Genomic DNA, 57,671 nt, shown 5'->3' on the forward strand with positions numbered 1-57,671 from the left:
CCCCACCACCCCCACCAGCAGGGGCAGGCTGCGGCGAAATCCCTGGGCGGCCCCACTGCTGGTCAGCAACATATTGTTAGGGCCAGGGGTGCCACAGGTCACTAGGGCAAACCCTGTCAGGGGCAGTAGCCAGTTCAGATCCATCTCAACCTCATTACTACGGAGCAAGGGCACTCAATATGCAGCACCCTCTTTATCAGGCGCAAGCGGCCCCTACATCCAAAGCATCACCACACACAGGGCGGTCAACCCGCCCAGGGTGCCGTTGAGGCGGCGCCAACCACGCTCGGAGCGAACCCAATGGCCCAACTGCTGGCCAAACAGCACCCAGACTCCGCAGCTTGGCAGCGCCACCAGCACGAAGGCCCCCATCACCACCAACTGGCTCGGCCAGTAGCCGGCCCCCTCGCGGGTGAACAGGCTGATGGCCGAGATCCCCATCATCCAGGCCTTGGGGTTGAGAAACTGAAACGCCACCCCCTCGAGCAGGGTCAGCGGACGGCTGCGCTGCACCGGATCGCCGGGCGCCCCGGCCACGGCAATGCGCCATGCCAGCCACAGCAGATAGAGGCTGCCAAAACACTGCAAGGCGAGCCGCAGCAGGGGCCAACGCTCAAACAGGGGATAGAGGCCGAGCGCCAACACCAGCTGTAACACCGGCTGGCCGACACTGACACCCAGCAGGTGTGGCAGGGTGCGCCGCATCCCGAAGTTAGCCCCCGAGGCGGTCAGCATCAGGTTGTTCGGCCCCGGCGTCCCGCAGGTGAGCAGCGCAAATCCAAACAGGGTGACCACCCATTCCATCGTCATCATCTCTCGCTCCCGAACTGTGATTGCATCGATACAATCCACGCATCGCGCTGTTTATTGTCTCGAATTCACGCTATATTGCCGAAACAATCCGATCAATGGTTTTATTGTCACCATGACAATCTGGACTCCCGACCTCTCGGCCCACGAGGGCCCCCTCTACCTGCGGCTGGCCCAGGCCATCGCTCAGGCCATCGCCGCCGGCCAGTTGCCCCCCGGCAGCCGGCTGCCGACCCAGCGCGCCCTGGCCGACCGGCTGGGTGTCACGGTCGGCACCATCACCCGTGCCTATGCCGAGGCGGAGCGGCGCGGCCTGCTGGTCGCCCAGGTCGGCAACGGTACCTGGGTTCGGGAGCACGGCGAGGCAAAGCCCGCCGACTGGCCGGTGCGTGAAGAGCTAGAGGGGCGCATCGAGTTGTGGCAAAACTTGCCTGTGCCCATCGACAGGGCTGCCATGCTGGCCCCCCTGCTGCATCAGGTGGCCGATGAGGGGGATCTCAACCGGCTGCTTGGTTACGATCAGGAGGCCGGCCGCCCCCACCAACGCCAGGCCTTCATCGACTGGCTGGCGGGGCTCGGCATCCCGGCCAGCCACGACCGCTTCCTGTTCTGTAATGGTGCCCAGCACGGCATCATGCTGACCCTGCTCGGCCTCGGCTGTGTCGGGGAGCCGATCGCCTGCGAAGGGCTGACCTATCCCGGCCTGCTGGGGGCGGCGCGCCAGCTCAACTGCCAGGTGATAGCGGTGGCGATGGACGAAGAGGGCATGCTGCCCGAGGCCCTTGATGCGGCCTGCCGCCAACGCCGGCCACGGCTGGTCTACCTCACCCCCACCCTGCAAAACCCCACTACCGGCATGATGGGCGAGGCGCGGCGCCGCGACATTCTGGCGGTGTGCGAGCGGCACGGGGTGTGGGTGGTGGAAGATGACGTCAACGGCTTGCTGCCGGCGGGGCGACCAGCCCCCATGGTGACGCTGGCGCCGGAGCGGGTGATCCACCTCGGCAGCCTGGCCAAGATCGCCTGCGGTGGCTTACGGGTCGGTTTTCTGCTCTGCCCCCCTTCGCTGCGCATGGCGTTGGCCCAGGCGATGCGCCTGTCGAGCTGGATGGTGAGCCCCCTGCTGCTCGAAGTGGCCGCGCGTCTGCTGGGGCAAGGGCTGACCCCGCTGCTCGAAGAGCAGCGCCGCATCCTGCATCGCCGCGCTGAGCTGCTGCTCCACCTGCTACCGGATGCCCGCTGGCAACACGGCGCCATGCACGCCTGGCTGCCACTGCCGCCCCCCTGGCGCAGCCAGGAGTTTGCCGCCGCCGCCGATGCGGCCGGGGTCGGAGTCACCAGCGGTGAGCTGTTCGCCGCCGGCCAGTTTGCCGCCCCTCAGGGGGTGCGCCTGAGCCTGAGCCAGCCATCGAGCGATGCGCTGCTCGCCGAAGGGCTCACCCGGTTGCGGGATCTGCTGGCCGGCGCGCCTCCCATCCACCCCCTGCTCTAGGCCCCCCATGAAGCGACTGCCACTGCTGCTCACCTTGCTGCTGGCCGGTTGTGCCACCCCCCAGCAGCGCCAGCTCGGCCACGTCATCGGCGCCCTTGACGATGAACTGCACCGGCTCGAGGAGCAGCTCGCCGCCCTGGGCGGCCTGCGTTACCAGAAGGCCATCGATGCCCCACTCTCGTTGCGCCAACGCCTGGCCGCGCGGGAGCAAGAGGGCATTGGCGCCCGGCTCGCCGATGGTCCCGAGCTGACCTATTACTACCGGCTGTCCCGTCCACCCGAAGGGGGGCGGGTGAGCGCCGAGCCGTGCCATGACTATGAGTTCGAACTGCGCCGCCTCGGCCGCTTCGGCGTGCTACACCTGAGCTGGCAGAGCCCGGCAGGAGAGGGCCACCAGATCCAGTACCAGCGCAGCTGCCTCTGGCCCGCGGTCGATGCCACGGCCTCCACCCCATCGTAGGGCCCCTTGCCGTCGAAGGGGTCGCATCATTTGCCGCGCCGCTGACCCCGGCCAGGATTGTCCACTTCCCCTCTTTGCGCCGGCCACGTTCAGCCCTAAAATGCCGCCATCCCGATGACCAGGAAGTCTCACCATGCCCTCACGTCTGTTGATCCTGACCCTCCCGCTGCTGCTTGGCGCCTGCTCGACCCTCTCCGAGGAGGAGTGCCGCAACGCCAGTTGGTACAACCTTGGCTACCAGGATGGGGAGCGCGGCCGCACCCAGCAGGAGATCCCCAAATACCGGGAGAGCTGTAGCGAATATGGGGTGAAGGTGGATGAAACGGAGTGGAAGCGCGGCTACCAGAAGGGACTTGAGCTGTTTTGCATCCCCGAGCTGGCCTACAGCAAGGGGCGCGACGGGGTCGAGTATCTCGGGGTTTGCCCGAATGACGCCAGCTTCCTCAAGCAGTATCAGCGCGGTCGCGACGAGTACCTGCTGAACCAGCGTATTGCTGAGCTGCAAGATGAGCTGCGCCGCCTGGATGACGAGATAGGCGCCGTTGAACGGCAGATGCGTAGCAGCGATGGGGACGAACTCGACTACTACCGCAGCCAGCGTTACCGCATGATACGCCACGCCGAGGCGGTGCAAGAGGAGATCTGGCGCCTGCGCAACCCACCCAAGGTGATCGAGTTCAAGCTGTAACCCCAAGAGGGCGCCGTGCGCGCCCTCTTCGCCATCAGGCCAACACCCAGCGTTGCAGCGCCAGGGCGATGCCATCCTCGTTGTGATCCGCCGTCACCTTGTGGGCCTGCGCCCGGATCTGAGGAGCCGCGTTGCCCATGGCCACGGCCAACCCGACTTGGGCAAACATGCTGATGTCGTTGTTGTTGTCGCCAAACGCCACTATCTGCGCCATGTCGATCCCCTCACTGGCCGCCCACTGGGTCAGCCGGTTTCCCTTGCTGCATCGGCGCTCCACCAGCTCGATGGCATAGGGAGCGGCCCAATCCTGGTTAAGTGGCAGCGGCTGCACCCGGCTGGCCACCACGTCGTGCAGCTGGGCGGGATCGTCACCAAACAGCTCGAACTTCCACACCGACTCGGCCAGCAGGTCGGGGCGCTCCTCAAGCGGCAACAGGGCGATGTTCAGGTGCTCGGGCTGACGCGCCGACCAGCCGCGCATCTTGGTCACCTGCTCCTGACAACCGAGATAGGCAATCCCCTCAGAAAGATGGATAAGCGCCCCCATGCTCTCCCCTTCCAGCACCTCGAGCAGGGTCGCCAGCGCCGGTTTGGGCAAGGGATCGCCCCGCACGATGCAGTCATGCGCCGGGTCGTAGAGGTAGGCGCCGTTGCTACAGATGATGGGGGTATCGAGCCCAAGCTCGTGGTGGAAGGGGCGCGCCATCATATAGTGGCGGCCGGTAACCAGGATCACCTTGAGACCACGGCGACGCGCCTCTTCCAGCGCCTCCCTGGTGGCTGTCGAGATGCGGTGGTCCCGTGTGAGCAAGGTGCCATCCATGTCCAGTGCGATGGCCTGATAGGGGGTCATGCTTCTCTCCCTGCTGAAAAATGGGAGTAATAAGCTAGACCAGAACCCCGCCTGCTACCAGCCTCGATGCTCGCTCCTGTGAGATGCGATAAAAAAGGGGCGCTACGGCGCCCCTTTCCAGCCCTGAGCAGGGTCAAACGCGAAAACGCTGCACCATATCCTGCAACTGGGTCGCCAGATGGTTCAGATCGTTGCATGCCAGGGCCATCTGATTGGCACCGGCACCCACCTCCTCCGAGGCGTGGCTGATGTTGACCACGTTGCGGTTGAGCTCCTCACTGACCGCTCCCTGCTCCTCGGTGGCCGTGGCGATCTGTATGTTCATCTGGGAGATGCTGCCCACGGCGCCGCTGATTTCGGCAATCGCGCCGCCCGCCTCACGGGCGGTCAGCACCGTCTCGTTCATCATCTCCTGACTTTGCGCCATGGTGCTACCGGCCTGCTCCGCCCGTTGCTGCAACTCGGCGATGATGGAGTTGATCTGGGTCGTGGAGTCCTGGGTTCGCTTGGCCAGGGTGCGCACTTCGTCGGCCACCACGGCAAAACCGCGCCCCTGTTCACCGGCCCGGGCCGCCTCGATGGCGGCGTTGAGGGCCAGCAGGTTGGTCTGCTCGGCGATACCGCGGATCACCTCCAGCACCACGCCGATGTTGCGGCTGTCTTCGCCCAGCTGCTCGATGACGCGGGCGGTGCTCTCAATGGCCGTCGCAACCTGCTCGATACGGCGAATCGACTCCTGCACCGTCTGCGCCCCCTGCTCGGCGCGCTGGCTAGCCTGACTGGCCGCATCGGCCGCATCGCTGGTATTACGCGATACCTCCTGCACCGTGGCCTGCATCTCGTTCATGGCGGTGGCAAGCTGATTCAGCTCGTGCTGCTGGCTGTTCATGTTGCCAGCCGACTGGCTCGCCACGGCGCTGATCTCCTCGGCGGCCGAGCCCAACTGCACCACAGAGCCGGAGACCTCGCTCACCAGCCGGCGCAGGCTGTCTTGCATCTCGCCAAAGCCATGGGCCAGCTGACCCAGCTCGTCGTTGTTAAAGTGCTGGCGCTCGAGGCGGCTACCCAGATCGCCGGCAGCGACCTTGCGGGTCTGCTCCAGCAGGGCCATCACGGGGCGGCGCGCCTGCTGGGTCAGCCACCAGGCCAGCCCTACCAGCAACAGGATGGTCAGCAAGCTGGCCCCCAACACCATGTTGCGCGACTGGGCATAGGTGTGATGACTGTCCTGAGCCTGCTCGAGTGCGAGGCGCTCATTGATCGCACGCAACTGTCCTGCATAGCCCATCGCCTCTTCCAGCGCCTGGCGGGTCTCATTCTTTCGCAGCGCCGTTACCTTGGTCAGCTCCTGCTGACGAATGGCTGCCACCAGTTGCTCATGGAGCTGGAAGTAACGATTGATCGCGCTGCGCAGCTTATCGTAATTGCTGCGCTCTTCCGGTGTGCTGAAGGGGAGAGAGCCGTAGTGTGCCAGCTCGGCTTCAAAGGTCTCTTTGAGATTGTTGAACTTACTGATCCCATCTTCGACTTCGGCCGGGTCATTGCTAATCGCCCCGATCACCGACACCAGCTCGAGGCGGCGGGTATCCAGCAGGTAGGCGTTGATCTTGCCTGAGCTGGCCACGGAGGGAAGCATGTTATCGGCCAGGCGGGAAGCATCGGCATTGAGGCGGGAGAGCTGGGCGATGGAGAACCACACCAACCCCACCACCATGAGCGCCAGCAGGATAAAACCGTAACCTAACTTCTGACCAATCGACAGATTCTTGAACATGGCTGGCATCCTTTTGCTCATCATGCCGGCATAGGCTACCGGCAACACAACAGAGCATAGTGTGAGAGAGTAATACACAGAATGAGTATGGGTTAACTCTCTCTTATCGGCCTGCCAGCCGGGATCCTGAGGCCGTTTATCTCAATGCCGCGTTCAGCTGCGCCATGAAGTGATCCGTCTCGCCAAACGAGGGCGACAGTGGTACCAGCGTGCCATCTCGCTCCAACCCCAGCGTCGGATAGCCGTGCCCCCCGAGGCGACGCAGCCAGTGCAGGCTCTGGGTCAGGTGCTCGTCCAGTGGCGCCGCCGCATAAGCGGCGTGAAAGTCAGCCTCCTCCCCCCCTGCTCGGCAGCCAGTGCGGCCAGGAATGCCACATCGCCCACCCATAGACCGTCTCGATAGTGAGAGGTCTGGATACGCTGCAACAGCGCCAAACCATCACCCCCCAGAGCGGTCACCGCCATGATGGCGCGGATAGGCGGTTCAGAATCGAGGGTCAGCCGAGTATCGAGCAGCAGCGCATTGAAATAGCGCTCACCAAAATGCTGACCCGTCAGCGCCTCAATGCGTTCATCATGGGGGCGCACATGCTGACGCAGCGCCGCCCCCATGGGCTGGCGGCGAGCGCCGAGCCACAATCCGCCGGCGTGCAGTTCGATGGTAAGGCCCGGCACGTCCGCCGCCGCCTTCAAGAGGGGAGCGGCGCCATAGCACCAACCACAGAGCGGGTCGTAAACATAGTGAAGGCGGGTCGGATTCATCATGGTGCTCTCATGGGGCCGGGCGATGCCCGGCCTGCCGCCGCTTACCACTTCATCTCACCGGTCGCGACCTTGGCGCCGATAGCCAGGCCATCGTCCACCGGCAGCGCCGGGTAAGCCTGCTTCATCGCATCGATAAGAGCCGCCGCGTCCTTGCTCTTGGCCAGCTCGGCCTCGAAACGCAGTACATAGTCACGGGTGAAGCTGACGGCCTCGGCCCCCTGCATCTCCTGACCCAGGAAGTGGCCGGGGATGACGCGCTCAGGTTGCAGTGCCAGCAGCTGATCCAGGGTCTCGACCCACTGACCGCGCACCGCCTGAGTCTGGCTATCGGCCATCCATACATGCACGCCGCTGGAGACCGCCACCCCACCAAAGGCGGTCTTGACCGAAGGGGCCCACAGGAAGGCGCTCGGGGTATTCATCGCCTTCACCTCTATGGTCTCGCCCTCCAGAGTCAGTTGGGAGGCGGTCAACACCTGCGGCACCGTCAGGCTCTTGGGCGCATCTTTGCCGAGGATCGGGCCCCAGTAGGCCAGCTTGGCATCCTTGGTCTCCTTGATGTGGTCGACCACGTGCTGGCTGGCCAGCACCTTGACGTCGGGGAAGGCGGCTAGGATCGGCTCAAGACCGAAGTAATAATCGGGGTCCCCGGCGCTGATATAGATGGTGGTCAGCTGCTTGCCGCTCTGCTTGATGAGCTCGACCAGCGCCTGGCCATTTTTCACATCAAACTGAGCATCCACCAAGATGGCCTCTTTCTCGCCGGTCACCAGCTCGGAGGAAACCGGGAATATCCCCTTGTCACCGGGGTTATAGACCTGGATGTTCAACGGCGCCGCAACGGCAGCGGCGCTGCCCAGGGTGGAAGCCAGGGTCAGGGTAAGCAGAGCGTGTTTCATGGTGTTGCCTCATCGTGGGTCGGTGTCGATGGGAACAGTCTATTGGATCATTTTTATGCCAAATACCGCATAATAGTGACTTCACTGTTGCATATATCGAGCAGATAACATGGATAGACTGACTGCGCTGCAGGTTTTTGTCACCGTCGTCGAACAGGGCAACCTCAGCGCCGCCGCCGAGCGGCTCGACATGTCCCGCGCCATGGTGTCGCGCTATTTGGGGGAGCTGGAGGGATGGATGGGGGCCCGTCTGCTGCACCGCACCACCCGGCGTCTGAGCCTGACCGGCCCCGGTGAAGAGACGCTGGTTCGGGCGCGCAGCATGTTGGCGTTGGGTGAGGAGATGGAGCGGCTGGCCGCTCATGCCGGCGACGCCCCCAAGGGGCACGGGTCACTTGCAGCTATTCACTGGCTGATGCCTTTCTGATGCAGGCCGCTCAGGAGTATCTCTCCCGCTGGCCCGGGACGGCTATCGACATCCTGCAACTGGATCGCACCGTCAATCTGGTGGAAGAGCGCATCGATCTGGCATTGCGCATCACCAACGACCTCGATCCCAATCTGGTTGCTCGCCGCCTCGGTTGCTGCCGCTCCGTGGTCTGCGCCAGTCCGGCCTATCTCAAGGCTCACGGAACACCGCAGCGGGTACAGGATCTCGCCCTGCACAACTGCCTGACCTACTCCTATTTTGGCAAGAGCCTCTGGCAGTTTGAGGGGGCAAACGGCCCCGAATCAGTGCCGGTCAGCGGCAACCTGAGCGCCAACACCTCTAACCTGCTGCTCAAAAGTACCCTGTTGGGCAGCGGAGTCAGCATGCAGCCTCTCTATTCGGTGGCCGGCCACCTTGAGCGCGGTGAGCTGCTTCCCTTGCTGACCAAGCTGGAGCCCCGCCGGCTCGGGGTCTATGGCATCTATACCACGCGCAAGCAGATGTCCCCCCTGCTGCGCAGTTTCATCGATTTTCTGGTGGAGCGGATGGCGCAAGATCCCCTGTGGCAGGAGCCCTCACAACGAAGCGCTTCCTGGGCCCCTTCCTCCCCCAGCGCGCAATAAAAAAGCCTATCCGGTCATGGATAGGCTTATGGCGTCGCGAAGAGAGCAAAGAGGCGCCGCGCTAGATTCCCGCGACCTCCTCATAGGCACGCAACCCTTCCGATTGTCCGCGCATCGCCTGCCACACTTTCAGGCTGCGCTCCATCTCGATACGGCACAACTCACGCGCTTCGGCATGCTCTGCCCGTATGATCTGACGCACCGGCTCAAGGGCCTGCCACAGTTCAGGGTCCTTGGCCAGACGGCGAGCGGTCGCAGCCAAGGTCACATCCAGCGCCTGCACCGCACTCCATCCCCCGTTGCGGGCCTGGATCAGCAAGCGCTGGCTCAACGCGCGCAGTTGCTGCCCGACTTTTGCCTGGTGCTCATTTAGTTTCATCAAGACTCTCCTCGCCAAGGGACAACACGGCCATCCGTCCACTCATTAGCGATTCTGATGGCGCGCCATGCCTTCCCAACCGATGCGTAGCTCACCGATGATGTTGCGCACTTCCTGCAACCCCTCAACGCGGTTGCTCACGCTCGCCTCAAACAAACGCTGACCACAGTAGTCATACAATTTGTGTAAATTGAGCGCCAGCTCCCCCCCTTGTTCCATATCAAGGGCGCTGTCGAGACCTCCGAGGATATCCAAACAGCGGGAGATCGATTGCCCTTTACGATCAAGCTGACGGGCAAGCATGTGCCCCTCAACCCGGGAGATCTCATCGAGCAGCCCATCGATCAACATCAGCACCAACTGGTGCGGATTAGCACTGGCCGCCTTGGCATGGGTAGCGGCCTGTTGATAGGCCGCAAACGGATCGTCTTGTCCAAACATAATTTGCTCGCTTAAAGGTACTGCATGCTTTCCATCATCTGGTTCAACGCGGAGAACTGCTTCAGGTAACGCTGATAAGCCGCTTCCATTCGCTGATCGAAGGCTTCCATCTTGTCTTCCAGACGCTTCTGGCTACGTTCGATACTCTCTTCCCGCTGCTTGATGATGCCATCACGAGCGGTATAGCTGTCCAGGCTCTTTTCCATGCGCTTGAGCAGGCCATCATCCCCCAGCATGGCCTTACCGAGGACTTCCGGGTCTTTCTCCAGCGCCTTGTTAAAGTCAGTGGAGCTGAAACTCAGTTTACCTTCACGGTCAGTCTTAATGCCGATATCGGAAAGCGTCATGCCATTGGGCAGATCCCGCACACTGTTGCGCAAGGTGTTTTTCAGACCACGGGCCGTAGAGTCACCATACAAGGCGCCACCGGAAGCCGTCATCTTGTTGAGGTCGTCCATCAGTTCGTTGTAATCATCAACGAACTTCTGCAATGCCTCAGTCATCTGTTCACTATCCTGGCTGACCGACACCTGCAAAGGGCCGCTATCTGCCGGCTGCGGCTTGGTCAGCTCAATGGTCAAGCCATCGACCACGTTCTCGAAGGTATTGCTGCCTTGCTTGATCTCCAGGGCGCCAGGACCGCTGCCCATGACCAGAATGGCGTCCTGCGCCGGGCTCAGCTCACGCATGTTATCCACGGCGCTGGCAAATGCCTCAGAAGCCTCGCTTCCGGCAACCGGGGTATAGTTGACACTGATCTGATTCGCTTCACCCGTCTCGGTGCTGGTCATGACCAAATTGGTCTTGCCATCGGTACGCACCAGCGTCGCCTTCACCCCAGGGTTGCTGCTGGAGTTGTTAATGGCGTCGGCCAAGTCCTTCGCATTGGCATTGGGCGGCAGCGTCGAGAGATCAATGGCCATCTCCTCGTCACCCACGTTGACGGTCAGAATACCATCTTCGGGCAGCGCTGAATCACCATCGAGCTCAATCCCCACCTGGTGGGAGGTCGCCACCTGCTTGGACTGGAAGTTGTATTGTCCCGAACTTGCCTGACCATTGGAGGTCACGGTCAGGAACCCCTCATCGGAGATGGTCGTCTTCTGAGCCTGCATCTTGGCGGGATCGTTCAGATCCTTGAGCATGCTCTGGAAGGCTTTGGTCTTGCTATTGAGCGAACCGTAAGCGGCACTCTGGGCTTGCAGGCTGCTCTGCTGTTTTTGATGCATCGCATCGGTATTGAGACGTTCGGCGGCGACCAGCTGGGCGGCAACAGAAGCGGGATTGATCTGCATAACTTAAGTACTCCATTGAGTTTTATGCGGCAGTCATAACAAAGCCGCCACGAGGCGGCTTTGTTATGACCCCTAAATGGCATTGGGAAGGCTCCCAAAGCGGATGAGGGGACCAAAACAACGGGCCACCACAAGGGTGGCCCGCTAGCAACCGGATTAGTTCAGCAGGGAGGTCACCATGCTGGTCATCTGGTTGGACTTGGACAGGACGGACATGCCGGCTTGCATCAGCATCTGGCCCTTGGTCATGTTGGTGGTTTCAGCAGCGAAGTCAGCATCCATGATGCGGCCGTTGGCCACGTCGGTGTTTTCCTTCATGTTGGACAGGTTGCTGATGGTGTGCTCCAGACGGTTGATGTTGGCACCGAACTGGGAACGGGCAGCACCGATGGTGTCCAGGCTGTCAGCAATGCTGTCCATGGCGGCGCTGAAGTCAGCGCTGGTACCGGCGCCCAGAGCTTCAACAACATCAGCAGCGCCATCGATCAGAGCGTTGACCGCTTGTACGTTGGTGCTGGCATCCAGAACCAGCTTCTCGTCAGAGTTGCCACCAATCTGGAAAGTCACAGTGTCACCGAACTTACCATCGTCGGTCAGCAGCTGGTCGCCACCGAAACGGGTGTTGTCACGGATGTTAACCAGCTCGGCAGCCAGCTCGGTCATTTCGTCAGCGATGGCTTGACGGTCAGCAGCACTGGCCGTGTCGTTCGCGCCCTGGGTGGCCAGGTCCTTCATACGCTGGGCGATGTTGGTCATCTCGTCCATGGCGCCTTCAGCGGTCTGCATCATGGAGATGGCATCCTGAGCGTTACGCATACCCATGGCCTGGCCATTGGATTGAGCTTGCAGACGGGTGGCCATCTGCAGGCCAGCGGCATCGTCAGCGGCGCTGTTGATGCGCAGGCCGGTACCCAGACGCTGCATCGCGGTGCTCAGGGAGCTGTTGGTGCTGGTCAGTTGGTTCTGGGTTACCAGGGAGGCGTAGTTGGTGTGGATGGAGATAGCCATTGTCTTGTTTTCCTTAAAGTTACACGCTGCAAAGCAGCTCTCGAATCACATAGAAAGAGAAACGACCGTCCCTTTGAAAAAATTAAGTCTTCTGACATTTTTTATAAAAAAATCTTCTTTATCCCTGCGTTTTTCAGAACACGATGACACAACCAAAACCGGATACCCCTGGGTGAGCTCGCCGCACCGCTGCGCTGGAGCCTGGGGATCTGCCGCTCTCAGCCTTTCCCCATCGCACCATACCGAGTGCTGACCCATGCCCAAAAAGAGCAATGCACCGCCCTCCTCAAAGGGAAGCAAGGTGGGCAGGAGGAAAGAATAAGAGGAGAGTATAAACAGACGGCGCCGCGCTCATTGGCCTGCGAGGCTCACCGCCACCAAGAAGCGGCGCGGCAACAGCACGAAGAGAGCGCCGTCAGAACGCGATGAGGGGACAACCGATGGGCAAGGGTGAAGCCCTCCTCCACGGGGCCAGCGCCATCACCATAAAAAAAGCCGCCCTATCGGGCGGCTTTTTCATGACGGAGCCTTACTCGGCGGCCGGCTCTTCGGCAACAACCGGTGCCGCTTCGGCGGCGGCCGGCGCAGGAGCGGCGGCATCGGCATTGGCTTCCTTGATGGAGAGACGGACGCGGCCCTGACGGTCCACTTCCAGTACCTTCACCTTGACCATGTCACCGATGTTCAGGTAGTCAGCCACATTCTGCACGCGCTCTTCGGTGATCTGGGAGATGTGTACCAGACCATCCTTGCCCGGCAGGATATTGACGAAGGCACCGAAGTCGGCCAGACGCACCACCTTACCTTCGTAGATGCGGCCCACTTCCACCTCGGCGGTGATGGCCTCGATACGGCGGATCGCTTCCTTGGCGGCATCGCCGTCCACAGCAGCGATACGCACGGTACCGTCATCATCCAGCTCGATGTTGGTGCCGGTCTCTTCGGTCAGGGCACGGATGACGGAGCCACCCTTGCCGATGACGTCCTTGATCTTCTCCGGGCTGATCTTGATGGTGTGGATGCGCGGGGCGAAATCGGAGATCTCGGCACGCGGGGCGGCAATCGCCTCGTCCATCACCTTCAGGATGTGCAGACGCGCGTCACGGGCCTGCTTCAGGGCGATCTCCATGATCTCCTTGGTGATGCCTTCGATCTTGATGTCCATCTGCAGGGCGGTCACGCCCTCGGTGGTACCGGCCACCTTGAAGTCCATGTCGCCCAGGTGATCTTCATCACCCAGGATGTCGGACAGCACGACGAAGCCATCTTCTTCCTTCACCAGGCCCATGGCGATACCGGCCACAGAGGCCTTGATCGGCACACCGGCATCCATCAGAGCCAGGGAGGTACCACACACGGAGGCCATGGAGGAGGAGCCGTTGGACTCGGTGATCTCAGAGACCACACGCACCACGTACGGGAACTCGTCAGCGCTCGGCATTACCGCAGCGACGCCGCGCTTGGCCAGACGACCGTGGCCGATTTCACGGCGCTTCGGGCTGCCCATCATGCCGGTCTCACCCACGCAGTAGGGCGGGAAGTTGTAGTGCAGCATGAAGCGATCGGCACGGTTGCCGGTCAGCTCGTCGATGTTTTGGGCGTCACGCTCGGTACCCAGGGTGGCAACCACCATGGCCTGAGTCTCACCACGGGTGAACAGGGCGGAGCCGTGGGTACGCGGCAGCACGCCGGTGGCCACATTCAGGGCACGCACCATGTGCGGATCACGACCGTCGATACGCGGCTCGCCACGCACCACGCGGCCACGGACGATGCGGCTCTCCAGGTTGTGGAACTCTTCGCCGATCTTCTTCGGATCCAAGGTGGCGTCAGCCGCAACCAGCTGCTCGATGACGCGCTGCTTGATGCCGCCGATGGTCTCGTAACGCACGGCCTTCTCGGTGATGCGGTAGGCTTCACCCAGTTCGGCGGTGGCCAGCTCGGCAACCTTGTCCTTCAGAGCCTGATTGACGGCCGGAGCAACCCAGTCCCACGGCTTGGCACCGGCTTCGGCGGCAAACTCGTTGATGGCGCTGATGACGGTCTGCATCTGCTCGTGGCCATAAACCACGGCGCCCAGCATGACATCTTCCGGCAGGACGGAGGCTTCGGACTCCACCATCAGCACGGCGCTGGCGGTACCCGCCACCACCAGATCCAGCTGGCTGTTAGCCAGCTCGCTCACGGTCGGGTTCAGCAGGTACTGACCGTTCATGTAACCGACGCGGGCGGCGCCGATCGGGCCGTTAAAAGGAATGCCAGAGACGGCCAGCGCGGCAGAGGCGCCGATCATGGCCACGATGTCCGGGGAAACCTGCGGGTTAACGGACATCACGGTGGCAACCACCTGAACCTCGTTGAGGAAGCCTTCCGGGAACAGCGGGCGGATCGGACGGTCGATCAGACGGGCGATCAGGGTTTCACCCTCGCTCGGACGACCTTCACGACGGAAAAAACCGCCCGGGATACGGCCAGCAGCGTAGGTACGCTCCTGATAGTTGACAGTCAGGGGGAAGAAGTCGCGGCTCAGATCGGCTTCTTTCTTGCCGACCACGGTAACGAACACACAGGTGTCGTCCATGCTGACCATGACCGCGCCGGTAGCCTGACGGGCCATCATGCCGGTTTCGAGAGTGACGGTATGCTGACCGTATTGGAATGACTTAACAGTAGGATTCACGTGAATTTCCTTTTATCAATTTGGCCTTTCAATTTCGCGCCCAAGTATACTTGATTCGAGTTAAAAGGTAAGCGGCGTCGCATCAGGGTTGCGTACGCCGTAACGAAAAAAGGGGAACCTTTCGGTTCCCCTTTTTGCGTGAAATCTTGCCGTCGATTAGCGACGCAGACCCAGCTTGGCGATCAGAGCAGCATAACGCTCTACATCCTTACGCTTCAGGTAGTCCAGCAGCTTACGACGCTGGGAAACCATGCGCAGCAGACCGCGACGACCGTGGTGGTCCTTGGCGTGCTGCTTGAAGTGGCCTTGCAGGTGGTTGATCTGGGCAGTCAGCAGGGCAACCTGAACTTCCGGGGAACCGGTGTCGTTAGCGCCACGAGCGTGTTCGGCTACGATTTGAGCCTTGATTTCAGCGTTTAGAGACATGAGTCTACTCCAACAGAGTGTTTAAAGGTTCACAGCCGATCTCTAATTCAGCCGTGAAATGAGGGCGGTATCATACCATTTTTGCCGTTCTTGGCAATCACCATGGCGATACCACCCGGCCATCAGGCCTCTTCGCCGCCGAGACGCACCAGACGACGCGGTGCGACCCGCCCCTCTTCGTCAATCTCGCCAACGCCGATGAACTCGCGCTCCGGGCCAACGGTCATACGCACCTGACCCTCTTGCGGCGCCCCAGCCACCTGAACCGCTTGGCCCTGGTTAACATAGGCGGCAACCGCCGGCAGCAGATTCACCTCGGGCAGGGAAGCCACGGCGGTGTCCATCGGCAGCAGCAGCGGATCCAGATGCTCGCGTGGCGGCACGGTCTGGGCACGGGCATGCTCGAAGATGCACTCAAGCTGCTCCAGGGTCAGCATCCGCTCATAGGGATAACTGGCCACCTGGGTACGACGCAGGGCGGTCACGTGGGCGCCACAGCCGAGCAGCTCGCCAAGATCATCGACCAGGGAGCGGATATAGGTGCCCTTACTGCAATGCACCTCCATCTTCACCTCATCCCCTTCCACACTGATGAGCTTGAGCTCATAGATGGTGATGGGGCGGGCCTCGCGCTCAATTTCAATGCCTTCGCGGGCATATTCATAGAGCGGGCGACCGTTGTGCTTGAGCGCCGAATACATGGACGGCACCTGCATGATGGGGCCGCGGAACTTGTCGAGCGCCTCGATGATGTCACCCATGGCGACATTGACCGGACGCTCGCTGACCACCTCGCCATCCGCATCGCTGGTATCGGTACGCACACCGAGTTTGGCGGTCACCTGATAACGCTTGTCGGCGTCGAGCAGGAACTGGGAGAACTTGGTGGCCTCACCGAGGCAGATCGGCAGCATGCCGGTCGCCAGGGGATCGAGCGCGCCGGTATGGCCCGCCTTGGCCGCGTTGTAAATCCGCTTGACCTTCTGCAACACATCGTTGGAAGTCAGGCCAGCCGGCTTGTCGAGCAGCAGGATACCGTGTACTTCACGGCCCTTGAAACGACGTCTGCGAGACATCTTCAGCTTTCATCCTCTTCATTGCGACCGGATTCGGCCATACGACGCTTGTCATCCCGGATGGTGTTGGTCACCAGATTGGACATGCGCATCCCCTCGACCAGCGTCTCGTCATAGAAGAAACGCAGCTCGGGCACCACGCGCAGACGCATGGCACTGCCGAGCAGGCTACGGATGTAGCCGGCGGCCTCGCCGAGGGCGGCCAGGGCTTCCTTAATTCGCTCGGCATCGTTGTCGAGCTGCAGGAAGGTGACATAAACCTTGGCATAGTTGAGGTCACGGGAGACCTCCACGTCAGAGACGGTCACCATGCCGATACGCGGGTCTTTGACCTCGCGCTGCAGGATCAGTGCGATTTCGCGCTGGATCTGCTGTCCGACCCGACGGGTCCGACTGAATTCTCTCGCCATGTTTTTACACCTGCGATAAAGGGGGGCCGAAGCCCCCCATCTTGAACCTTCGAATTACAGAGTACGCTGGATTTCAACGGTCTCGTACACTTCGATCTGGTCGCCAACGCGAACGTCGTTGTAGTTCTTCACCGCGATGCCGCACTCGTAGCCATTCTTGACTTCGTTGACGTCATCCTTGAAGCGGCGCAGGGACTCCAGCTCGCCTTCGTAGATCACCACGTTCTCACGCAGCACACGAATACGGTTGGAACGCTTGACCACACCCTCGGTGACCATACAGCCGGCAACGGCACCGAACTTGGGCGACTTGAACACGTCGCGCACTTCGGCCAGACCGATGATCTCCTGCTTGTACTCCGGCGCCAGCATACCGCTCATGGCCTGCTTCACTTCGTCGATCAGGTCATAGATGACGGAGTAGTAGCGCAGATCCAGGCTCTCGGCCTCGATCACCTTGCGGGCAGAGGCATCGGCACGGACGTTGAAGCCCAGCAGAATGGCGTTGGAGGCGGCGGCCAGGGTGGCGTCGGTTTCGGTCAGACCACCGACACCGGAGCCGACGATCTTCACCTTCACCTCGTCGGTGGAGAGCTTGACCAGCGCGTCGCAGATGGCCTCTACAGAGCCCTGTACGTCGGCCTTGAGCACCACGTTCACTTCGGAGACTTCGCCTTCGGTCATGTTGGCAAACATGTTCTCCAGCTTGGCCTTCTGCTGGCGAGCCAGCTTGACCTCACGGAACTTGCCTTGACGATAGAGTGCCACTTCACGGGCCTTCTTCTCGTCACGTACGACAGTGGCTTCATCACCGGCAGAGGGCACGCCGGACAGGCCGAGGATTTCCACCGGCAGGGAGGGGCCGGCTTCTTTGATCTCTTTACCCAGCTCGTCACGCATGGCACGAATACGACCGTATTCGAGACCGCACAGCACGATGTCGCCCTGACGCAGGGTCCCTTCCTGTACCAGCACGGTGGCAACCGGGCCACGGCCCTTGTCGAGGAAGGATTCGATCACCACGCCATTGGCCATACCGTCATAAACGGCCTTCAGCTCCAGCACTTCGGCCTGGATCAGGATGGCGTCGAGCAGCTCGTCGATGCCCTGGCCAGACTTGGCGGAGACGTGCACGAACTGGCAGTCACCACCCCAGTCTTCGGACATGACGTCATAGCGAGCCAGCTCGGTCTTGACGCGATCCGGATCGGCTTCCGGTTTGTCGATCTTGTTAACAGCCACCACCAGCGGTACACCCGCTGCCTTGGCGTGCTGGATCGCTTCGACGGTCTGCGGCATCACGCCGTCATCGGCCGCCACGACCAGCACCACGATATCGGTGGCCTTGGCACCACGAGCACGCATGGAGGTAAACGCTGCGTGACCCGGGGTATCCAGGAAAGTGATCATGCCGCTTTCGGTCTTAACATGGTAAGCACCGATGTGCTGGGTGATGCCACCGGCTTCGCCCGCCGCGACCTTGGCCTTACGGATGTAGTCGAGCAGCGAGGTCTTACCGTGGTCAACGTGGCCCATGATGGTGACCACAGGTGCACGCGGTTTGGCTTCGGAGGTCTCGTCACGATCAGACAGTACCGCCTCTTCCAGCTCGTTCTCACGACGCAGCACCACCTTGTGGCCCATCTCTTCGGCGACCAGCTGAGCGGTCTCCTGGTCGATGACCTGGTTGATGGTGGCCATGGCGCCCATCTTCATCATCGCCTTGATGACTTCCACGCCCTTGACCGCCATCTTGTTGGCCAATTCGGCCACAGTGATGGTTTCGCCGATCACGACGTCACGGTTCACGGCAGCAGCCGGCTTGTTAAAGCCGTGCTTCATGGCGTTCGGGGTGGCCATCTTGCCACGCTTACCCTTACGGGCACGCGGGTTGCGATCATCGCGGTCGTCGTCACGACGGCCGGTCTTCTTGGGCCCCTTGGGAGCAGCGGCGCTACGGCGGCGGCTCTCTTCTTTGCTGTCCTGTTCGTCTTCGGCAGCCTGGGCATGCTTGGAGGTGGTGACGTGATAGTCACTGCTCTCGCTGGCACGCTTGGCCTCTTCCTCAGCCCAACGGGCCGCGTTCTCTTCAGCCATCAGACGGGCTTCTTCCGCCTTCTTGGCTGCTAATTCTTCCGCCTTCTGAAGGGCGGCCGCTTCTTGTTGGCGCTTCAGTTCTTCTGCTTCGCGCTTGGCCATCTTCTCTGCCTCTTGCTGAGCTGTGCTACCGGCTGCTTTGGCGGGCTGCTGCTGAGCCTGTCGAGCCTTCTTATCTGCCTCGATTCGCGCCTTTTCCTCAGCTTCCAGGCGAGCCTGCTCAGCCGAACGGCGAGCCTTCTCTTCAGCCTCGATGCGAGCCTTCTCTTCGGCTTCGCTGCGGGCCTTCTCTTCCGCTTCCAAACGCGCTTTTTCTTCGGCTTCCTGACGCTGCTGATCTTCCAGCGCCGAGCGTCTCACATAGGTGCGAGATTTACGCACCTCAACCTGCACTTCCTTGTTCTTGCCGCCAGTCCCCTGAACACTCAGCGTGCTCTTGGTCTTGCGTTGCAAAGTCATGCGGGCCGGGGTGACATCGCCACCATGCTGTTTCTTCAGATGAGCCAGCAGAGTCTGCTTTTCAGACTCGCTAACCATATCGTCGGCCGCGCTCTTTTCGATGCCGGCCGCGACAAACTGCTGGAGAAGACGATCAACCGGTGTGTCGATGTCAGTGGCAAGTTGTTTTACCGATACTTCTGCCATTCATTTACCTCCGTTTGATCCTGTACTCAAGACTGCTCTCCGAACCAACAGATGTTGCGAGCAGCCATTATCAGCTCACCAGCCTTCTCGGCGGTCAGCCCTTCGATATCGGCAAGGTCATCAATGCCTTGCTCGGCCAAATCTTCCAAGGTGCCGATACCGCGCGCGGCCAGCGCATGAGCGGTCTCGTTGTCCAGCCCTTCGAGAGCCAGCAGCTCTTCACTCGGCTCGACAGCTTCCTTGGATTCTTCATTGGCCAGCGCCTTGGTGGTCAAAGCGGCTTTAGCACGGCCACGCAGCTCTTCGACGGTGTCTTCATCCAGGCCGTCGATAGCCAGCAGTTCGTTCACCGGTACGTAGGCAATCTCTTCCAGGGTGGAGAAACCTTCTTCCATCAGCATCTCGGCGAAATCGTCGTCGATGTCGAGGGCAGTGGTAAACAGGTTAATGATGCGATCGTTTTCGGCCTGGTGCTTGGCACGCATGTCTTCAACGGTCATCACGTTCAGTTCCCAACCGGTCAGTTGGGAGGCCAGACGCACGTTCTGGCCGTTACGGCCGATGGCCTGAGCCAGGTTGGCCGCTTCCACGGCGATGTCCATGGTGTGGTTGTCTTCATCAACGATGATGGAGGCTACATCGGCCGGCGCCATGGCGTTGATCACGTACTGAGCCGGGTTGTCATCGTACAGCACGATGTCGGCACGCTCGCCGCTGAGTTCAGCAGAGACCGCCTGAACACGAGCACCACGCATACCGATACAGGCACCGATCGGATCGATACGGCGATCGTTGGTCTTTACCGCGATCTTGGCGCGGGAACCCGGGTCACGAGCCGCGCCCATGATTTCGATCATCTCTTCGCCAATCTCGGGCACTTCGATGCGGAACAGCTCTTTGAGGAAGTCCGGGCTGGAGCGGCTGACAAACAGCTGGGAGCCACGCGCCTCGGGACGCACCGAGTAGAGCAGGCCACGCACGCGGTCACCGGGGCGGAACATTTCACGCGGCAGCATGTCGTCACGGAAAATCACTGCTTCGGCGTTGCTGCCGAGATCCAGGATGATGTTGTCGCGGTTACTCTTCTTCACCACGCCGCTGATGATGGTGCCTTCCTTATCCTTGAACTGCTCAACGACTTGGGAACGCTCCGCTTCGCGCACTTTCTGCACGATCACCTGCTTGGCGGTCTGGGTGGTGATTCGGTCGAAGGTGACAGATTCAATCTGATCTTCAACGTACTCGCCCAGCTGGATCTCGGGTTCTTCAACCTGAGCCGCTTCCAGGGTGATCTCGGCATACGGGTTTTCCATCTCGGCCTGGTCGGCAATCACTTTCCAGCGGCGGAAGGTATCGAAGTCACCCGTCTTACGATCGATGGCAACACGCACTTCGATCTCACCTTCGTACTTCTTCTTGGTCGCGGTGGCCAGCGCGGTCTCCAGAGCCTGGAAGATCTTCTCGCGGGGTACGGCCTTCTCGTTGGAAACTGCGTCAACGACCAGCAAAATCTCTTTGTTCATGTGGAAAAGCCTCGTTAACCGAAGTGCGGCACAATGTTGGCCTTCTGGATGTTGGTGAAAGCCAGCATTTCATCCTTACCATCTACCGTCAGGGTGATCAGGTCACCCTGTACAGCCTTAATTACGCCTGTGAACTTGCGGCGGTTATTGGTAGCCATCCGGAGCGTTACCGCCGCCTCTTGGCCAATGTATTTCTCGAAATGGGCGACCTTGAACAGGGCACGGTCGAGGCCAGGAGAGGAGACCTCGAGGTAGTACTCCTCGCTGATCGGATCCTCAACATCCAGCAGCGCCCCAGCCTGATAGCTCACTTCCGCACAATTATCGACAGAGACACCCTGTTCACTGTCGATATAGATGCGCAGAGTGGAGTGCTTGCCGGCACGGGCAAATTCGATTCCCCACAGTTCGAAGCCGAGGGCCTGAATTGGCGCCTCGAGCAGCTCGGTCAGACGTTGTTCCAACGTAGCCAAAGTCACCCTCCGAAAAAACAAAAAAAGGGCATAAAGCCCAGGTCTGATCAGGTCAGCATAAAGCGCACATGACAAAAAGCCCCGATATCAAATCGGGGCTTGTCGCTTTACCCTGATTGTCGCCTCGCAGCGACCGCCTTCCTGAGCAATGGAAAGCGTGAAATTTGGTTGCGGGGGCCGGATTTGAACCGACGACCTTCGGGTTATGAGCCCGACGAGCTACCAGGCTGCTCCACCCCGCGTCCGAAATCGTGCGAGATTATAGCCACATCAAAACTCAGGTTCAAGATTTGACGGGCTCCCCGAACTAAAGCATCGGGTTACTCTCAATTGGTGCCGTGGGCGGGACTCGAACCCGCACACCCTAGGGCACTACCCCCTCAAGATAGCGTGTCTACCAATTTCACCACCACGGCATTAACTCTTAGTTGGGTACGTCAGCGTCCTTGTTTACCGGCGCTTCAGTTTTCTCAACCTGCTGAGGTTGTTGCAGGTTTTCCCACTCGCCACTCTGTTTTACCTTGTGAGTAGACAGGTTACCAAGCACCAGGCTAATCACGAAAAACACAGTCGCCAAAATCGCAGTTGTACGGGTCAGGAAGTTTCCTGAACCGGAAGAACCGAAAATCGTATTCGATGCCCCGGCGCCGAAGGAGGCACCCATATCAGCTCCCTTACCTTGCTGAACCATCACCAAGCCAATCAGACCCAGCGAAACAAGCAGATAAAGAACCAACAAAATCTCGTACATTGCACTTACCCTTTAGGAATGAGGCCCACCGGCCTTCTCAGATTCTAGATTTCCCAGCAACTTACTCGCGCCAGGCTTGAATCCTCACTCCCTTGCGAAAGCGAGGCAGATAATATCGACCACACCCACCACTGACAAGCACTTTTTTGAAGTTTTTGAATCGTTTGAGCGAGATATAGGCAAGACGGCCAAAAAGCCGCCTTACCTGACCCTTAAATGGCCGATTTCACCTGTTCGGCAATGCGCTGGGCCATGGAGCGAACCTGCTCTTCATGCTCACCTTCAACCATGACGCGGATCAGCGGCTCAGTGCCGGACTTGCGCAGCAGTACCCGGCCACGACCGGCCAGCTCCTGCTCAACCTTGCTGACTTCATCATGTACCGCTTGGCAAGAGAGCGGATCTTGCCCTTCACCGTAACGGACATTGATGAGGATTTGCGGGAACTTGGACATGCCGGAGCGCAGCTTGGAGAGCGGCATCTCGGCAGCACGCATGGCCCCCAGCACCTGCAGAGCAGCGACGATACCATCCCCAGTGGTGGTCTGATCCAGGCAGATGATGTGACCGGAGTTTTCTCCCCCGATGCGCCACCCCTTCTGCTCCATCATCTCCAGCACGTAGCGATCGCCCACCTTGGCACGGGCAAACGGAATACCGAGCGTCTGCAGCGCCAGTTCGAGCCCCATGTTGGCCATCAGGGTACCCACCACGCCACCTTTGAGGCGACCATTACGCAGCGCATCACGGGCGATGATGTAAAGAATTTCGTCACCATCGATGATGTAGCCGGTGCTGTCGACCATGACCACCCGATCGCCATCGCCATCGAAGGCGATCCCCAGATCCGCCTTGCACTCAAGAACCTTGGCCGCCAGCGCATCCGGTGCGGTAGAGCCGACACCGTCATTGATGTTGAGGCCATTCGGCTCACAGCCAATGGCGATGACTTCGGCCCCCAGTTCACGGAATACGGAAGGGGCGATGTGATAGGTGGCGCCATGACCGCAGTCCACCACGAGACGCAGCCCATCCAGATTCAACAGGGAGGGAAAGGTGCTCTTGCAAAACTCGATATAGCGGCCGGCCGCATCATCGATACGCACCGCCTTGCCGAGCAGGGCCGACTCAACACACTCCAGATCGTGATCCAGCATATCCTCGATGGCCTCTTCCACCTCGTCCGGCAACTTGGTGCCATCGGCAGAGAAGAACTTGATGCCGTTATCGTAGAAAGGGTTGTGCGAGGCGCTGATGACGATGCCGGCCTCAGCACGGAAGGTGCGAGTCAAATACGCCACGGCGGGAGTTGGCATGGGGCCAAGCAGCGTGGCCTTGAGGCCGGCTGCGGAGAGGCCGGCTTCCAGCGCCGCTTCCAGCATGTAGCCGGAGATCCGGGTGTCCTTACCGATCAATACCTTCTTGGTGCCCTTCTTGGAGAGTACCTTACCGGCCGCCCAACCCAACTTCATCACAAAATCAGGAGTAATGGGGAACTCACCCACCTTGCCACGCACTCCGTCGGTGCCGAAATACTTTCTTGCCATTGTTATCGTGCTCGTATCATTTTTGGGAAAAATCCCGGCCAGTCATGGTCATCCACGCCACCCGAAGGGCATCCATGGTGGCCTGCACGTCGTGCACGCGGATGATGCGTGCCCCCTTCTGCATGCCGATCATGGCACAAGCCAGACTCCCGGGCAGCCGCTCATCAACCGGACGGCCCAGCAGGTTGCCTATCATAGACTTTCGCGACATTCCGACCAAGAGTGGCAGTGCGTAATCGAGCAGTTGCTCCTGACAGGCGAGCAGTTGGTAGTTGTGGGCGAGGTTCTTGCCAAAGCCATAGCCAGGATCGAGCAGGAGTCGGTCACGAGCTATCCCGGCCGCTTCGCAGGCCTGGATCCGTTCGTCGAAGAAGGCGCGCACCTCACCGAGTAGATCCTCATAATGAGGCGCCTGCTGCATGGTTCTCGGCTGTCCCTGCATATGCATCAGGCAGACGGGGACACCCGCCTCAGCCGCAGCCTGCAGTGCGCCGGGCTCCTGTAAGGCACGCACGTCGTTGATGAGATGGGCACCCGCACGGCACCCCTCGCGCATCACGGCGGCCTTGGAGGTATCGAGCGAGAGCATGACCTCACACTCGCGAACCAGATGCTCCACCACGGGGATAACCCGATCCAGCTCCTCCTGCTCGCTCACAGCGGGGGCTCCAGGACGAGTCGACTCCCCCCCGATATCGATCAGGGTCGCCCCTTCAGCCACCATGTTACGGGCATGGGCCAGCGCCAGATCGAGCCGATTCCAGCTGCCGCCATCCGAAAATGAGTCTGGCGTGACGTTGAGAATCCCCATCACGTGCGGGCGTTCGAGAGAAAGAGAAATTCCCTTGCTTTCCAGCAACATAAAACTCCTTGATGCGTCCGGAACAAAGAAAAACCCCGGGCAAGCCCGGGGTTTGGTGAGATCAGTGGTTACTGGGCCGGTAGATCATTGGCCTTACCGATATCGGCATCACCCTTATCTTGCGGCTCGACAGCTGGCGTGCTGTCGCTCTCAGCAGAAGCGCCCCCTTGCGGGGTATCGCCATGCTCATCATGCCAGTTGCTGGGAGCACGTACTTCACGGCGCGCCATCAGATCGTCGATCTGCTTAGCGTCGATGGTCTCGTACTTCATCAGCGCATCTTTCATGCTATGCAACACGTCCATATTATCGAGCAGGATCTGCTTGGAACGGGCATAGTTGCGATCGATGACTTGCTTGACCTCTGCATCGATGACGCGAGCAGTGTCGTCGGACATGTGCTTGGCCTTGGCCATGCTGCGACCGAGGAACACCTCACCATCTTCTTCTGCATAGAGCATGGGGCCGAGACGCTCGGACATGCCCCACTGGGTGACCATCTTGCGGGCGATGTCGGTAGCACGCTCGATATCATTTGAAGCCCCAGTGGATACCTTCTCGGCACCATAGATAAGCTCTTCAGCGAGACGTCCACCATACAGGCTGGAGATCATCGACTCCAGATGCTGCTTGGAGTGACTCCAGCGATCCTGTTCCGGCAGATACATGGTCACCCCCAGCGCACGACCACGCGGGATGATGGATACCTTGTAAACCGGGTCATGATCCGGCACCAGACGACCGATGATGGCGTGACCTGCCTCATGATAGGCGGTCATCTCCTTCTCGGACTCCTTCATTACCATGGAGCGACGTTCCGCCCCCATCATGATCTTGTCCTTGGCCTTCTCGAACTCGGCCATGGAGACCACGCGGCGGCTCTCACGGGCAGAGAAGAGGGCAGCCTCGTTGACCAGGTTGGCCAGGTCGGCACCGGAGAAACCAGGGGTACCACGGGCAATCAGCGCCGGGTTGACGTCATCAGCCAACGGCACTTTGCGCATATGCACCTTCAGGATCTGCTCACGACCGCGGACATCCGGCAGGCCCACCACGACCTGGCGGTCGAAACGGCCCGGACGCAGCAGGGCAGGGTCAAGCACATCGGGACGGTTGGTCGCAGCGATGACGATGATGCCCTCGTTGCCTTCAAAACCATCCATCTCGACCAGCATCTGGTTGAGTGTCTGCTCACGTTCATCGTGACCACCGCCCAGACCCGCGCCACGCTGACGACCGACCGCGTCGATTTCATCGATGAAGATGATGCAGGGCGAAGACTTCTTGGCCTGCTCGAACATGTCACGAACCCGGGAGGCACCCACACCGACGAACATCTCGACGAAATCAGAGCCGGAGATGGTGAAGAAAGGCACCTTGGCCTCACCGGCAATGGCCTTGGCCAGCAGGGTCTTACCAGTACCGGGAGGGCCCACCAGCAGCACGCCGGTCGGGATCTTGCCACCCAGCTTCTGGAATTTGCTCGGATCACGCAGATAATCGACCAGCTCCTTGACCTCCTCCTTGGCCTCATCGCAACCGGCGACATCGGCAAAGGTGGTCTTGATCTGATCTTCACTCATCAGGCGCGCCTTGCTCTTGCCAAAGGACATGGCACCTTTGCCACCGCCCCCTTGCATCTGACGCATGAAGAACACCCACACGCCGATCAGCAGCAGCATGGGGAACCAGGAGATGAAGATGGAGGTAATAAGGGAAGGCTCTTCCGGCTTGACCCCCTCAACCTTGACGTTGTGGTTGATCAAGTCGTTGATCAGCTGATCATCCTGCGCAGGAATAACAGTCAGAAAACGCTCGCCACTACGCTTGACGCCATTGATGACCTTACCGTCAATCCGCACTTCCCGGATCTGTTCCTGAGACACATCCTTGACAAAACTGGTGTAATCCAGCTGTCGCCCGGCGGTATCACTGGGGCTGAAGCTGTTAAACACTGACATCAAGACGACAGCGATGACCAGCCACAGGATTAAATTTTTCGCCATGTCACTCAAATCAGTAACCTCGCAGACTGACTGTTAACGACAAAAGTTAGGGTACTACAGTTTAAAACCGGTAGCCACAATGTAGACTTCCCGTGAACGGGCTCTCGACGAGTCTGGTTTCCGAATCTTGACTGTTTTAAAAATCTTACGAATTTCATTGAGATAGGCATCAAACCCCTCCCCCTGAAACACCTTAGCAACGAAGCAACCATCGCTGCGCAATACCTGATGGCACATGTCCAGCGCCAGCTCCACCAAATACATGGAACGGGCCTGATCCACCTGCTGGGTACCACTCATATTGGGCGCCATATCGGACATCACCACATCGACTTTGTCGGGGCCGACTCGCTCCAGCAGGGCGCTTAGCACAGTATCCTCGCGAAAGTCCCCCTGAAGGAAATCGACACCGACGATGGGATCCATCGGCAAAATGTCACAGGCGATCACTCGGCCCTGCTCACCCACCTGGCTGGCCGCATACTGAGACCAGCCACCTGGGGCAGCCCCGAGATCCACCACCGTCATGCCGCTACGCAGCAGACGATCCTTTCCCTGAATCTCTTCAATCTTGAACACGGCGCGTGAACGAAGCCCCATCTGCTGGGCCTTCTTCACGTACTGATCATCAAAGTGCTCTTTCAACCAGCGTGTCGAGCTGGCGGAACGTTTCTTCTGGGTCATGTTATCCGACTTCAAAAAACCGCAAGGGTTATTACTATTGAGGGCTAAGTGGGGTTAGAATACGCCCCTTTCAACCCAGACTAACGAAGAAAATGCCATGACGCTGAACAACAAACAGAAACAGTACCTGAAAGGTCTCGCCCACAGCCTCAAGCCGGTGGTCCTGCTCGGCCAACACGGTCTGACCGAAGGCGTACTGGCCGAGATCGATATCGCCCTGGCCCATCATGAGCTCATCAAGGTCAAGGTGGCCACCTCGGATCGCGAAACCAAGCAGCTGATCTTTGCTGCCATCGTGCGCGAAACCAAGGCGGAAAAGGTGCAGACCCTGGGTCATATTCTGACGCTCTACCGTCAAGCTCAAGAACCCAAGATCACCCTGCCCCGCAAGTAAAGGAGAGAGCTCTGCTCTTTCCTTCCCTCCGCCGCTTGCCAAAGCGGTTGCCAAGCTAGCGTCAGGCCTCTTAACCTGTGATGAATGCAGCGTAAAGAGGCGATCATGGCTGACGAGCCGCTCCTTACCCCCGATGAACTGGCCATGCTGCTGGGTGATGTATCCATCTCTTCGCAGGATGTCAGTTCACTGCTACGCAGCGAACTCGATGCCTCGCTACTGAGTCTGTTGCAACGCTCCAGTCACCTGACCCTGGAGGCGGAAGTCGCCTCCCACCGACTGCGCTTTCCTCTGGTACTGCAACGCCAACCGGGGGGAGAGATAGAGCCCCAGTTGCGGCCCCCAGTCATAGAGGATCTCACCGGCCTCCAACCCAGACCGTGGCGTCTGCATGAAGAGGCTCACCTCATCTCGCCACAATTCTGCTGGCGGGTACTGGACATGTCGGAACGCGGCATGGTGGTCGATACCCAAGACGTTCAGCCACAAACCGGCGCCCTGTTGGAAGCGGATCTGTGCCTGCCCATGCAACCCGCGCTTCCCCTCACCGGGCGCTGGGTGCGCAAGGCGTATCCCCCTTCGGGTTGGGCCTTGACCTTCACCATGCCTGAGCCCGAGCTCACCACCCTCAAACAGTGGCTGTTCGAGCGTCATCAAGACACCTTCATCCGCACCGGCTGCGTGCAATGAATGCAAACGGGGAGCCAAAGGCTCCCCGTCGCCATGGCGTCACGCCACTTACAGATACTGAACGTCGAGGATCTCGTACTCCACTTCGCCGCCCGGAGTCTTAACCACAGCAACGTCATCGACTTCCTTGCCAATCAGGGCTCGGGCGATGGGGGAATTGATCGAGATGAGGTTCTGTTTGATATCAGCTTCATCATCGCCCACGATGCGATAGACCACTTCCTCTTCGGTCTCGGTCTTGAGCAGGGTGACGGTGGAGCCGAAGATGATACGGCCATTGCTGGCCATCTTGGTCACGTCGATGACCTGAGCGTTGGCCAGTTTTCCTTCGATCTCCTGGATCCGCCCCTCGCAAAACCCTTGCTGCTCGCGGGCCGCATGGTATTCCGCATTCTCTTTCAGGTCACCGTGCTCACGCGCTTCGGCAATGGCTTCGATAATCTGCGGGCGAAGCACCGTCTTGAGGTATTCAAGCTCTTCGCGCAGCTTCTCAGCGCCGCGCACAGTCATCGGAGTATGATTCATAGTCGAAACCTGGGTTATCTAGAATAGAGACGGCGGCCAAAAACCGGCCACCGTCATGTAATGTGGGTGCTCATCTTAATATGAAGCCACCAGAAAACCAAGTTAGGTGGTCATTCCTTAGGCACGCCAATCGGTTCTGAGACACTCGGCTTGCCCTGCATGATGGCTATTTCCACCCGCCGGTTCATGCCGCGTCGCTCCTCGCTGTCATTGGCGGCCAAGGGTTTACTGTCAGCCAATCCTTGCACCACCAGTCGATGTTGATCCAGCCCCGGCACCTTGATCATCTGGTGAGCCACCGCCACAGCCCGCTGGGTGGAAAGATCCCAATTGGAGCGATACAGCTCGTTCTCGGTCGGGCTGTCATCGGTGTGACCCGACACCGTGATCTCACCCGGCACATCCTTGAGCAGGGCCGCCACCTGGTGGATCACCGGCCAGAACTGGGGCTGTAAGAAGGCGGAACCGGCCGGAAAGGCAGCCTTCTCGCGAATACGGATGATCACCTGCTGGCCCAGCGCCTCAATCTCGATCGAGTGATTCTGCACCTGGCTCTTCAACTGCTCCGCCAACCGTTTGGCCAGCTCATTCGAACGGGCCTGAGCCTGCGCCTGCTGAGCCTGCTCCGCATCCTGACGGGGAGCCTTGTTCTCTTCCCCCCCCGCCGTATCCGCCTCGCCGGGCTGGAAATCGAGCTCGGCCTGGGTCAGATCGACGGTCTGCTGCATCACGGTGTCGATGGGGGTGGGTTCGGGGCGCCCCGGACGAAACTCCTGAGCGATAACGGAGGTCCCTTTGGGGATATCCTTCACCTCAAGAATATTCTGCACCCCAAAGGCCTTCTCCATTGAGCCGGCGATTTGCTTGAACTTCTGCACGTCCATCTCGGCAAACGAGAGCAGCAGCACGAAGAAGCACATGAGCAGTGACATCAGATCGGCAAAGGTTCCCATGTAACCGGGCAAACCGGGAGGGGGGCACTTGCACTTGGACATGGCTCCTCCTAGGCTGCGTCGTTACCGCGTTTGGATTGATTCAGGTAGTTCTGCAGCATGCTCTCGATGACTCGTGGATTCTGGCCATCCTGGATCCCCATGATGGCATCGAGCACCAGAGTGCGGGTCAGACGCTCCTCGCCGCTACGCAGCTCAAGCTTGTCGGCGATGGGGATGGCGATCATGTTGGCCTCGATGGCCCCATACAGAGTGGTCAGCAGCGCCACCGCCATGGCCGGGCCGATCGACTTGGGATCGCTCATGTTCGAGAGCATGGCCACCAAGCCAACCAGGGTACCTATCATGCCCATCGCCGGCCCCAGATCCCCGAGCGTGCGAAACACCTTGATGGCGATGACGTGGCGCTCCGAGGTCAGTTCAATGTCTTTCTCCAGCACGGTACGCACCACTTCGGCATCGTGCCCATCCACCAGCATGTCGATCCCTTTTTTCATGAAAGGGTTGGGGATCTCGGCCGCCTCCAGCGCCAGAAAGCCCCCTTTGCGGGCGGCATCGGCCAGCTCGACCGCCTTAGCGATCAGCTCTTCAATCTTGTCGCCCTTATACATGAAGGCCTTGCCCGCCACCTTGAACGCCAGCAGAAACTGACTCAGGTTGAATTTCATCATGGCGATGAAGATCGACCCCAAAATGGTGATGTAAACGGAGGGCATATCCAGATACATGGTGACCGGACCACCCAGTAACATGCCGTAAATCACCACGCCAAAACCCAGCACTATGCCAATCAGACTACCCAGATCCACGCCAATACCTCTGTTGTTAGCAACTCGTGCACTGCCTTGTTGAAAGATGGTCAAGCCCCTGACTGCGAAGCATCAGAGCGGTTCGCAGCAGGCGACTCAGGTTATCTATCGGCACCAATGCTGCCAAGTTTATCCGAGTTCGCCTTTTCAGCCTCCCGCCGCTTCGGTGCAGGTGTTAATATAGGGCGATTTTTTCGCAGCCAGAGAGTGATGATGGTCAGCAAGAAAAGTGATCGCCTGAGTTTTGATGCCACCCTGGCGGAGTTGGAAGCCATCGTCCAGCAACTGGAACAGGGCTCGCTCCCCCTTGAGGAGGCCCTCAAGCAATTTGAACAGGGCATCCATCTGGTGCGGGCAGGCCAGCAAAAGCTGGAGCAGGCCGAGCAGAAGATTCAGATCCTGATGGATGAGGCCAATGGCAACCCGCAGCTGGCCGATTTTCGGCCCGAGCAAGGAGAAGAGTGAGTGTCACTGGCAAGCTTCAGCGCGCTGTATCGCAGCCGCATCGATGCCGAGCTGGAACGCCAGCTCGCCACCTTGCCGCTCACGGCGCCGCGCCTCAAGCAGGCGATGTCCCACGGCCTGCTGCTCGGTGGTAAACGGGTGCGCCCCTTTCTGGTCTACGCCGTCGGCGAAATGCTGGGGGTACCAGCCGCCCTGCTCGATGGCCCGGCCGCCGCGGTAGAGTGCATTCACGCCTACTCCCTCATCCACGATGACCTTCCCGCCATGGATGACGACGATCTGCGTCGCGGTCAACCGACCGTGCACAAGGCCTTCGATGAGGCGACCGCCATCCTGGCCGGGGATGCCCTGCAAACCCTGGCCTTCACCATCCTGGCCGACCACCCGATGGGGCCGGAGCTGATGGCCAACCGGGTGCGCATGCTCTCCGAGCTGGCCCGCGCCTCCGGTTATGCCGGCATGTGCGGCGGGCAGGCCCTCGACATGGAAGGGGAGCGTAAACAGCTGGGTCTCTCCCAGCTTGAGGCGATCCACCGCCACAAGACCGGCGCCCTGATCCGCTGCGCCGTCACCCTGGGAGCCCTGTGCCATGCCGACATGGACGAGGCAACACTCCGCGCCCTGCGCGACTATGCCGATGCCATCGGGTTGGCCTTCCAGGTACAGGATGACATCCTCGACATCGTTGGCGATACCGCTACCCTAGGCAAACGCCAGGGATCGGATCTGGCCCACGAAAAGAGCACCTATCCGGCCCTCATCGGTCTCGAAGGCGCCCGTGAGCTGGCCCGCGAATTGCACCAACGCGCCTTAACGGCACTGCGGGGCTTGCCTTACAATACCGCCACACTGGAAGCGTTCGCCGACTACATCATAGAGCGAACCCACTGAGCGCCGGATAAGACTACATAAAATGAGCGTCGACATTAGCCACTACCCCAACCTGGCCTTGGCCGATACCCCGATCGAGCTGAGATCCCTCCCCCGCGAGCGCCTGCCCCTGCTGTGCAACGAGCTGCGGGAATACCTGCTGCGCTCGGTGAGCCGCTCCAGCGGCCATCTCGCCTCTGGACTCGGCACCGTCGAACTGACCGTGGCACTGCACTATGTCTACAACACCCCATTCGATCGGCTGGTGTGGGATGTGGGCCATCAGGCCTATCCGCACAAGATCCTGACCGGACGGCGCCATCGCATGCACACCATCCGCCAGAAAGATGGCCTGCACCCCTTCCCCTGGCGCGGCGAGAGTGAGTATGACGTGCTCAGCGTCGGCCACTCCAGCACCTCCATCGGGGCTGCCCTCGGCATGGCGGTCGCCGCCGAGGAGGAGGGGCTGGGTCGCAAGGTGGTGGCCATCATAGGTGACGGCGCCCTGACCGCGGGGATGGCGTTCGAGGCCCTCAACCACGCCGGTGACGTGCACAAGGATCTGCTGGTGATCCTCAACGACAACGAGATGTCCATCTCGGAAAATGTCGGTGCCCTCAACAACAATCTGGCCCGCTTGATGTCGGGCAAGCTCTATACCACCATCCGCGAGGGGGGCAAGAAGGTGCTCTCCGGGCTGCCCCCGGTGAAAGAGCTGGCCAAGCGCGCCGAGGAGCACCTCAAGGGGATGGTGGTGCCCGGCACCCTGTTCGAGGAGTTCGGCTTCAACTACATCGGCCCCATCGACGGCCACGACATCGACGCCCTGACGGAGACCCTGCGCAACATGCGCAGCCTCAAAGGGCCGCAGCTACTGCACGTCAAAACCAAGAAGGGCAAGGGCTACGAGCCGGCCGAGAAAGATCCCATCGGTTATCACGGGGTGCCCAAGTTCAACCCCGACGAGCACTCCCTGCCGAAAAGCGCCGGGGGCAAACCGGGATTTTCCGCCATCTTCGGCCAGTGGCTGTGCGACATGGCGGCGCAGGATGAGCGCCTGATCGGCATCACTCCCGCCATGCGCGAGGGCTCGGGGCTGGTCAAGTTCAGCCAGCAATATCCTGGCCGCTACTTCGATGTGGCGATTGCCGAGCAGCACGCGGTCACCTTTGCCGCCGGCCTCGCCATCGAGAATAAAAAGCCGGTGGTCGCCATCTACTCGAGCTTCTTGCAACGGGCCTATGACCAAGTGATCCACGATGTGGCACTGCAAAACCTGCCGGTGCTGTTTGCCATCGACCGGGCAGGGCTGGTCGGCGCCGACGGCCCGACCCATCAGGGGGCGTTTGATATCAGCTTCCTGCGCACCGTACCCAACATGGTGATCATGACCCCCTCCGACGAGCGGGAGTGCCGTCTGATGCTCTCCACCGGCTACCATCACCATGGCCCCGCCGCGGTGCGCTATCCGCGCGGCAGCGGCAGCGGGGTCGAAGCCGGCCAGGATCTCGAGACCCTGCCCATCGGCAAGGGACGTGTGCTGCGCGAAGGCAAACGGATCGCCATCCTCGGCTTTGGCACCCTGCTGGCGCAGGCCCAACTCGCCGCCGAGGCGCTGGATGCCACCTTGGTCGACATGCGCTTCGTCAAGCCACTCGATGAGGCGCTGCTGCGCACGCTCGCCGAGCAACACGAGGTGCTGGTCACGGTCGAGGACAACGCCATCATGGGGGGCGCCGGCTCGGCGGTGAACGAGTTCCTGATGCGCGAGCGCCTGCTGCGCCCCGTCCTCAATCTGGGTCTGCCCGATCACTTCGTCGAGCAAGGCACCCAGGAGGAGATCTACGCCCTGCTCGGCCTCGATGCAGCCGGCATTCGCGCCGCCATCGAACGCTATCTGGCTTGATGGAGCGAGCGCAGTGACAACGGGCCCACGGGCCCGTTTTTTTATGGCAAAGCCGGGCAACCCATGATGGGGATGCGCCTCAAATCAGGGGCTCCGCCTTGATGCGGCAACGCTGACCCAGCAGGCGCGCGGCGCGGCCAAACCTCGATGCCATGCCCCTGCTGCGGTGGGGCAACACCGACTCCAGACGGCCACGGCTCACCATCCGCAGTGAGCGCCTTTAGCGGGTCGTCGGCTGAAAAGAGCAAGGCCTCCCGAGGGAGGCCTTGCCGCAGACAATGCAAACGTTTGATTTTGTTTGCCAAAAAATCAGTCGATGAGACCGTAGCCGCTCAGGATATCGATGATCTCCTGCTTCGGGTTGGCGCACAGCTCAATCTTGTGGCCGACCACCTTCTCGGCGATGCCGATGTAGGTGCGGGAGATGTCCATCATCACCTCAACCGGCAGCTGATTATCACGGGCCAGGGCGAAGCGCTCTTCCATGCGGTTCTTGTTGAGCAGGATGTCCGGGTCTGGGAAGTGGTTCAGCAGCCACTGGCGGAAGCCCTCTTTGGACTGCTCGACAATCTTGCCTTCGCGATGGGCCGCCCCATCCCAAATGCGGGAGCTGTCGGGAGTTCCCACCTCATCCATGTAGATGAGCTTCTCGTTGCCGGCGGCATCCTTGACGTAGCCAAACTCGAACTTGGTATCGACGAAGATCTGATCCAGCTGAGCCAGCGCCTCGCCGATCACGCCAAAGCCCTGTTTGAGCAGGGTCTCATAGCCATCGATATCCGCCGGGGAGCGAAATCCAAAGGCCGCATAGTGGCGCTCAAGGTCGGCGCGCGAGACGTTGACGTCATCGGCTTCCGGCACACCGTCCAGGCCGCGCAGGATCCCCTTGGTGGAGGGGGTGATGAGCAGCTCGGGCAGCTTCTGATCCTTAGTGAGCCCCTCCGGCAGGGTGATGCCGCAGAACTCGCGCTCACCATTCTGGTAGGCACGCCACATGGAGCCGGTGATGTACTGGCGGGCAATCGCCTCGACCAGCACCGGGCTCGCCTTCTGCACGATCCAGACGAAGGGGTGCGGAATGTCGAGGATGTGGCTGTCGGCCAGCCCCTGCTCCTTGAACAGCTTGAACCAGTGGCTGGAGATGGCGTTGAGCGCCGCGCCCTTGCCGGGGACGCCAGCCAACCCCTCTTCTCCCTGCCAGATGCAGTCAAAGGCAGAGATGCGGTCACTGATCACCATGATGGCGAGCGGGGTGTCGGCCGGGACGTTATAACCCTTTTCACGGATGAGGCGTGCACTGTCCTCGGCAGTCAGCCAGTAGACGCTGCGAACCTTGCCGGAGTGGACGGGACGGTCGGTGCGGATCGGCAGATCGTCATTCACCGCCAATACTTTGTCTGCAAGACTCATGGTATTAACACTTCCTGTTTGTGGGAGGGAACAAAACAGGGGCACAAGGCCCCTGTTTTTATTCGGATTGCTCTGCCAGCGCCTTGGCGAAGGCCTGGGAAAGCGTGATGTGCATCTGCGACACCACATCGGACTTGACCGGCTTCTTGTCCTCGTCGAACAGCGTGATGGAGGTCTTGCCCCCCGCCATTTCGCCAAGCTGGAAGCGGTACTTGCCCTCCTCCAGCTTGAACGGCTCGCCGCCGATCCCGCTCCAGAAGCCCTTACCCGGATCGTCATACTCGACGTCGATCCAGCCGAGCGACTGCTGGGAGTCCTTGATGGTGAAACCATAGCGCGGCAGCATGCGATTCATCCGCTGCCAGACCTGATCGAACGGGGCGTCGGCCACCCAGGCACTCAGGTCATTGTTATCAAAGCCCAGCGCCAGGCCCATGCCTTCGGTCGACTTGTGCTGATCACGCGCCTTGATCTGCTGGTCGTAGTAGAGGCTGAACTGGTTCAACGCCCGCACCGCATAACGGCGAGCCTCGGCCTCGCTCAGGGTGGTGCGGGTCTCGCCGTCGACGATCTCCTCATGCTCCACCACCTTGGCCGTCACATTGATGCCATGGCGCACCGGATCGGCCTTGAGGCTGAACAGGTAACGCTGACGGATCTGGAAGTCGTCGTCTTCTTCGCCCCAGCCATCCAGCACGGCGGTGTTGCTAAACCAGCCGGTCTCCAGGGTGCCGGCAGCGCGATCGAGCTGCTCGGTGGTGACCTTGTATTTGGCGAGGAAGTTCATCAGGAAGGCCCAGGCATCGCTGCTCACATCCTGTGAGGTGCTCAAGGCATAGAAGGAGACGGTCGGATCGCCGCTGCTCTGCACTACCTGACTACCGGGTACCACGGTCAGCAACTGAGCCGGTGGACGCACATCCACGGCCGCACCGACAGGGCCCTCACGATTGCCCTCGGGCAGGGGAGGCACATCGTAGTCGCTGCTAAAGCGGGGGGCCTGCAAACCGGCAGGCACCAAGAAGGCACGCCCTTCCAGCTTGGCCTCCTCGTAATCGAAACCGCGGTTGGCCATCTTACGTTCGGCCGGGCTGCTGCAGCCAGCCACGACAGCCAGGCTGAGCAGGGCCAGCCCCGCAGTGCGTACTCTTCCGTTTGCTTTAGACACTCGCAATCAACTCCGCAGTCTGCAGCGTCTGGCGCATCGCCGCCTCCCCCTCCGGGGTCAGGTCAGTGAGCGGCAGGCGCAGGGTCGCCGAGGCGATCAGACCAAGCTGGGCGCAGGCCCACTTGACCGGGATCGGGCTCGGCTCGATGAACAGGGTCCGGTGCAGCGGCATCAACCTCTCGTTGATGGCCCGGGCGGCATCGGCCTCCCGAGCCAGCGCGGCACGGCACATGTCGCGCATCAGGGCCGCTGCAATGTTGGAGGTCACGGAGATCACCCCGTCCCCTCCTTGCAACATGAAATCACACGCCGAGGCGTCATCACCACTGTACAGCGCAAACCCCGGACCGCACAGCTCGCGCAGCAAGGGTGTGCGGGTCAGATCGCCGGTGGCCTCCTTGAGGCCGATGATGTTGGCGTGGCCAGCCAGACGCCCTACCGTTTCCGGTTTGAGGTCACAGGCTGTTCGGCCGGGCACATTATAAAGGATCTGAGGCAGACCACTAGCGTCGGCAATCGCGCTGTAGTGGCGATAGAGCCCTTCCTGGGTCGGCTTGTTGTAATAAGGGGTGACGGAGAGGCCGGCCACCACCCCACTTTGCTCGAAGCGGCGCGACAGCGCGATGGCATGAGCGGTGCTGTTGGAGCCGCAACCGGCGATGACCGGAATGCGCCCGGCGGCCAGCTCGACCGTCTTCTCGACCACGGCGATGTGCTCGGCCTCGGTCAGCGTCACCGACTCGCCGGTCGTGCCGACGGCAACGATAGCCGTGGTGCCGCTTGCCACATGATATTCGACCAGATGAGCCAGGCTGGCCCAGTCCACCTCGCCGGTGGGCAACATGGGGGTGACGAGTGCGACAAGACTACCGCTAAGCATGGACTTTTCTCCCGAAATTCAGGGCCGTAATGGTAAAGTGCGGCTACCGCAAAAACAAGGAGCCACGGTGGCAAGCGTGCTACCATGGGCCAAATTTCAGGACGAGATAAGACTCATGACCCACTACCTGGTAGTGACCGCCATCGGCTCCGACCGACCCGGCATCGTCAGCGAGGTGACCCGTCATGTCGCTGACTGTGGCTGCAACATCGTCGACAGCCGGCTGGGTATCTTCGGACAGGAGTTCACCTTCATCATGCTGCTGTCGGGTAACTGGAACAGTTTGATGCAACTCGAGATCACCCTGCCCCTGCGCAGTCAGGAGTGGGATCTCATCACCATGATGAAACGCACCGAGCGTCATCAACCCCGTGACTACCCGCTCTCCGCCGAGGCGCAACTCCTTATCCGTGACGAGCCGGGCATCGTCTGCCGCTGCACCCAGCACTTCAGCCAGCACGGCTGGGACATTCACGCCATGCAGTCGGAGACCATAGAGCAGACGCCCTATAACCTGCTGCGCGCCACCTTCGAGCTCAAGCTCGCCGTCGGCGAGAGCCATCTCGATCACGAGACCGCCTTCGCCGACTTCTGTCGTGAACTCGGTGCAGAATCGTTCCGCTTCGCCCTCACACGGCGCCATAACTGAACAAAGGAGCAGCCATGCCTATACTGCAAGCCGGAGCCAAGGCTCCCGACTTTACCCTGCCGGATCAGAACGGCACGCCAGTCTCCCTCAGCGATCTCCACGGCAGGAAGGTACTGGTCTACTTCTACCCCAAGGCCATGACGCCGGGCTGCACCACCCAGGCCTGCGGCCTGCGAGACACCCGCAGCGAACTCGACGCCCACAATCTGGTCGTGCTCGGCATCAGCCCGGATGCCCCGCAGCGCCTGAAGAAATTTGCCGAACGCGACGGCCTCAACTTCACCCTGCTCGCCGACGAAGATCATGCGGTAGCCGACGCCTTTGGTGTGTGGGGCCCCAAGAAGTTCATGGGCCGGGAGTATGACGGCATTCATCGCATCAGCTTCCTCATCGATGAGCAGGGGCAGATCGCCCATGTCTTCGACAAGTTCAAGACCAGCAACCACCATCAGGTGGTGCTCGACTATCTGGCTGGCCGCTGATGTCACAGGGGGCCCTCACCGGCCCCCTTCATGCCCTGCCTGCCTATCTGCCACTCCTGCCCCCCCAGATCAAAAAAACCATCCCAGATGTGAGTTATGGTGTCTGCAGACTCCATTTCCAGTGAGACCGCATCATGAACATGAGCCACACCGAGCGCCTGATCCTGAGCAACCAGTATGAGATCTTAAGCAAGCTCAATCCGGAGCAGGCTGACTTCTACCAAAGAGCCAAGACCATCATCGAGCGCGGCTACTGCCTGCAACTGCTGGAGCTGGAGAAATCCTTCGGTCATCTGGAGCGCGACACCTGCCAGGAGGTGATCGACACCCTCGAGATGCACCACGCCATGATGGTCTCTTTCGAGAATCTGCCGGCCACCGAACAAGCGGAGTTCACCCCCGCCCGCTTCAAGTTCAATGGCTACAGCCGCAGTCAGGAGCGAGAGCTGGCCGACTACGTCTGCTTCCTGCTCGAGGTGGACAAGCGCTTCCCCGAGGTGGATTGCCCGTGCGAAGAGCTCTCGAGCGACATCGCCATGCGTGACAAGTATCAGCGTATGCTGGCGGCATGGCGGGATTGCCCGCGCAGCTACAAGCTGTCGATCCAGGAGCTGCGCAAAATCCTCAATGCCTGATGCAGATCAGAAAAGGCGCCCTCGGGCGCCTTTATGCTATGCAGCGGTGTTACTCAAACAGGAAGGTCTTGTCGAGCTTGTCAAAGGCCGCCTTGAGGGTATCGGCCAGCTCCTGGTAGCGCGGTTTAGCCACCAGTTTGCGGGAAATGCCGGCCTGCTCGCGCATCTTTTCGTTGATTTCGCGGTACCAGAGCGCCAGCGAGGGAGGCAGCGGTGTCTCGGCCCTGCGCCCCAGCCAATAGAAGCCTTGCAACGGCATGCTGAGCAGGAAGATGACCGAGGTGAGCACAGAGGGCCAGTAGGCGGCATCGCCAAACTGGAACTGCAACATCAAACAGATGACCACGATGGGGGGCAGCACCCGGATACCATACTCGATAGCGAGAATGATGCGATTTTCCGGGAACAGGGCATTGAGTTCGGGGCGGCGTGGCCACACCGCCAGATAGTGGCGCCCACGCTGTAATTTACTTCCAATTATGCTCATGACTGCCTACCTCCCGCCGCCAAAACCAACACTGAAGGCGTAAAACCTCAACTTAATTTGATGCAGGCCAACTATCATTGAGGATGACTTTGTTATTTTCCAACATTCAGGTTATCCTCTACGCGCCTTTTCGTGCGTGTCTGGCGCCGCCAGCAACGCCCGTCATCGGAGCCTTGTCTTCACTATACAGGGCAACGGCTGCAAAATGCCAATCCTCCCGATGGCTCAACTACCTGAAACGTCAGACGCCCCGCGCCCGGGCCGGACGCCTGTACAAACCCAACCTGTAATAGGATGAATTCATGAGTAAGCTGGTTCTTGTTCTTAACTGTGGCAGCTCTTCCCTGAAGTTTGCGGTCATCGACGCCAATACCGGTGATGACCTGCTCTCCGGCCTGGCCGAATGCTTCAACCTCGAAGACGCCCGCATCAAGTGGAAGCTGAACGGCGAGAAAGGCAACGCCGATCTGGGCGCCGGAGCCGCTCACCAGGAAGCCCTGGACTTCATCGTTCACAAGATCCTGCCGCTCAACCCGGCTCTGGCTGAAAACCTTATCGCCATCGGCCACCGAATCGTGCATGGCGGCGAGCGTTTCACCGCCTCCGTCGTGATCAGCGACGACGTGATCGCCGGCATCGAAGCCGCCATTCCGTACGCTCCGCTGCACAACCCGGCCCACCTGGTTGGCATCCGTGCCGCCCTCAAGGTATTCCCGCACCTGGCTGACAAGAACGTGGCCGTATTCGACACCGCCTTCCACCAGACCATGCCGGAAGAGGCCTACCTGTACGCCCTGCCGTACAAGCTCTACAAAGAGAACGGCATCCGTCGCTACGGTGCCCACGGCACCTCCCACCGCTACATTGCCGGTGAAGCGGCCCAGATCCTCGGTAAGGATCTCTCCGAGCTGAACATCATCAACTGCCACCTGGGCAACGGTGCTTCCGTCTGTGCCATCAAGAATGGCCAGTCCGTCGATACCTCTATGGGTCTGACCCCGCTGGAAGGCCTGGTGATGGGCACCCGTTCCGGTGACATCGATCCGGCTATCATCTTCTTCCTGCACGACAAGCTGGGTTACTCCGTCAACGAGATCAACACCATGCTGACCAAGGAATCCGGCCTGCTGGGTCTGACCGAGGTCACTTCCGACTGCCGTTATGTCGAAGACAACTACGACAGCAAGGAAGAAGCCAAGCGCGCCATGGACGTGTTCTGCTACCGTCTGGCCAAGTATGTCGGTTCCTACGCCGCCGCCATGGCCGGTCGTCTGGACGCCGTGGTCTTCACCGGTGGTATCGGTGAGAACTCCGCCCCGATCCGTGAAATCACCCTCAAGAAGCTGGCTCTGCTGGGCTTCGACATCGATCACGATGCCAACCTGGCCGCCCGTTTCGGCAAGGGTGGCGAGATCTCCAAGCCGGGCAGCACCAAGGCCCTGGTGATCCCGACCAACGAGGAGTGGGTGATCGCCCACGATGCGCTGGAACTGGTCGGCGCCTAATTTCGCTGTAATGCAAGGCCGCCCAAGGGCGGCCTTTTCCTAATCCCAATACAACCAAGGGGTATAAAGTGGCACGCACTATTATGCTTATCCCGGTCGGCACTGGTGTCGGCGTGACTTCCGTGAGCCTGGGCGTGGTTCGCGCGATGGAGCGTCACGGTGTCAACGTGAGTTTCTTCAAACCCGTCGCCCAGCCGCGTCCGGGCGAAACAGGTCCCGAGCGCTCCAGCGCCGTGATCCGCGCCGCCGCCAACATCAATCCGCCCGAGCCGTTCGCCCTCTCCTACGCCGAGAACATGATCACCTCCAGCAACACCGACATCCTGCTGGAAGAGATCGTGGCCCGCTTCGAAGAGCACGTGAAGGCCAGCGGCGCCGAGGTACTGGTGGTTGAAGGTCTAGTGCCGACCGACAAGCAGCCCTTTGCCAACAAGCTGAACTATGACGTTGCCAAGGCGCTGGACGCCGACATGGTGTTCGTCACCCATCCGGGCAACGACTCCAGCCAGAAGCTCAAAGAGCGTATCGAGCTGGCCTGCTCCAACTTCGGCGGCGTGCACAACAAGCGCATCGTCGGCTGCATCATCAACAAGGTGGGTGCCCCGGTTGACGAGCACGGCGTGACCCGCCCGGATCTGACCGAGATGTTCGAGGCGCACCACCAGGGTGGCGATGCCGCCCACAACCTGGAAGTGCTGCAGGTGTTCGGCAAGAGCCCGCTGCGCATCCTGGGCTGCATCCCCTGGAACACCCAGCTGATCGCCCCGCGCGCCAAGGATCTCGCCAAGCACCTGGCGGCCCAGATCATCAACAAGGGTGAGCTGGACTCCCGTCGCCTGCAGACCGTGACCTTCTGTGCTCGCTCCATCCACAACATGGTTGAGCACTTCCGTCCGGGCAGCCTGCTGGTCACCTCCGGCGATCGTTCCGACGTCATCGTCTCCGCCTGCCTGGCCGCCATGAACGGCACCAAGCTCGGCGCCCTGCTGCTGACCGGCAACTACCATCCGGAGCCGCAGGTGGTTGCCCTGTGCCAGCAGGCCATGGCCACTGGCCTGCCGATCATGATGATCGGAACCAACACCTGGCAGACCGCCGTCAGCCTGCAGAACTTCAATGTCGATATCCCCGAGGATGACCGCGAGCGGATCGAGCTGGTGCAGGACTACGTGGCCGGCCACATCGACAAGCACTGGATCGAATCCCTCTCTGCCAAGTCGACCCGTTCCCGCCGCCTGAGCCCGCCGGCGTTCCGCTACCAGCTGACCGAACTGGCTCGTCAGGCCAACAAGCGTGTCGTGCTGCCGGAAGGGGAAGAGCCGCGTACCATCAAGGCTGCCGCCATCTGTGCCGAGCGTGGCATCGCCCGCCCTGTGCTGCTGGGTAACCCGGAAGAGATCCGCCGCGTCGCCGACCAGCAGGGTGTACTGCTGACCGACCGCGTCGAGATCATCGACCCGGCCGAAGTGCGCGAGCGCTATGTGCCGCGTCTGGTCGAGCTGCGCAAGAACAAGGGCATGACCGAAGTGGTGGCCCGCGAGCAGCTGGAAGACAACGTGGTGCTGGGCACCATGATGCTGGAGCGTAATGAGGTCGACGGTCTGGTCTCCGGTGCGGTACACACCACCGCCAACACCATCCGTCCGCCGATGCAGATCATCAAGACCGCCCCCGGCTCTTCCCTGATCTCCTCGATCTTCTTCATGCTGCTGCCGGATCAGGTGCTGGTCTACGGTGACTGCGCGATCAACCCGGATCCGACTGCCGAGCAGTTGGCCGAGATCGCCATCCAGTCCGCCGAATCTGCCGCCGCCTTCGGTATCGAGCCGCGTGTGGCCATGATCTCCTACTCCACCGGTACCTCCGGTGCCGGTGCCGATGTGGACAAGGTGCGCGAAGCCACCCGCATCGCCAAGGAGAAGCGCCCGGATCTGGTGATCGATGGCCCGCTGCAGTACGACGCCGCCATCATGGAGAACGTGGCCAAGTCCAAGGCCCCGAACTCCCCGGTCGCCGGTAAGGCCACCGTGTTCGTGTTCCCGGATCTCAACACCGGTAACACCACCTACAAGGCGGTACAGCGCTCCGCCGAGCTGGTCTCCATCGGCCCCATGCTGCAAGGCATGCGCAAGCCGGTCAACGACCTCTCCCGCGGCGCCCTGGTGGACGACATCGTCTACACCATCGCCCTGACCGGGATCCAGGCGGCCCAGCAAGACAGCGCTGCCCAGGCCTGAGTGCCCCAATGATGAAAGCCCCGCTTTTGCGGGGCTTTTTTTATGCCTGATCTCATGGATCAACAATCTGGATCCAACGTCGGATCCTGCCCCCCTCTTCCATCAGGCTCTGCCATGACAGCGACCACTCACCTTCCGCCAAAGCCTGTGCATTCAGGCCCCATTCGGTTTCAGTAGTCAATTATTCTTGTAAATCATGATGATGGATCGTGAAGCACGGCTAATCTACAGAGTTTTCCACAGAATTTGTGGATAGTTTTCAGATCGTTTGTAAGGAAGCAACACCAACAGGCGAAGATCAATACGTGCCAGACCGCGTCGATGAAGGATCCTACAAGCCTAATTAATACAATGACTTGTTGGCTCTAAAACGACTCACTAGAGTAAACATAAACAACTGTCAGGAGCGTCCATGAAGATCCTCATCACCGGCGGTACCGGCTTTATTGGCCGTGAAGTGGTCACTCGCCTCGCCCAGCACCGGCTGGTCATCCTGACCCGACATCCCCAGCAGGCCAAGGCGCTGCTGGGGGAAGAGCACAGCTTCATCGACAATCTCGATCGGCTCGACAACCTAGATGGTTTCGATGCGGTCATCAACCTAGCGGGTGAACCGATCGCCGATCAACGCTGGAGCGAGGCGCGCAAACAACTGCTGTGTGACAGCCGCTGGTTGCTGACCGAGCAACTGGTCGATCTGTTTCGCCTCTCCGGGCAGCCACCCCGGGTGCTGATCAACGCCTCGGCGGTCGGCTGGTATGGCCGGCAAGGGCCCGAGCCCATCGATGAGCGCTGCCAGACGCCTCACCTGGAGTTCACCCATCAACTCTGCCAGCGCTGGGAGGCGTTAGCGATGGAAGCCCAGAGCCAGCACACCCGGGTCTGCTTGCTGCGCATCGGCATCGTGCTGGGCAAGGAGGGAGGAGCACTGGCCAAGATGTTGCCCGCCTATCGGCTGGGGCTCGGTGGCCCCATGGGCAGTGGCGAGCAGATGATGAGCTGGATCCACCGGCAGGATCTGGTGCGCGCCATCCTGTTTCTGCTTGAACACGAGCAGTGCCACGGCGTCTATAACGGCACCGCCCCCCAACCGGTCAGCAACCGGGCTTTTAGCAAGACGCTGGCGGCCATCTTGCACCGCCCCCATCTGCTGAGCGTGCCAGCCCCCCTGCTGCGTCTGGTCATGGGGGAGGCCAGCGATCTGCTGCTGACCGGCCAGACCGTGGTGCCCACACGGCTGCTCGAGGCGGGCTTTCACTTCGACTACCCCCACCTGCCGGAGGCCCTCTCCAGCCTGCTCGCTCGCCAAGGATGACGTCAGGATGAAACAGGGGGCCAAGGCCCCCTGTTTTACTACAAGGTCCCCTGCCCCATGCCGCGCAGCCGCCCGCCCAGGGTGCCGCCGAGCAAGTGCCGGCGCCACCCCTGCCCCACCAGGGTCACCAGCAAGGCGCCGAGCAGCGGCAGGCCAAACCAGAGGCTCGGATGCCAACTGAGCGAGCCGGAGAACCACCACTGCTGCAGGAACAATACGCACCCTTCTGCCACCAGCGCGGCGCACAATCCCGCCAAGGCGCCGGTCAGCATCAGCTCCCACCCCAGCATGCGTGACAGCAGTGGCCCTGGGGCCCCCAGGGTGCGCATCAGCACCAGCTCATTGCGCCGCGTCGCCAGTGAAGCCTGAGTCTGAGCCAGCAGCACCAGCAGCGCCGCCGCCGTCACCAGCCCCAGCATCACCGCGAGCGCTCGACTCACTTGGGCCGAGATGGTGGTGAGGCGCGCGATGAGATCATCCACGTCGATGAGGCTCACGGTGGGGAACTCCCGCACCAGTTGCAGCTCGGCACGTTGCATACCATTTGGCAAGCGGTAGCTCCCCATCCAGGTGAGCGTGAAGGGCTCCAGCAGATCCGGTGAGAAGATCATGTAGAAATTGGGGCGCATGCTGTCCCAGCGAATGGCGCGCAAACTGGTGACCTTGGCGCTAAAGGGGCGCCCCTCTATGGTGAAGCCCAGTTCATCGCCGAGCCGGATGCCGAGCCTTGCCGCCACCTCGGCATCGAGCGAGACCTGCCCGGGCCCGTTGAGCCACTCACCGGCCGTGATGCGGTTACCCGCCGGCAGAGTGTCGGTGGTGGTAAAGTTGAGCTCGCGCTCGATCCCCTCGCGCCCCGCTCTGCCCTCCTCGGCCACCGCTTCGCCGGCGATGCGGGTAAGCCGGCCACGCACCATAGGATAGAAGTCAGAGGTCTCAGCGCCCGCCTCCTTGAGCAGGGCCAGCACCGGGATCCGCTCTTCCGGCATCAGGTTGACCAGGAAGCGGTTGGGCGCGTCGGCCGGCAGGTGCTGGCGGATGTCGCCGATCAGATCGCTGCGCACCGCCCAGAGCAGCCCGAGCAGCAGCAATGCCAGCGAAAAACCGGCCAACTGGAACAGCCCGGAGCCACGCTCACGGGCCATATGCGCCAACGCCAATCGCAGTGGCTGCGGCGCCCGTATCCGTCGGCCGAGGCGCAGCAGCGAGGAGCCAAGCAAGGCTAGCAGCCCCATCAGCCCCCCCATCCCTCCGATCAGCCCGAGCGCCAGCAGGGCATCTCCCATGAATCCCCACACCAGCACAAACAACCCGACCAACCCCACCGGGACTCCCCACCAGCTCGGAATATCGGCATCCAGCTCCCGGCGCAGCACCTTGAGCGGCGGAATGCGCAGCAGACGCAAGAAGGGGATCAACACCAGCATCAGGGTCACAAACAGAGCCACCGCCAGCGCCAGGGCAAACGGGCGCCAGGAGGGGGGCGGTAACTCAGAAGGCAGCAGGCTCCCGAGGAGTGAGAGGGCCAGCGCCTGCACACCGAATCCAAGCAGCAACCCGATGATCCCGCCGGTCAGGGTGAGCCCGAGCAGCAGGCTGCCCAGCAGGCGCCACAACGACCCGCGCGTGGCCCCCAGCGTCTTGAGCAGAGCCATCATGCCGGTCTGGCGCTCGGCGAACTGACGCACGGCAATGGCCATGGCGAGCGTTCCGAGCAGCACACCGGTGAGCGCCGCGAGGCGGAAGAAACGCTCGGCGTTGGCCAAGGTCTTGCCACTGCGGCTCTCGCCGCTGTCGGGGGTAAGCCAGCGCTGCCCCGGCAGGGTCAGCCGCTCCCTGTCGAGGGAGGTCAATGCCTCGCGCGGCGCCTGGAGCAGATAGCGCCACTCCTGGCGACTGCCTGGCAACAGGGCGCCGATCTGCCCGAGGTCGTCCACATGTACCAGAGCGCGCGGGGCCAGCTGAAAGGGGCTAAAGCCCTGATCCGGCTCCTCCAGCAGGGTGCCGGCCACCTTCAAGCTGGCGTTCCCCGCCTCCAGCTCGTCCCCCAGTCGGGTGCCAAGCAGCGCCATCAGTCGGGGCGAAAGCCAGATAGTGCCGGGGGTAACGGCCCCCTCCGGGGTGGTTTTGAGGGTGCCATAGAAGGGGAAATCGCCGGGTACGGCGCGCAAGGAGGCCAGCTGGAATGCCTCGCCATGAAACAGCATGGTGTTGAAGCTGACGGTGGCCTGCACCTTGGCGCCGGCCTGCTGCCAGCGACCGAGTTGCAGTGGCTCGACAGGGCGGGGGGAGACCAACACTCGATCACCACCGATAAACTCGCGCCCCGACGCCTTGAGCCCCGCATCGAGCCGATCGGCCAGCAGCGCCACACTCACCACACAGGCCACACACAGGGCCAAAGCCAGGATAAACCAGCGCAGCTCCCCCTGTAGCCCTTCCCGGTAGAGCAGGCGCAGGGCGAGACGAGACGTTCCCCTCATGCGACCTCCTGCTCGAGCAGCCGGCCGGCACTGATCTCGATACGCCGCTCACAGCGCCCGGCCAGCACCGGATCATGGGTGACCACCACCAGGGTGGTGCCATGCTGCCGGTTGAGCTCAAACAGCAGCTCGATGATCCGGGCGCCGGTCTTGCTGTCGAGATTGCCGGTCGGCTCGTCGGCCAGCAGCAGGGCCGGCTGGCAGATAAAGGCGCGGGCAATGGCCACCCGCTGCTGCTCACCGCCGGAGAGGCGCGCTGGCAAGTGGTGCAGCCGCTCACCGAGCCCCACCCGTTCGAGCAGGGCGCGGGCCCTTGGCTCGGCATCGCGATCGCCGCGCAGCTCGGCGGGCAGCATGACATTCTCAAGGGCGGTCAGGGTCGGCAGCAACAGGAAGGACTGAAACACGAAGCCGATCTGCTCGGCCCTGAGCCGGGCCCGCCCCTCCTCGTCGAGGGCGCCGAGGGAGTGGCCGTGGATGAAGATCTCCCCCGCACTCGGCAGATCGAGTCCGGCCAGCAACCCCAGCAGGGTCGACTTGCCGGAGCCGGAGGCGCCAAGCAGGGCCACCGTCTCCCCAACCTTGACTTGCAACGAGATCCCCTCAAGGATGGTCAGCGTCTCCTGACCCAGGGTGACCTCTTTTCCAACGTTTCTGGCTTCAATCATGGGAGTAAATGTCATGGCGCGTGTCCTGCTTGCCTTGTTGTGCTACTTGGGGTCAATCGGCCTGGCGCAGGCGCAGAGCCTGCTGATCCTGGGGGACAGCCTGAGTGCAGGTTACCAGATGCCGCTGGAAAAAAGTTGGCCCTCACTCCTGCAGGAGCGCTGGGTCCGCGAGGGGGATATCCACCGCGCCATCAACGCCAGCATCAGTGGCGAAACCACTCAGGGGGCGCTGACGCGCCTGCCCGCCCTGCTCAAGGAGCACCAACCAGACTGGGTTCTGATCGAGCTGGGCGGCAACGATGGGCTACGCGGGTTTCCTCCTCAGGTCACCGAGCGCAATCTCACCGCACTCATCGACAGGGCCACAGCGGCAGGAGCCAAGGTGATCCTGACCCAGATCAGATTGCCGCCCAACTATGGGGCGCGCTATGTCAGGCAGTTTGAACAGATTTATCCGGGCCTAGCCGAGCAGTACCGGCTGCCGCTCATGCCCTTCTTCCTCGATGATATTGCACTGCACCCTGAACTCATGATGAATGATGGCATCCACCCCAAGCCAGAAGCTCAGCCACGCATTCGTGACACCGTGGCCCGCTTCGTCGCCCCCCTGTTGCAGGGGGAGGAGTAGATATCCCCATGTGAAGTGAGCAAAAGGCCTGGATGCGCAAACGCGTCTCCCCCTGACTTTCGGGCTGGCGGAGCAAGAGCGCAACCATGCTCATCAAGCCACACGAACATTCGCTCGGGCAATAGATCGGTGATGGAAGAAATAGTGTTCAGGAAAGGGCCGACAAGCAATAAGCCGCGGGAATAGCAATCGTCTTAAAGAAGATCAGACATGGTTTAGCCATGCTCACGCCCCTGGGATATCGAGGTGCAATGTCACCGTTTATGGCGCGTCGTACCACAATGAGGGTCATTTCACTCGGATTGGTGAGGTATAAAAAAGGAGCCACTGGCTCCTTGTCGATTTTATTTTCCTCTGCGCAGTCGCTCTTGTACTGCCTGCACTAATAAATCGGGCTGGAATTTTGAAATCAGGAGATCGCATCCCACTTTTTTAACCATCTCATCATTAAAGCTCCCCGTTAGCGAGGTATTGAGCGTGATGAAAAGATTGGCCATACGGGCATCACTGCGCACCTCTTTGGTCAAGCGGTAGCCATCCATCTCCGGCATCTCCGCATCGGTGATCATCAACAGGATCTCATCCGTGACGCACTTGCCAGCATCGCACCACGCTTGCAGCAGCGAGAGCGCCTCTTGACCATTGCTGCAAGAGATCACCTCGATCCCCAGTTGCGACAAGGTGGCCTTGACCTGCGAATGGGCCGTGGCCGAGTCATCGACCACCAGCACCTTGGTGCCCGACATCAGGGGGACTAACGCGTCATCGAGCACACCTTGTGAAATAGAAACATCATAAGTGACGATTTCAGCCAGTACTTTCTCAACATCGATAATTTCAACCAGATTGGCAACGCCCTTATCTTCAATCTTGGCGATTGCCGTTAGATAATTTGAGCGGCCGGTCGAGCTCGGCGGCGGCTGAATATGAGTCCAAGAGACGTTGACGATATTATCTACCTGTCCGACTAAAAACCCCTGAATGCTCCGGTTGTACTCGGTGATGATTAAATTTCTCTCCCTAAGATCATTCGCAGGACGCATGCCAATTGATGTTCTTAAGTCGATCACAGGAACGGAAACACCGCGAATATGAGCTATTCCACTGACATTTGGACGTGAACCAGGAAGGCGGGTAAGAGGAGGCACTTTCACGACCTCTCTCACCTTAAAAACATTGATAGCAAATAATTGCTGGGTGCCAAGGCGAAACATCAGCAACTCGAGCCGGTTTTCTCCAACGAGTTGGGTACGCTGATCCACAGAGTCCAATATGCTTGCCATAGAGTGAATGATGCTCCTACGCGCTGATGAAGTGAATAAGGTGGAAAAGCTACGTGGTTCGCAGACACTTCCTTAACTTCATACTAAAGCGACCAAAAAAGAGCGGGGCTCCAGCCCCGCTACTTATTTTTCTGCTATTCGTAGCTACACACCAGCTTCCAGCTACCATCGCTCGCCTTGGGCTCGCTGCTGGTCCACCAGTTGGCCTGCCACACCCCCTTGTTGTGGGTGATGCGATCGCCAGCGTTGGCATGATCCCCCTGCGGCCAGCTCGGATAGGCCGGATAGGCCGCCGGCACCACATTCAGGCTGCTGCAACCACTGCCCCCCGGGGTCTCACCGGAGCCAGTGCTGCCCACCACGGCCTCGGGCAGGGTCGGGAACTCGCCCTTAAGGCCGATGCTCTGGCTACCCACCACGATGCGCATGCCGCTCGGTACCCCGGCCGCCGGCAGGTAGTAAGTCATCGCTACCTCCACGTCGGTGCCCGGCGCCCAGGCCTTCCAGGCCGGCAGCGTCATGGCCACCTTGTGGAAGTCCTTCTCGCCGGCGATGCCGTCGGCGTTCTGGTTGCCGCCACTTTCGACCACCTTGAGCCCCATGCCGCTCTGATCAGTCACGGTGTCGGAGGTGGAGGTGGGCACCAGGAACTCGATGCGGGTACCACCCGGAATGGTCTGGGTCGAGTGGTTGGTGAGCTTCAACGTCGGGTTGATCGGGTAGTTGGAGTCCCCCTCCTTGAAGCCTGACAGGCTCACGGCGATATCGAGCTGGGCAGCTGGGGCCGGCAGATCGTTTTGGGCCGTGCCGTAACGGTTGGCCTTGGCAAACTTGTCATAGGCGAGGGTGGTCAGGGTGTCGCCCATGCCGTACTCGTTCTTGGCCGGATCGAAGCCATAGTCACCCGCCATCTCCCAGAACATCACGCCGCCGAGGCCACGTTGGATGATGTAGTCGAGCTTGCGGCCCATGGACTCTTCATCCTCGGTGGAGAGGAACACCTTCTTCTGCTCGTTCCACAGCCAAGGCGCCTGCGCCTTGTCGTCGTAGTAGCGCACATACTGGCCTTGCATCACGTGGGCCGGGTTGTTGGGATCGAGACCCCAGGCCTGGCCGTAACTCGGCATGGTGGTGATGCCAAGGCGAGCCGCATGCTCCAGGTTCTTGGCATGCCACATGGGCACGGCGCCGGCGCCGACTTCCTTGCCATTCTTGTCGAGATCATGCCAGAGGTTGTCGATACCGACCGCGCCATTACCACAGGGAATGGTGCCGCCACCGGTACCCGGCTGGCATTCGCTCTGGCTCGGCAGTGGCGCCTTACCGCCCAGGCCCTGGGTGCCACCGGTGACCCCCTGCCAGCCACGGGTATAGTAGGGCACGCCGACGTTGATCTTGCCGGCCGCCAGGGCACCACGGAAGTAGTGGGCCGCCCAGGCCGCGTTGAGGTAGCCGATGCCCCCATATTGCGCCTGGCTGTAGACTCCCCACTGCGCCAGCTCGCCGTCAGCCTTGTTGTCAAACAGGGCCGCGTTGTGGCCGACAAAGTGGTTCCAGGCCCCGTGGAAGTCGTACGTCATCAGGTTGACGTAGTCGAGGTACTGAGTGACCTGGAAGTTCTCCATGCCGCGCAGCAGATAGGCCGAGGCCGGTGAGGCGATGGTCAGCATGTATTTGCGCCCATCCTCATTGCCGGCGGCATCGAGCCGGGCACGCAGGGTCTGCATCAGCACCTTGTAGTTGCCAAACAGCTTGCCACGGCAGAGGTTGGAGAGCGGGAAGTCGTTGGGGTTGCCCGCGTCCTTCATCGACGTGGGGTACTCGTAGTCGATATCCACCCCGTCAAAACCATACTGGCGGATGAAGCTCACCGCCGAGTTGGCAAAGGCGTTGATGCCGTCGCTGTTGACCGAGCAATCCCCCTTGGTGGTGGCGCTATAGAAGCCACGGGTATCGGCCCAGCCCCCCACCGAGATCAGGGTCTTCACGTCCGGATATTGCTTCTTGTATTTCGACAGCAGGTTGAAGTGGCCCTGATAGGCGAACTCAGGGTCCATCTCGGCCCCCGGCACCCCGTCCCAGGTCATCTTGGTCGCCGAGTCGTCCACCTTGATGGTGTGGCTCTGCTCGTCCACCGCGGCGAAGGCGTAGTTGATGTGGGTGATCTTGCTCCAGGGGATGTCGCTCACCAGGTAGGAGGGCAGGCCGTTCTTGCCGGTGCGCCAGGAGGTGAAATAACCGATGACCCGGCGGGCATGGTCATCCCCCATGCACTCGTAGCCATCCGGGCGGTAGATCTGTCGCACATCGCAGGAGAGGTTGCCGCCGGTGGGGGGCAAGGCGGCCTCCTCGACTGTGACGCTGACCGGGGCCGACTCGCCGGCCAAATTGGTCTGGTCGGTCGCGACCAGCTTGAGCGATGCGCTTCCCTTGGTGTCTGGCGTCCAGTTCACCTGCCAGGGGGCGGCGTTGTCCTCGCCCACCTTCTTGCCGTCCACAAACAGCTCGACCTTGGCGACATCGTTGTTGACGTCGGTGACGTTGCCGCTCACCGCCACACTGCGCCCCAGCGTCACCTTGGCGCCGGTGGCGGGGCTACTGATGCTCACCTTGGGCGCCTCGGGCGCCACCACGGCGGCGACGTTGAAGCTGGAATCCGCCTCACTCAGCACCTTGCCATCGTTATCCAGCGCCCTGGCCTTGAGGGCATGGGCACCGACGCCAACGGCAGACCAGCTGGCACTCCAGGGGGAAGCGCTGGCCGTGGCGATAAGCTTGCCGTCGACCAGGTATTCCACCTTAGCCAGCGCCGTCACCGGCCCGCTCAGGGTCACCGCCAACGCGACGCTGGCCCCTTCGTTGACGCTGCTGCCCACGGCAGGGGAGCCGATGGCGACGACCAGGGCCGGAGGTGGCACCTCCCCGCCATAGCGCTTCCAAGCATCGCCCCAGACCGTCCCCACCCCAGGCTCGTAATGATAGGGCGAGGCCCCGCACCAGCCGGAGTAGGGGAACTCTTTGCACTCATAGAGATTGCCGACGTTGCTGACGATATCGCCCGCCTGGTAGGCGATGCCCGCTTGATAGGGGGGGATAGGCGGCCTGCGCCAAGGCAGGCATAAACGCCACGGCGACCAACGCCGCCAGGCGAGTAGGATGGAACCTGTTTTGCATTTTTTCTTCCTTGTTTTCTTGGCATGGTTATCCAAGACAAGGCAGACGCAGCAGGCCACGCTGGGGACAGAATGCAGGCATTGGACTATGCCACCGGCTCAAGCGGAATCCTGGGAAACCCACACCGTCTGAAGCGGTGTCTGGGTCTGCGTCCCGACAGCATCGGTGTGCCCTTGTCCCGGGTTCCTTGAGGAACGGCCCGAGTATAGGAACAGTCTGACAAGCGCTCAATCTTTGTTCGCGAGGAAAAACATCTATTTCCGATCGCCGCTATCCTGACCTATTGCTCATAAAGCCATATAAATCATTCGATTATGACGGTGATATCGCTGCTTTTCCGAAGGGCACTAGGTTGCAGAAGTGTGGACAAGGTCACGGCGAGCGCCAAACAAAAAGGCCACCGCGATGCGGTGGCCTTCGATATGGTGGAGCTACGCGGGATCGAACCGCGGACCTCTTGCATGCCATGCAAGCGCTCTCCCAGCTGAGCTATAACCCCATATTTTAGCGACGCGAAGGTGGGACTTCGTCATCGTTTCACGCCCTGCGTGAACCAACTTGGTGGAGCTAGACGGGATCGAACCGTCGACCTCTTGCATGCCATGCAAGCGCTCTCCCAGCTGAGCTATAGCCCCAAGTCTGGTGCTGATCACCCGGCGAACCGGTCGACCGAAATGATGGTGGAGCTACGCGGGATCGAACCGCGGACCTCTTGCATGCCATGCAAGCGCTCTCCCAGCTGAGCTATAACCCCACAAAGGTTGGCTGTGAAGCCCTGGGCATCGGGAACCTGGTGGAGCTACGCGGGATCGAACCGCGGACCTCTTGCATGCCATGCAAGCGCTCTCCCAGCTGAGCTATAACCCCAGCGTTCCAGATGTTTCCGAGAAGAATTTGGTGGAGCTACACGGGATCGAACCGTGGACCTCTTGCATGCCATGCAAGCGCTCTCCCAGCTGAGCTATAACCCCAACTCACCTCGGCATCACCAGCAGATATTGCCCGGCGACGGAGGCGCATAATAGGCATCCCCCCTTGCGCTGTCAACACTAAAAATAACGCCAAGGCATCGCTTAGCCACTTTTCGAGCAGGCTGCTGCTTTTGCCAACACCGTTTCACCCTCAGCCAGCCGCAGACAACAAAAAGGGCCCCCGCAGGAGCCCTTGTCAGATGTGCCGTCTCTTATTCGGCCGCCATGCGCGCCGCGATGTACTCAAGCGCCCGCTCGATACGGGAGAGCACGCGCTCCTTGCCCACCAGGGCCATCACGGCGTCGATGGAGGGGGACTGGCCCTGACCGGTGACGGCCACGCGCAGCGGCATCCCGACCTTACCCATGCCCTGACCCAGTTCGGCGGCGGTGGCTTCGATCACCTCGTGCAGCGCCTCGGTGCTCCAGCTCTCCAGCGCAGCCAGCTTCTGCTTGGCCAGCGTCAGCGGCTCGGCAGCCACACCGCGCAGGTGCTTCTTGGCGGCGGCCTCGTCGATGGCCTCGTACTCCTCGAAGAAGTAACGGCTCTGGGCCGCCAGCTCACGCAGGGTGTTGCAGCGCTCGGCCAAGAGGGTGATCACGGCGGTCAGTTCGGGGCCATTAGTGGTGTCAATGTTCTGGTCGGCCATGTGCCACGCCAGATGCTTGGCCACGTAAGCCGGGTCCAGGGTGCGCATGTAGTGGTTGTTGAGCCACAAGAGCTTGTCGGTGTTGAACGCCGACGCCGACTTGGAGATGGCATCCAGGCTAAACAGCTTGATCATCTCGTCGAGCGTGAAGATCTCCTGATCGCCGTGGGACCAGCCCAGACGCACCAGATAGTTCAGCAGCGCTTCGGGCAGGTAGCCGTCGTCGCGGTACTGCATCACGGACACAGCGCCGTGGCGCTTGGAGAGCTTGGCACCGTCGTCGCCGAGGATCATCGAGACGTGGGCGAACTCCGGCACCGGCGCATTCAGCGCCTTGTAGATGTTGATCTGGCGCGGGGTGTTGTTGATGTGGTCTTCACCACGCACCACGTGGGTGATCTCCATGTCCCAGTCATCGACCACCACGCAGAAGTTGTAGGTGGGCGCGCCGTCGGTGCGGCGGATGATGAGATCGTCCAGCTCGCTGTTGGCAAACTCGATGCGGCCACGCACGTGGTCGTCGAACACCACCGAGCCTTCGCTCGGGTTGCGAAAGCGGATCACATGGGGGGCGTCAGCCGGGTGATCGTGCTGGTGATCGCGGCACTGACCGTCATAGCGCGGCTTCTCGCCCTTGGCCATCTGCTCTTCACGCAGCGCCTCGAGGCGCTCCTTGGAGCAGTAGCACTTGTAGGCACGGCCATCGGCCAGCATCTCGTCGATAAGGCCGTTGTAGCGGTCGAAACGCTTGGTCTGGTAGTAGGGGCCCTCATCCCAGCTCAACCCCAGCCACTCCATGCCCTCGATGATGGCGTCGATGGCCTCCTGGGTGGAACGTTCCAGGTCGGTATCCTCGATACGCAGCACGAATTCGCCGCCCTGATTCCGGGCAAACAGCCAGGAGTAGAGGGCAGTACGGGCACCGCCGACGTGCAAAAAGCCGGTCGGGCTGGGAGCAAAGCGGGTTTTGACTTTCATGGTTGAGCCTTGTGTGGATGACCCATTGCGGGCCGATTCGCCATTAAAACCGCGGCATTTTAGCATCGGGGGCGGCAGATGGGAAAAGCCGTGACCATTTTTCATCCCTGCCCCGAATGGGAAACATTGAATCCCGTCGCAGACAGCCATCGGCACCGGCGCTAAGGTGCCAGGCCAGTTTTGCCGTTCAGATCCCGGCGCCTCGGCCGATAACAGGCTTCCTGCCCCAGCCACGGAGAGCATAAGATGCAGTTTCGCTCCATCCAGACCAAGATCCTGGTCATGGCCGGCCTGGCCATGACGGTGGCCTTGCTGTTACTGATCCTTCTCAACCAATACTCGGGCCGCCAGACCCAGACCCTCACCATCGACTCCAGCCGTCAGGCACTGCAAGAGGAGGCATGGCAGAAGGTCACCGCCAACGCCCGCGCCGAGGCGGCCGTCATCACCCAACTGCTACAAAAGAGCCTCTCCTACACCCAGCAACTGGCCAAGACCATGGCGCTGCAACAGGCAGGTCACCTCCCCCTGAGCCGCGAGAACGCCATCGCCCTGCTGCAAGCACAGCTCTCCCTCGATGACTCCCTCTATGGCAGTTTCGCCGGCTTCGAGCCCAACGGCTTCGATGGCCAGGATGCCGCCTTCAGCGGTCAGGCACCGCTCGGCAGCGACGCCAAGGGGCGCTTTGTGCCCTATTTCTACAAAGATGGCGCCAAGATAGGCAGCGATCTGCTGCTCTCCATCGACAAGGAGGAGCGCGACAGCTTTGGCAATCCGGCCAATGACTATTACGCCTGCCCCAAGAGCCATGGCCGCTCCTGTCTCATCGACCCTTTCCAGGTCGATATCAACGGTCAGAAGGTGATGGTGAGCACCATCACCACCCCGATCATGGCCAGCGGCGCCTTTCGCGGCGTGGTGGCGGTCGATCTGGAGATTGGCGCCCTGAGCCGGCAGGCCAAGAGCCTCAACGCCCATATCTACGACGGCAAGGGCGAGACCCTCATCATCAGCGCCGCCGGTGTCATCACCGGCACCAGCGGCAGTGACAGCAAGCTGGGCCAGCACGCCAACACCCTGCTTGGCGAGCAGTGGCGCGACTACCTCAAGCCCGAGGTGCAGCGCCAGGAGCTGGACGGCGCGTTTCGTATCTCGGTGCCGATCCTGGTGCCCGGCCTGGAGCGCAACTGGGCCATCATCGTCACCCTGCCCTACAAGGTGGTGCTGGCGCGGGCCGATCAGCTCGCGGCCCAGCTCACCGAGATGAACCGCGCCGCCCTCACTCAGCAGCTGGCCGGCGCTATCGCAGTGCTGGTGCTGGCTCTGCTGACCATGTTGCTCATCGCGCGCACCATCACGGGCCCCATTCGCCAGATGGTGGGGCTGGTCGATGACATCGCCGATGGCGAGGGGGATCTCACCAAGCGCCTGGTGAGCCGTTCGGCCGATGAGCTGGGGGCCCTTGCCAAGGGGATCAACCGTTTCATCGACAAGCTGCAACAGCTGCTCGGCGACGTGCTCACCACCGCCGGCGAGGTGAATCGCCATGCCGGCGCCACCGACCAGATCGCCGCCAGCACCAATGCCAACTTGCAACACCATCAGGCCGAGATGGATCAGATGCTCACCGCCGTCCAGGAGATGTCGTACGTGAGCCAGGAGGTGGCCACCCATGCCAACAACACGGCCGACTCCGCCAAGCAGGCGCAGCAGGCCGCCGACGAAGGCAAGGGGCGCTTCCAGCAGATGATCGAGGCGATGCACAAGGTGGCCGACGAAGCCGCCCGCGGCGCCGAGGTGGTCGACAGTCTGGCCCGTGACAGCGCCCAGATCACCGACATCCTCACCGTGATTCAAGGGGTCGCCGATCAGACCAACCTGCTGGCCCTCAACGCCGCCATCGAGGCCGCCCGCGCCGGCGAGGCGGGACGCGGCTTTGCCGTGGTGGCCGACGAGGTGCGCAAACTGGCGGGCCACACCCAGCAGGCGGTGCAAGATACCCAGTCCCTCATCGACAGGATCCGTCACAGCTCGGGCAACGCGGTACAGGCCATCGGCCAGAGTCAGCAGCTGACCCAGCAGGCGATGCAGGAGGCGGATCAAGCCGAAGAGGCGCTCGGCCACATCTACCGCGCCATCTCGACCATCAACGACATGACCTATCAGATAGCGTCGGCGGCCGAAGAGCAGAGTTCGGTCTCCGACACCGTCTCGGGCAACCTGGCCAAGACCAATGCGCTGGCCGGTGAGATTGCCCATGATGCGGCTCAAACGGCACAAGCCAGCCAGGCGCTGCGCGCGGCGGCGGAGCGACTCCAGGCGCTGCTCGGTCAGTTCAAATTGCAATGAAGGTGTAAAA

At 61.0% G+C, this 57,671-nt stretch carries 47 protein-coding genes, 7 tRNA genes and 4 pseudogenes; 17 read left to right on the top strand and 41 right to left on the bottom strand.

Going from position 1 to position 57,671, the window contains the following annotated elements; genetic code table 11:
* Together BN1134_RS09075 and BN1134_RS09080 are read right to left on the bottom strand one after the other, a co-directional pair.
* Positions 1 to 144 (bottom strand): annotated as a pseudogene (locus BN1134_RS09075) (LysE family translocator); the annotation flags it as partial.
* A 69-nt stretch (positions 145 to 213) separates the two neighbouring features.
* Positions 214 to 810, bottom strand: a complete 597-nt coding sequence (locus tag BN1134_RS09080) for a LysE family translocator (RefSeq protein WP_042046819.1) — start codon at positions 808 to 810, stop codon at positions 214 to 216.
* A gap of 115 nt (positions 811 to 925) precedes the next feature.
* On the opposite strand from BN1134_RS09080, the gene BN1134_RS09085 reads away from it, so the two are divergent.
* The 3 genes from BN1134_RS09085 to BN1134_RS09095 all read left to right on the top strand — a co-directional run bounded on the left by BN1134_RS09085 (position 926) and on the right by BN1134_RS09095 (position 3,450).
* Positions 926 to 2,302, top strand: coding sequence for an aminotransferase-like domain-containing protein (locus BN1134_RS09085; protein ID WP_042046752.1), 1,377 nt, complete (start codon positions 926 to 928; stop codon positions 2,300 to 2,302).
* Between the two features lie 7 nt (positions 2,303 to 2,309).
* Positions 2,310 to 2,762: a hypothetical protein gene (locus BN1134_RS09090; RefSeq protein WP_042046753.1), complete on the top strand. Its 453-nt coding sequence runs from the start codon at positions 2,310 to 2,312 to the stop codon at positions 2,760 to 2,762.
* Between the two features lie 133 nt (positions 2,763 to 2,895).
* Positions 2,896 to 3,450 carry a DUF2799 domain-containing protein gene (locus tag BN1134_RS09095; RefSeq protein WP_042046754.1) on the top strand — a complete coding sequence of 185 codons (555 nt, stop codon included), beginning with the start codon at positions 2,896 to 2,898 and terminating at the stop codon, positions 3,448 to 3,450.
* Positions 3,451 to 3,484: 34 nt separating this feature from the next.
* Here BN1134_RS09095 and BN1134_RS09100 read toward each other — a convergent pair whose 3' ends face one another.
* The 4 genes and pseudogenes from BN1134_RS09100 to BN1134_RS09115 form a co-directional block, all read right to left on the bottom strand.
* A complete protein-coding gene (locus BN1134_RS09100; protein ID WP_042046755.1) occupies positions 3,485 to 4,303 on the bottom strand; it encodes a Cof-type HAD-IIB family hydrolase in 819 nt (272 codons plus the stop codon).
* A 133-nt stretch (positions 4,304 to 4,436) separates the two neighbouring features.
* The gene (locus BN1134_RS09105) at positions 4,437 to 6,077 is read right to left on the bottom strand and encodes a methyl-accepting chemotaxis protein (RefSeq protein WP_042046756.1); all 1,641 of its coding nucleotides are present in this window, start codon (positions 6,075 to 6,077) and stop codon (positions 4,437 to 4,439) included.
* A 136-nt stretch (positions 6,078 to 6,213) separates the two neighbouring features.
* Positions 6,214 to 6,839 (bottom strand): annotated as a pseudogene (locus BN1134_RS09110) (DsbA family protein).
* 44 nt (positions 6,840 to 6,883) lie between these two features.
* The gene (locus BN1134_RS09115; protein WP_042046757.1) at positions 6,884 to 7,741 is read right to left on the bottom strand and encodes a Vmh family MBL fold metallo-hydrolase; all 858 of its coding nucleotides are present in this window, start codon (positions 7,739 to 7,741) and stop codon (positions 6,884 to 6,886) included.
* Between the two features lie 109 nt (positions 7,742 to 7,850).
* On the opposite strand from BN1134_RS09115, the pseudogene BN1134_RS09120 reads away from it, so the two are divergent.
* Positions 7,851 to 8,794, top strand: a pseudogene (locus tag BN1134_RS09120) (LysR family transcriptional regulator).
* 61 nt (positions 8,795 to 8,855) lie between these two features.
* Here the strand turns inward: BN1134_RS09120 and BN1134_RS09125 are convergent.
* The 18 genes from BN1134_RS09125 to rlmE form a co-directional block, all read right to left on the bottom strand.
* Positions 8,856 to 9,173, bottom strand: coding sequence for a hypothetical protein (locus BN1134_RS09125; protein ID WP_052449458.1), 318 nt, complete (start codon positions 9,171 to 9,173; stop codon positions 8,856 to 8,858).
* A gap of 45 nt (positions 9,174 to 9,218) precedes the next feature.
* Positions 9,219 to 9,614, bottom strand: coding sequence for a flagellar export chaperone FliS (gene fliS, locus BN1134_RS09130; protein ID WP_042046759.1), 396 nt, complete (start codon positions 9,612 to 9,614; stop codon positions 9,219 to 9,221).
* 11 nt (positions 9,615 to 9,625) lie between these two features.
* Positions 9,626 to 10,909 (bottom strand): flagellar filament capping protein FliD, encoded by a 1,284-nt coding sequence (gene fliD / locus BN1134_RS09135; RefSeq protein ID WP_042046760.1) that lies wholly within the window; start codon positions 10,907 to 10,909, stop codon positions 9,626 to 9,628.
* Positions 10,910 to 11,065: 156 nt separating this feature from the next.
* Complete coding sequence (gene lafA / locus BN1134_RS09140) at positions 11,066 to 11,917, bottom strand: lateral flagellin LafA (RefSeq protein WP_042046761.1); 852 nt, start codon at positions 11,915 to 11,917, stop codon at positions 11,066 to 11,068.
* A 529-nt stretch (positions 11,918 to 12,446) separates the two neighbouring features.
* Entirely contained in the window at positions 12,447 to 14,597 is a 2,151-nt protein-coding gene (gene pnp / locus BN1134_RS09145) for a polyribonucleotide nucleotidyltransferase (RefSeq protein WP_042046762.1), read from the bottom strand.
* A gap of 156 nt (positions 14,598 to 14,753) precedes the next feature.
* On the bottom strand, positions 14,754 to 15,023 hold the full coding sequence (gene rpsO / locus BN1134_RS09150; RefSeq protein WP_042046764.1) for a 30S ribosomal protein S15: 270 nt from the start codon (positions 15,021 to 15,023) through the stop codon (positions 14,754 to 14,756).
* A 122-nt stretch (positions 15,024 to 15,145) separates the two neighbouring features.
* Positions 15,146 to 16,099, bottom strand: a complete 954-nt coding sequence (gene truB, locus BN1134_RS09155; RefSeq protein ID WP_042046765.1) for a tRNA pseudouridine(55) synthase TruB — start codon at positions 16,097 to 16,099, stop codon at positions 15,146 to 15,148.
* 2 nt (positions 16,100 to 16,101) lie between these two features.
* Positions 16,102 to 16,509 carry a 30S ribosome-binding factor RbfA gene (gene rbfA, locus BN1134_RS09160; RefSeq protein ID WP_042046766.1) on the bottom strand — a complete coding sequence of 136 codons (408 nt, stop codon included), beginning with the start codon at positions 16,507 to 16,509 and terminating at the stop codon, positions 16,102 to 16,104.
* A 54-nt stretch (positions 16,510 to 16,563) separates the two neighbouring features.
* On the bottom strand, positions 16,564 to 19,251 hold the full coding sequence (gene infB, locus BN1134_RS09165; RefSeq protein WP_042046767.1) for a translation initiation factor IF-2: 2,688 nt from the start codon (positions 19,249 to 19,251) through the stop codon (positions 16,564 to 16,566).
* A 26-nt stretch (positions 19,252 to 19,277) separates the two neighbouring features.
* Complete coding sequence (gene nusA, locus BN1134_RS09170; RefSeq protein WP_042046768.1) at positions 19,278 to 20,774, bottom strand: transcription termination factor NusA; 1,497 nt, start codon at positions 20,772 to 20,774, stop codon at positions 19,278 to 19,280.
* A gap of 14 nt (positions 20,775 to 20,788) precedes the next feature.
* Entirely contained in the window at positions 20,789 to 21,247 is a 459-nt protein-coding gene (rimP, locus tag BN1134_RS09175; RefSeq protein WP_042046770.1) for a ribosome maturation factor RimP, read from the bottom strand.
* Positions 21,248 to 21,412: 165 nt separating this feature from the next.
* Positions 21,413 to 21,489, bottom strand: a tRNA-Met gene (locus BN1134_RS09180).
* 89 nt (positions 21,490 to 21,578) lie between these two features.
* A tRNA-Leu gene (locus tag BN1134_RS09185) sits at positions 21,579 to 21,663 on the bottom strand.
* An 8-nt stretch (positions 21,664 to 21,671) separates the two neighbouring features.
* Positions 21,672 to 21,998, bottom strand: coding sequence for a preprotein translocase subunit SecG (secG, locus tag BN1134_RS09190; protein ID WP_042046771.1), 327 nt, complete (start codon positions 21,996 to 21,998; stop codon positions 21,672 to 21,674).
* 212 nt (positions 21,999 to 22,210) lie between these two features.
* Positions 22,211 to 23,545: a phosphoglucosamine mutase gene (gene glmM / locus BN1134_RS09195; protein WP_042046773.1), complete on the bottom strand. Its 1,335-nt coding sequence runs from the start codon at positions 23,543 to 23,545 to the stop codon at positions 22,211 to 22,213.
* A 16-nt stretch (positions 23,546 to 23,561) separates the two neighbouring features.
* Positions 23,562 to 24,407: a dihydropteroate synthase gene (gene folP, locus BN1134_RS09200; protein ID WP_042046775.1), complete on the bottom strand. Its 846-nt coding sequence runs from the start codon at positions 24,405 to 24,407 to the stop codon at positions 23,562 to 23,564.
* A 68-nt stretch (positions 24,408 to 24,475) separates the two neighbouring features.
* Positions 24,476 to 26,422, bottom strand: coding sequence for an ATP-dependent zinc metalloprotease FtsH (gene ftsH, locus BN1134_RS09205; protein ID WP_042046777.1), 1,947 nt, complete (start codon positions 26,420 to 26,422; stop codon positions 24,476 to 24,478).
* Positions 26,423 to 26,467: 45 nt separating this feature from the next.
* A complete protein-coding gene (gene rlmE, locus BN1134_RS09210; RefSeq protein ID WP_042046778.1) occupies positions 26,468 to 27,097 on the bottom strand; it encodes a 23S rRNA (uridine(2552)-2'-O)-methyltransferase RlmE in 630 nt (209 codons plus the stop codon).
* Between the two features lie 97 nt (positions 27,098 to 27,194).
* Here rlmE and yhbY point away from each other — a divergent pair, with 97 nt between their 5' ends.
* Both yhbY and BN1134_RS09220 read left to right on the top strand, forming a co-directional pair.
* Positions 27,195 to 27,491 (top strand): ribosome assembly RNA-binding protein YhbY, encoded by a 297-nt coding sequence (yhbY, locus tag BN1134_RS09215; protein ID WP_042046779.1) that lies wholly within the window; start codon positions 27,195 to 27,197, stop codon positions 27,489 to 27,491.
* 105 nt (positions 27,492 to 27,596) lie between these two features.
* Entirely contained in the window at positions 27,597 to 28,181 is a 585-nt protein-coding gene (locus tag BN1134_RS09220; protein WP_042046780.1) for a PilZ domain-containing protein, read from the top strand.
* Between the two features lie 48 nt (positions 28,182 to 28,229).
* Here BN1134_RS09220 and greA read toward each other — a convergent pair whose 3' ends face one another.
* From greA to pomA, 3 genes are all read right to left on the bottom strand, one after another.
* Complete coding sequence (gene greA / locus BN1134_RS09225) at positions 28,230 to 28,706, bottom strand: transcription elongation factor GreA (RefSeq protein ID WP_042046782.1); 477 nt, start codon at positions 28,704 to 28,706, stop codon at positions 28,230 to 28,232.
* A gap of 110 nt (positions 28,707 to 28,816) precedes the next feature.
* Complete coding sequence (locus BN1134_RS09230; RefSeq protein WP_042046783.1) at positions 28,817 to 29,701, bottom strand: flagellar motor protein MotB; 885 nt, start codon at positions 29,699 to 29,701, stop codon at positions 28,817 to 28,819.
* Between the two features lie 8 nt (positions 29,702 to 29,709).
* A complete protein-coding gene (gene pomA, locus BN1134_RS09235; protein ID WP_042046784.1) occupies positions 29,710 to 30,468 on the bottom strand; it encodes a flagellar motor protein PomA in 759 nt (252 codons plus the stop codon).
* A gap of 213 nt (positions 30,469 to 30,681) precedes the next feature.
* Between pomA and xseB the strand changes: the two genes are divergently transcribed.
* The 3 genes from xseB to dxs are packed head-to-tail and all read left to right on the top strand — an operon-like array spanning position 30,682 to position 33,709.
* The gene (xseB, locus tag BN1134_RS09240) at positions 30,682 to 30,933 is read left to right on the top strand and encodes an exodeoxyribonuclease VII small subunit (protein WP_042046785.1); all 252 of its coding nucleotides are present in this window, start codon (positions 30,682 to 30,684) and stop codon (positions 30,931 to 30,933) included.
* Positions 30,934 to 31,824 carry a (2E,6E)-farnesyl diphosphate synthase gene (gene ispA, locus BN1134_RS09245; RefSeq protein ID WP_042046789.1) on the top strand — a complete coding sequence of 297 codons (891 nt, stop codon included), beginning with the start codon at positions 30,934 to 30,936 and terminating at the stop codon, positions 31,822 to 31,824.
* 22 nt (positions 31,825 to 31,846) lie between these two features.
* Complete coding sequence (dxs, locus tag BN1134_RS09250) at positions 31,847 to 33,709, top strand: 1-deoxy-D-xylulose-5-phosphate synthase (RefSeq protein ID WP_042046791.1); 1,863 nt, start codon at positions 31,847 to 31,849, stop codon at positions 33,707 to 33,709.
* A gap of 309 nt (positions 33,710 to 34,018) precedes the next feature.
* Here dxs and BN1134_RS09255 read toward each other — a convergent pair whose 3' ends face one another.
* Genes BN1134_RS09255 through dapA form a run of 3 tightly spaced genes read right to left on the bottom strand, consistent with a single transcriptional unit; the run spans position 34,019 to position 37,167 of the window.
* On the bottom strand, positions 34,019 to 35,119 hold the full coding sequence (locus BN1134_RS09255) for a phosphoribosylaminoimidazolesuccinocarboxamide synthase (RefSeq protein WP_042046793.1): 1,101 nt from the start codon (positions 35,117 to 35,119) through the stop codon (positions 34,019 to 34,021).
* A 58-nt stretch (positions 35,120 to 35,177) separates the two neighbouring features.
* Positions 35,178 to 36,287 carry an outer membrane protein assembly factor BamC gene (bamC, locus tag BN1134_RS09260; protein WP_042046795.1) on the bottom strand — a complete coding sequence of 370 codons (1,110 nt, stop codon included), beginning with the start codon at positions 36,285 to 36,287 and terminating at the stop codon, positions 35,178 to 35,180.
* Positions 36,280 to 37,167 (bottom strand): 4-hydroxy-tetrahydrodipicolinate synthase, encoded by an 888-nt coding sequence (gene dapA / locus BN1134_RS09265; protein ID WP_042046797.1) that lies wholly within the window; start codon positions 37,165 to 37,167, stop codon positions 36,280 to 36,282. The genes bamC and dapA overlap by 8 nt, the downstream gene beginning before the upstream one ends.
* A gap of 115 nt (positions 37,168 to 37,282) precedes the next feature.
* Here dapA and BN1134_RS09270 point away from each other — a divergent pair, with 115 nt between their 5' ends.
* The 3 genes from BN1134_RS09270 to BN1134_RS09280 all read left to right on the top strand — a co-directional run bounded on the left by BN1134_RS09270 (position 37,283) and on the right by BN1134_RS09280 (position 38,933).
* A complete protein-coding gene (locus BN1134_RS09270; protein ID WP_042046798.1) occupies positions 37,283 to 37,816 on the top strand; it encodes a glycine cleavage system transcriptional repressor in 534 nt (177 codons plus the stop codon).
* A 14-nt stretch (positions 37,817 to 37,830) separates the two neighbouring features.
* Positions 37,831 to 38,298 (top strand): thioredoxin-dependent thiol peroxidase, encoded by a 468-nt coding sequence (bcp, locus tag BN1134_RS09275; protein WP_042046800.1) that lies wholly within the window; start codon positions 37,831 to 37,833, stop codon positions 38,296 to 38,298.
* A 134-nt stretch (positions 38,299 to 38,432) separates the two neighbouring features.
* Complete coding sequence (locus BN1134_RS09280; protein ID WP_042046801.1) at positions 38,433 to 38,933, top strand: YfbU family protein; 501 nt, start codon at positions 38,433 to 38,435, stop codon at positions 38,931 to 38,933.
* Between the two features lie 49 nt (positions 38,934 to 38,982).
* On the opposite strand, the gene yfbV is transcribed toward BN1134_RS09280, so the two are convergent.
* Positions 38,983 to 39,420: a terminus macrodomain insulation protein YfbV gene (yfbV, locus tag BN1134_RS09285; RefSeq protein ID WP_084214767.1), complete on the bottom strand. Its 438-nt coding sequence runs from the start codon at positions 39,418 to 39,420 to the stop codon at positions 38,983 to 38,985.
* Positions 39,421 to 39,722: 302 nt separating this feature from the next.
* On the opposite strand from yfbV, the gene BN1134_RS09290 reads away from it, so the two are divergent.
* The 3 genes from BN1134_RS09290 (at position 39,723) to BN1134_RS09300 (ending at position 44,477) form a co-directional block, all read left to right on the top strand.
* The gene (locus BN1134_RS09290) at positions 39,723 to 40,925 is read left to right on the top strand and encodes an acetate kinase (protein WP_042046802.1); all 1,203 of its coding nucleotides are present in this window, start codon (positions 39,723 to 39,725) and stop codon (positions 40,923 to 40,925) included.
* A gap of 68 nt (positions 40,926 to 40,993) precedes the next feature.
* The gene (gene pta / locus BN1134_RS09295) at positions 40,994 to 43,162 is read left to right on the top strand and encodes a phosphate acetyltransferase (protein ID WP_042046805.1); all 2,169 of its coding nucleotides are present in this window, start codon (positions 40,994 to 40,996) and stop codon (positions 43,160 to 43,162) included.
* Positions 43,163 to 43,574: 412 nt separating this feature from the next.
* Positions 43,575 to 44,477, top strand: a complete 903-nt coding sequence (locus BN1134_RS09300) for a TIGR01777 family oxidoreductase (protein ID WP_042046806.1) — start codon at positions 43,575 to 43,577, stop codon at positions 44,475 to 44,477.
* 38 nt (positions 44,478 to 44,515) lie between these two features.
* Here the strand turns inward: BN1134_RS09300 and BN1134_RS09305 are convergent, their stop codons facing one another.
* Together BN1134_RS09305 and BN1134_RS09310 are read right to left on the bottom strand one after the other, a co-directional pair.
* Complete coding sequence (locus tag BN1134_RS09305; protein ID WP_042046807.1) at positions 44,516 to 46,960, bottom strand: ABC transporter permease; 2,445 nt, start codon at positions 46,958 to 46,960, stop codon at positions 44,516 to 44,518.
* Positions 46,957 to 47,643, bottom strand: coding sequence for an ABC transporter ATP-binding protein (locus BN1134_RS09310; RefSeq protein WP_042046808.1), 687 nt, complete (start codon positions 47,641 to 47,643; stop codon positions 46,957 to 46,959). The genes BN1134_RS09305 and BN1134_RS09310 overlap by 4 nt, the downstream gene beginning before the upstream one ends.
* Between BN1134_RS09310 and BN1134_RS09315 the strand changes: the two genes are divergently transcribed.
* Positions 47,642 to 48,256 (top strand): arylesterase, encoded by a 615-nt coding sequence (locus BN1134_RS09315; protein WP_042046811.1) that lies wholly within the window; start codon positions 47,642 to 47,644, stop codon positions 48,254 to 48,256. The genes BN1134_RS09310 and BN1134_RS09315 overlap by 2 nt on opposite strands.
* 344 nt (positions 48,257 to 48,600) lie before the next feature.
* Here BN1134_RS09315 and BN1134_RS09320 read toward each other — a convergent pair whose 3' ends face one another.
* From BN1134_RS09320 to gltX, 8 genes and pseudogenes are all read right to left on the bottom strand, one after another.
* A complete protein-coding gene (locus BN1134_RS09320) occupies positions 48,601 to 49,539 on the bottom strand; it encodes a chemotaxis protein CheV (protein ID WP_042046812.1) in 939 nt (312 codons plus the stop codon).
* A 134-nt stretch (positions 49,540 to 49,673) separates the two neighbouring features.
* A pseudogene (locus BN1134_RS09325) lies at positions 49,674 to 52,713 on the bottom strand (glycosyl hydrolase family 18 protein).
* Positions 52,714 to 53,136: 423 nt separating this feature from the next.
* A tRNA-Ala gene (locus BN1134_RS09330) sits at positions 53,137 to 53,212 on the bottom strand.
* A gap of 60 nt (positions 53,213 to 53,272) precedes the next feature.
* Positions 53,273 to 53,348, bottom strand: a tRNA-Ala gene (locus BN1134_RS09335).
* 43 nt (positions 53,349 to 53,391) lie between these two features.
* Positions 53,392 to 53,467: transfer RNA gene (locus BN1134_RS09340), tRNA-Ala, on the bottom strand.
* A gap of 37 nt (positions 53,468 to 53,504) precedes the next feature.
* Positions 53,505 to 53,580: transfer RNA gene (locus BN1134_RS09345), tRNA-Ala, on the bottom strand.
* A gap of 28 nt (positions 53,581 to 53,608) precedes the next feature.
* Positions 53,609 to 53,684 (bottom strand) — tRNA-Ala (locus tag BN1134_RS09350).
* 212 nt (positions 53,685 to 53,896) lie between these two features.
* Positions 53,897 to 55,312 carry a glutamate--tRNA ligase gene (gene gltX / locus BN1134_RS09355; protein ID WP_042046814.1) on the bottom strand — a complete coding sequence of 472 codons (1,416 nt, stop codon included), beginning with the start codon at positions 55,310 to 55,312 and terminating at the stop codon, positions 53,897 to 53,899.
* A 246-nt stretch (positions 55,313 to 55,558) separates the two neighbouring features.
* On the opposite strand from gltX, the gene BN1134_RS09360 reads away from it, so the two are divergent.
* Entirely contained in the window at positions 55,559 to 57,661 is a 2,103-nt protein-coding gene (locus BN1134_RS09360; protein WP_042046815.1) for a methyl-accepting chemotaxis protein, read from the top strand.
* Positions 57,662 to 57,671: the final 10 nt, after the last annotated feature.

This window comes from Aeromonas simiae (genome assembly GCF_000820125.1).
GTDB classification, from domain to species: Bacteria; Pseudomonadota; Gammaproteobacteria; order Enterobacterales; family Aeromonadaceae; genus Aeromonas; species Aeromonas simiae.

Coding starts and splice junctions, on each gene's coding strand:
- BN1134_RS09230 (WP_042046783.1), bottom strand. CDS start 29,701: ATGTCCAAGTGCAAGTGCCCCCCTCCCGGTTTGCCCGGTTACATGGGA.
- BN1134_RS09280 (WP_042046801.1), top strand. CDS start 38,433: ATGAACATGAGCCACACCGAGCGCCTGATCCTGAGCAACCAGTATGAG.
- yhbY (WP_042046779.1), top strand. CDS start 27,195: ATGACGCTGAACAACAAACAGAAACAGTACCTGAAAGGTCTCGCCCAC.
- BN1134_RS09320 (WP_042046812.1), bottom strand. CDS start 49,539: ATGGCAAGCATATTGGACTCTGTGGATCAGCGTACCCAACTCGTTGGA.
- lafA (WP_042046761.1), bottom strand. CDS start 11,917: ATGGCTATCTCCATCCACACCAACTACGCCTCCCTGGTAACCCAGAAC.
- glmM (WP_042046773.1), bottom strand. CDS start 23,545: ATGGCAAGAAAGTATTTCGGCACCGACGGAGTGCGTGGCAAGGTGGGT.
- BN1134_RS09270 (WP_042046798.1), top strand. CDS start 37,283: ATGACCCACTACCTGGTAGTGACCGCCATCGGCTCCGACCGACCCGGC.
- BN1134_RS09255 (WP_042046793.1), bottom strand. CDS start 35,119: ATGAGTCTTGCAGACAAAGTATTGGCGGTGAATGACGATCTGCCGATC.
- BN1134_RS09090 (WP_042046753.1), top strand. CDS start 2,310: ATGAAGCGACTGCCACTGCTGCTCACCTTGCTGCTGGCCGGTTGTGCC.
- BN1134_RS09220 (WP_042046780.1), top strand. CDS start 27,597: ATGGCTGACGAGCCGCTCCTTACCCCCGATGAACTGGCCATGCTGCTG.
- rbfA (WP_042046766.1), bottom strand. CDS start 16,509: ATGGCGAGAGAATTCAGTCGGACCCGTCGGGTCGGACAGCAGATCCAG.
- infB (WP_042046767.1), bottom strand. CDS start 19,251: ATGGCAGAAGTATCGGTAAAACAACTTGCCACTGACATCGACACACCG.
- BN1134_RS09315 (WP_042046811.1), top strand. CDS start 47,642: ATGGCGCGTGTCCTGCTTGCCTTGTTGTGCTACTTGGGGTCAATCGGC.
- nusA (WP_042046768.1), bottom strand. CDS start 20,774: ATGAACAAAGAGATTTTGCTGGTCGTTGACGCAGTTTCCAACGAGAAG.
- fliD (WP_042046760.1), bottom strand. CDS start 10,909: ATGCAGATCAATCCCGCTTCTGTTGCCGCCCAGCTGGTCGCCGCCGAA.
- BN1134_RS09085 (WP_042046752.1), top strand. CDS start 926: ATGACAATCTGGACTCCCGACCTCTCGGCCCACGAGGGCCCCCTCTAC.
- BN1134_RS09300 (WP_042046806.1), top strand. CDS start 43,575: ATGAAGATCCTCATCACCGGCGGTACCGGCTTTATTGGCCGTGAAGTG.
- BN1134_RS09100 (WP_042046755.1), bottom strand. CDS start 4,303: ATGACCCCCTATCAGGCCATCGCACTGGACATGGATGGCACCTTGCTC.
- BN1134_RS09305 (WP_042046807.1), bottom strand. CDS start 46,960: ATGAGGGGAACGTCTCGTCTCGCCCTGCGCCTGCTCTACCGGGAAGGG.
- rpsO (WP_042046764.1), bottom strand. CDS start 15,023: ATGTCTCTAAACGCTGAAATCAAGGCTCAAATCGTAGCCGAACACGCT.
- greA (WP_042046782.1), bottom strand. CDS start 28,706: ATGAATCATACTCCGATGACTGTGCGCGGCGCTGAGAAGCTGCGCGAA.
- yfbV (WP_084214767.1), bottom strand. CDS start 39,420: ATGAGCATAATTGGAAGTAAATTACAGCGTGGGCGCCACTATCTGGCG.
- xseB (WP_042046785.1), top strand. CDS start 30,682: ATGGTCAGCAAGAAAAGTGATCGCCTGAGTTTTGATGCCACCCTGGCG.
- secG (WP_042046771.1), bottom strand. CDS start 21,998: ATGTACGAGATTTTGTTGGTTCTTTATCTGCTTGTTTCGCTGGGTCTG.
- gltX (WP_042046814.1), bottom strand. CDS start 55,312: ATGAAAGTCAAAACCCGCTTTGCTCCCAGCCCGACCGGCTTTTTGCAC.
- bcp (WP_042046800.1), top strand. CDS start 37,831: ATGCCTATACTGCAAGCCGGAGCCAAGGCTCCCGACTTTACCCTGCCG.
- BN1134_RS09095 (WP_042046754.1), top strand. CDS start 2,896: ATGCCCTCACGTCTGTTGATCCTGACCCTCCCGCTGCTGCTTGGCGCC.
- rlmE (WP_042046778.1), bottom strand. CDS start 27,097: ATGACCCAGAAGAAACGTTCCGCCAGCTCGACACGCTGGTTGAAAGAG.
- fliS (WP_042046759.1), bottom strand. CDS start 9,614: ATGTTTGGACAAGACGATCCGTTTGCGGCCTATCAACAGGCCGCTACC.
- folP (WP_042046775.1), bottom strand. CDS start 24,407: ATGTTGCTGGAAAGCAAGGGAATTTCTCTTTCTCTCGAACGCCCGCAC.
- dxs (WP_042046791.1), top strand. CDS start 31,847: ATGAGCGTCGACATTAGCCACTACCCCAACCTGGCCTTGGCCGATACC.
- BN1134_RS09115 (WP_042046757.1), bottom strand. CDS start 7,741: ATGAAACACGCTCTGCTTACCCTGACCCTGGCTTCCACCCTGGGCAGC.
- BN1134_RS09105 (WP_042046756.1), bottom strand. CDS start 6,077: ATGTTCAAGAATCTGTCGATTGGTCAGAAGTTAGGTTACGGTTTTATC.
- BN1134_RS09080 (WP_042046819.1), bottom strand. CDS start 810: ATGACGATGGAATGGGTGGTCACCCTGTTTGGATTTGCGCTGCTCACC.
- BN1134_RS09360 (WP_042046815.1), top strand. CDS start 55,559: ATGCAGTTTCGCTCCATCCAGACCAAGATCCTGGTCATGGCCGGCCTG.
- BN1134_RS09290 (WP_042046802.1), top strand. CDS start 39,723: ATGAGTAAGCTGGTTCTTGTTCTTAACTGTGGCAGCTCTTCCCTGAAG.
- truB (WP_042046765.1), bottom strand. CDS start 16,099: ATGTCTCGCAGACGTCGTTTCAAGGGCCGTGAAGTACACGGTATCCTG.
- BN1134_RS09310 (WP_042046808.1), bottom strand. CDS start 47,643: ATGACATTTACTCCCATGATTGAAGCCAGAAACGTTGGAAAAGAGGTC.
- BN1134_RS09125 (WP_052449458.1), bottom strand. CDS start 9,173: ATGAAACTAAATGAGCACCAGGCAAAAGTCGGGCAGCAACTGCGCGCG.
- dapA (WP_042046797.1), bottom strand. CDS start 37,167: ATGCTTAGCGGTAGTCTTGTCGCACTCGTCACCCCCATGTTGCCCACC.